The sequence below is a fragment of the Frigoribacterium sp. CFBP 8754 genome, from assembly GCF_014841815.1.
GTDB classification, from domain to species: domain Bacteria; phylum Actinomycetota; class Actinomycetes; order Actinomycetales; family Microbacteriaceae; genus Frigoribacterium; species Frigoribacterium endophyticum.
Genome location: NZ_JACYUO010000005.1, coordinates 54,080 through 111,750, shown reverse-complemented (window position 1 = coordinate 111,750; position 57,671 = coordinate 54,080). Strand labels below are relative to the sequence as shown.

The following is a 57,671-nucleotide window of genomic DNA, read 5'->3' as shown; positions in this document are numbered from 1 at the left end:
TCGTAGATGCTGCCGGCGGCGGCGTCGGCCGCCGTGGCGAGGGTCTCCTGCGTGGCCCGGGCGGCGGCGCGGAGGAAGCGCTCGTTCTCGTCCCGCAGCTGCGCGATGCGCGCGGTGAGGTCGGTCATGGAGCGGAGGTGGGCCGTGAAGATCTCGCCCCAGGGGCCTGCGGGAGCCGCGGCGATGATGTCGCGCAGGGGCGCCTCCTCGTCGGTGCCCCACTCCTGGGCGACGCTCGAGACCTCGACGCTGCGGGCGAGCCCCGCCTCGCGGAGCCGGTCGAGCACCTGCTCGACCTCGCGCGTGGCGTGGTCGACCCAGCGGGTGCGGCCCGCGGTGAGCAGCAGCTGCTCCTCCTCGAGCTTGAAGGTGAGCAGCTCGAGGAGCTCGCGCTCTCGCCAGAGCAGAGCGGACAGCTCGTTCGCTCCCATGTCGGTCTCCTGTGGTCGGGTGTGGTCGAGGAGCGGTGACGTCCTCTTCAGCGGGGACTATCGGCGCACCCCGGCGGGGCGTTAGGCGCCCGGCCGGACGATGTCGTGCGGTCGGCCCTACAGGGTCGGCGGGGGTCGGCGGAAGGGGCGTTCCACCCCAGCCCGGGGGGCACCTCCGGCGAGGCCCCCCCGGAGACGTGACAGGCGCGCCCCCGCTCTGGGGACAGCGCGGCCCCCACCCGCCCCCCGCGCGTCGATAGCGTTGCTGGTGCACGGCGGGCCACATCGACACGCCGGGCCACGGACTCGATCCGGGGCCTGCAGCACCGCCCGCCCCACCTCGTACCACCACCGCCGCGCCCCTCACGGGGCAGGCAGCGTGACGGATCGAGACAGCCCTGATCAGAGGGCTGTTCGTCGCGCCCTGGAACACCTCGGACGTGCCTGCCCCCGCAGGCCCCTCTTGCTGGGAGCAAGTGAATGAACCGCACCGACCGCGCCACCCGCGACGCCCTCGTCGTCGAGAACCTGCCCCTCGTCGGCTACCTCGTCTCCGAGGTCTGCTCACGGGCCACGCACCTCTCGCGCGACGACCTCGCCAGCGTCGGCGCCGTCGCCCTGGTCCAGGCCGCCGAGGCCTTCGACCCCACGCTCGGCATCCCGTTCGGCGCCTACGCCCGCACCCGCGTCGTCGGCGCGTTCGCCGACGACATGCGCTCGGGCGACTGGGCGAGCCGGGGCACCCGCAAGCGCATCAAGGAGACCCTGGCCGTGCAGGAGGCGCTGAGCGCGTCGCTGGGGCGCGCCCCCTCGGTCGACGAGATCGCCGGTGCCCTCGGGGTCGACCGCCAGACCGCGACCGCGGCCCTCACCGACGCGGCGCGGACCGTCTCGAGCCTCGACGACACCGTCGCCGACCACCTCGCCGCCGATGTGCCCCTGCCCGGCGAGCAGCTGCTCGCCGCCGAGCGCAGCCGGTACGTGCGCGCCGCCGTCGAGGCGCTGCCCGAGCGCATGCGACTCATCGTCGAGGGCGTCTACTTCGGCGACCGCACGGTCACCGAGATCGCCGACGAGCTCGGCATCACCCACAGCGCCGTCTCGCAGCAGCGCACCGAGGCCGTCCGCCTGCTGCGCGACGCCCTGGCGGCGCACTACGCCGACGACGAGGCGGCCGAGTTCGTGCCGGTCTCGAAGACCGCGCCGGCGCGCCGCAGCGCCTACCTGTCGCGCGTCGCCACCAACGCCGCCGTCGGCATCGCCCGCGCCATGCGCGAGCCCGCCGCGGACGGCTTCAGCGCCGCCGTCTAGGCGGGCCCCAGAAAACTTCCGGAGGTCGCTAACGACCACCGGCAGCCGGCCGACAGTAGCCGGTGTCAGCCCACGGACGGGCTGACGAACACCACCCAGTCACGGAAGAGGAAACACCATGGGCATGCAGATCAACACCAACCTCGCTGCGAACAACACGTACCGCAACCTGAACGCCACGCAGAACGACCTGTCGAAGAGCCTCGAGAAGCTCTCGTCGGGCCTCCGCATCAACCGTGCCGCTGACGACGCGGCCGGCCTCTCGATCTCCGAGGGCCTGCGCTCGCAGGTCGGCGGACTGACGGTGGCCGCGCGCAACGCCCAGGACGGCATCTCCGTCGTCCAGACCGCTGAGGGTGGCCTCACCGAGACCCACTCGATCCTGCAGCGCATGCGCGACCTCGCCGTCCAGGCCGGCAACGACTCGAACAACGCCGACTCGCGCAAGGCGATCACGACCGAGGTCGGGGCCCTCCAGAAGGAGCTGACGCGCATCTCGGCGTCGACGAACTTCAACGGCACCAACCTGCTCGACGGCAGCAACACCGCCCTCAAGTTCCAGGTCGGCGCCAACAGCGGTGCGGACAGCCAGATCACGGTCGACCTGTCGAAGGCGAACGTCTCGGCGATCGCCAACAACATCGCGGGCGGCAACCTGACCACGACGGGCACGAAGTTCGCCATCGCCGACGTCGCCGACCTGACGACCGCCTCGGCCTCGTTCACGTCGACCAAGGGCGGCGTCAGCACCACCGTCGCCACCGGTGTCCTCAAGGACACGGCTGACGGCTCGGCGGCCAAGTTCCAGAGCGTCGACGAGTACGCGACGGCACTGCGTTCGGACGCTGCCTTCAGCGCCAACTTCACCGTGTCGGTCAACAAGGACGCCAACGGCGCCGGCGTCGGCATCACGGTGTCGGCGATCGACGGCGGAACCCTCACCACGGCCGCCAACGCGACCGCGGGTGCGGGCCTCGGTGCCGGCGCTGCCGGTACCGCCGTCTCCGGTGGGGTCCAGTTCGACACGGCCGACAACGCCCAGGCCTCCATCAAGCTGATCGACGCCCAGATCCAGACGGTCTCCACGGCCCGTTCGGAGCTCGGTGCCGTGCAGAACCGCTTCGAGCACGCCATCAACGTGACGAACGTGGCGAAGGAGAACCTGACCGCGGCCGAGTCGCGCATCCGCGACACCGACATGGCGCAGGAGATGGTCAAGTACACCCGCTCGAACATCCTGAGCCAGGCCGGCACCGCGATGCTCGCGCAGGCGAACCAGAGCACCCAGGGCGTCCTGTCGCTCCTCCGCTAGTCGGCGGGCGACACGGTCGCCGACTCGTCGGCGACCGGCCCGACGCCTGATCCCAGCGGGCGCCGAGCACCACCCTGGTCGGGTGCGTGACCGGTGCGCGACGGGGGAGCAGCTGATCCTCTCCCCCCGAGCGCGCCGATCACGCACCCGACGCTCTCCACCCCGCCCCACCCGCCCGATCCCCACCGCGAGAGGCACCACCATGGCGAACCTCGGCATCGACGGCCTCGCGAGCGGCCTCGACACCACGTCGCTGATCAACTCGCTGATGTCGATCGAGGCGACGCCCCAGACGCTCCTGAAGAACAAGGTCACCGCGGCCAACTCGTTCGTCACGTCGATGCAGACGCTGAACGCCCAGGTCGCCGCCCTCGCGACCACGGCCACGACCGCCGCGAAGCCCGGCTCGATCGACCTCTTCACCGCCACGAGCAGCTCGACCGCCGTCACCGCGAAGGCCGCGGCCGGCGCCGCCTCGGGCAGCATCGAGTTCACCGTCGGCGCCACGGCGCAGGCGAAGACCGCGGTCACGGCCGCGATGACCGCCTGGCCCACGAGCCCGGCGACCCTGACCTTCACCTCGAGCGCCGGGACGCAGACCGAGGTGACCGCCGCCTCCTCGTCCCTCGACGACGTCGTGAAGGCCGTCAACGACTCCGCCGCCGGCGTCAAGGCCGTGAAGGTGCCCGTCGGCAAGGACGCGTCCGGCGCCGCCGTCTACCGGCTGCAGCTCACCTCGGCCACCTCGGGCGCGACCGGCGACTTCGCCGTGCACCGCGGCACCGCGGCCGAGACGACGGCCGGCACCGCCCCCGACCTCCTCGCCGAGCCCGGCGCCGCCGTCGTCAAGACGGCGCGCGACGCCTCGCTGACCCTCTACGCGGGCACCGCCGCCGAGCAGGTGGTGACCAGCGCCTCCAACACGTTCAGCGACCTGCTGCCCGGCGTCTCCGTCGACGTGACCGCCGCCGCCGTCGGGGCCACCGCCCCGGTCACGATCACGATCGGACGCGACGCGACCGCCGCCGGCAAGGTCGCCTCGGGGCTCGTCTCGAGCCTCACGGCCGTGCTCGGCGCGATCACCGCCGGCCAGGCCACCACGTCGACGACGGGCGCGACCGGCAACACCACCGTCAAGGGCGGGGCCTACACCGGCGAGTCGTCGGTCCGGGCCGTGCAGCAGGCGCTCCAGTCGGCGGCCTCGCAGCCGATCGGCGGCAAGTCGCCCTCGACGATCGGCGTCGTGATCCAGAAGGACGGTTCGTTCTCGTACGACGCCGACAAGTTCTCCGCGGCGCTCGCCGCCGACCCCGTCGGCACCCAGTCGATGCTGAGCGCGCTGGCCGACCGCATCGCGAAGGCCGCGAGCAGCGCCTCCGACAAGGCCTCGGGCACGCTCACGACCGTGATCACCGGCCAGCAGTCGGTCGTCAAGGACCTCGGCGGCCGCATCGCCGACTGGGACCTCCGGCTCGCCACCCGCCGCGCGACCCTGCAGACGGTGTACTCGAACCTCGAGGTCACGCTCAGCAACCTCAACTCGCAGTCGACCTGGCTCAGCAGCCAGGTCGCCTCCCTCACCGCCCAGACGAAGTGACCATGGACGCCTCCTCCTTCGCGGCCTTCGCCGCCGCCCCCCGGCCCACCGCCGTCGCGCAGCGCCAGCGTGCCCAGTACAACGCCGAGGCGGTGCTCTCGGCGACGCCCGTGCAGCTCGTCACGATGCTCTACGACCGCCTCATGCTCGACCTCGGCCGCGCCGAGGCGGCGCAGCTCGTCGCCGACTGGGGCACCGCCGCCGAGCAGCTGCTGCACGCGCAGGCGATCGTCGCCGAGCTGTCGTCGTCGCTCAAGGTCGACGTCTGGGACGGCGGCGAGGGGCTGCTCGCGCTCTACGGCTACACCTCGACCGCGCTCGTCAACGCGAACGTGCACCACGACGTCGAGCTGACCCGCGAGGTCGTCGGCCTGCTCGACCCGCTCCGCCAGGCCTGGCACGACGCCGCGGCGTCGCTGCAGGCCGGAGGCGCGGCGGGCGTCCCGCTGCCGGCTCCCGCCTCGCCGGGCGCCGCGGTGCCCGGGGCCGGCCTGCCGCAGCCGGCGGGGGTCGCCGCGTTCGGCAGCGCCACCTCCGGCTACGGCGCCACCATCGCCTCCTCGTCGTCGCTCGGCGGAGCGCTCGGTGTCGCCTGACGCCACCGCTCTCCCCGCTGAGGCGCCGGCAGCCGTCGCCGACACCGACGTGCTCGCGTACGCCGGGTGGGCCGCCGTCCTCGACGAGCTCGAGGCCCTCGCGCTGACCGTCGACGCGACCGGCGGGGCGGGCCTCGACGACTCGGCCCCGCGCCTCCTCTCGTGGACGCCGCCGACGGGCCTCGGGCCGCTGCCGGCGGAGCTCGCCGACCGCGCGGCCGCCGTCGCCGCAGCCCAGCGCGACGCCCTGGCCCAGGTCGACGACGCGCGCCTCGTCGTGCTGCGGCACCTCGACGTCGTGCGCACCGTCGAGGCCTCGCACCAGCCCGAGCGCCCGGTCTACCTCGACGCGACGGGCTGACGCGCCCTCGCTGCCACCCCCGCCCCCACGGCCGAGTGGTCACGAACTGCCCCTCCCGTCGCCGGGAGCAGCAGTCCGTGACCACTCGTGTCGGGTGCCGGCGCGTCAGCCCCAGGGGATGACGCCGACGACGACCGCGACGACGAGCATCACGACCGACACCACGGCCGCCCGCCAGAGCACCTTCTTGTGGTGGTCTCCGAGGTTGACGTTCGCGAGGCTGACGAGCAGCAGGATGGCCGGCACGAGCGGGCTCTGCAGGTGCACCGGCTGGCCGATCACCGACGCGCGGGCCATCTCGACGGGCTCGATGCCGAACGCGGAGGCGCTCTCGGCGAGCACGGGGAGGATGCCGAAGTAGAAGGCGTCGTTGCTCATGAAGAAGGTGAGCGGCAGGCTCAGCAGTCCCGTGATGACGGCGAGGTACGGCCCCATCGCGTCGGGGATGACGTCGACGAGCCAGTCGGCCATGGCGCTGACCATGCCGGTGCCGTTCAGCACGCCGATCAGCACGGCCGCGGCGAAGACCATCGAGACGACGCCGACGATGCTCGGTGCGTGGGCGACGATCTCGGCCGTCTGCTGCTTCACCTTCGGGAAGTTGACGAGCAGCGCGATCGCCGAGCCGACCATGAAGACGTAGGCGAGCGGGAAGAGGTCGAGCACGAGCAGCACCATCACGGCGACGGTCAGCACGAGGTTGAACCAGATCAGCCCCGGGCGCAGCGTCTCGCGGGTCGGGTCGAGCATGGTGTCGGCCATCGTGCCGACGCCGGGGGTGCCGTTCTCCGACAGACCCGTGCCGGGGTTGTCGACGGCGCGCTCGCCGGGGGCGTCGGCCCGTGACCCGTCGGCGCGGCCGCCGCGCAGCCCGAGGGCCACGGTCGGGCTGGTGAACATCGACACGCCGCGGCCCTCGGCGACGCCGGCCCCGGCGTTCGCCATCGCCTTCGAGAGGGGCACGGCGACGGCCGCGGTGTCGAGCGAGACGCTGCCGCCGAGGCGCTTGCGCTCACGCAGCCCGAGCAGCCAGGCGAAGGCGAACGCGATGACCAGGCCGGCGACGAGCGACGGCACGAGGGGCACGAAGATCTCCGACGGCGAGACGTTGAGCGCCGCCGCGGCGCGGACGGTCGGCCCGCCCCAGGGCACGATGTTCAGCGTGCCGTTGATCAGGCCGGCGACGCAGGTCAGCACCACCGGGCTCATGCCGAGCCGCAGGTAGATCGGCAGCATGGCCGCCGTCGTCACGATGAAGGTGGTCGAGCCGTCGCCGTCGAGCGAGACGGCGCCCGCCAGCAGGGCGGTGCCGAGCACGACCTTCGCGGGGTCGTTGCCGGTCGCGCGGAGGATGAGCCGCACCAGCGGGTCGAACAGGCCGACGTCGATCATCAGCCCGAAGTACATGATCGCGAACATCAGCAGGGCCGCTGTCGGGGCGAGGTCGCCGACCGCCTCGATCACCATGTCGCCGATGCCGAGCCCCGCGCCGGCGAAGAGGCCGAAGATCGTCGGGACCATGATCAGCGCCAGCATCGGCGAGAGCCGCTTCGTCATGATCAGCACCATGAAGGTGAGGATCATCAGATAGCCGAGCAGTACGAGCATCGGGACTCCTTCGTCCGTGAGCGTGTCGGTGGGCCGGCCCGACGTCACCGCCCCCGAGGGGGCAGGCCGGTCGGGTGCGCGGCGCGTCCGGGCACGCTAGCGGCCAGGTCAGAGGCGCGTCGCGCTTCTGCGCGTTGGAGCCGTTCCGCACGTTGTCGGCGTTCTGCTCGTTCTGCTCACGCGCCTCCCCGGCCCCGGTTACGCTGACGCTCGTGACCGACGACAGCTCACCCCGGAGCGCCCGCGCCCGACCGCCGCGGCCGCGGCGCCGGTTCGCGACCGAGGTGCTGCTGCTGCAGCTGGCCGTCGTCACCGCCGTCGTGCTGCTCACGACGGCCGTCTTCGTCGGCGTCGCCGTGCAGCGCCTGGCCCACGAGGCCGAGTCGACCGCCCTCGCCGTCGCGCAGAGCGTCGCGGCCGACGGCGACGTGCGCCGCGAGGTCGCCGCCCTCAGCGTGGACGGCACCGCCCTGGACGAGGAGGCGCTCGCCGAGGGCCCGCTGCAGCTCACGGCCTCGTCGGTGCAGCAGCGCACCGGCGCGCTCTTCGTCGTCGTCACCGACGACCGCGGCGTCCGCCTCGCCCACCCCGAGCCCGGCCGCATCGGCGAGCGCGTCAGCACGAGCCCCGACGCGGCGCTCCGCGGCGAGGAGACGGTGTCGTGGGAGCGCGGCACGCTCGGCGACTCCGCCCGCGCGAAGGTGCCGGTCTTCGCCCCCGACGCGGCCTCCGGCGAGCGCCCCGTCGTCGTCGGCGAGGTCAGCGTCGGCTACGCGCCCGCCCGCGTCTACGACACCGTCGCGCGCGACTCCCTGCCGGTGGTCGGCGTCGCGGCCCTCGCGCTCCTGCTCGGCGTGGTCGCGTCGGTGCTCATCCGCCGCCGCCTCGACCGCCTCACGCTGGGCCTCCAGCCCGACGACCTCGCGACCCTGGTGCAGAACCAGCAGGCCGTGCTCGGCGGCGTGGGGGAGGGGGTGCTCGCCGTCGACCGGGAGGGCCGCGTCAGCGTCTGCAACGAGCAGGCGGCGCAGCTGCTGGCGCTCGGCGCGGCGGGCGACGACGTCGTGGGGCGCGCGCTCGCGGAGCTGGAGCTGCCGGGCGAGCTGGCTGACCTGCTCGACCCGGCCCGCGCCTCCTCGGGGTCGCCCTCGGCGGGGCCGGCCGGGCCCGCGGGCACGACGCTGGTCGTCGGCCCTCGGGTGCTCATCGTCGACGTGCGTCCGGTGGCCCGCGAGGGCGTCGACCTGGGCCGCGTCGCCGTGCTGCGCGACCGCACGGCCGTCGAGGCGCTGACCCGGCGGCTCGACGCGGTGGGCGCGATGACGACGGCGCTGCGCGCGCAGCGCCACGAGTTCGCGAACCGGCTGCACGCCGTCGCCGGCCTGCTCGAGATCGGGCGGGTGGAGCAGGCGAAGGGCTACCTCGCCGACGTGCTCGAGCACGGGCCGCTGCGCTACCCGGTGAAGCACGCCGACCGGCTCGCCGAGCCGTACCTCCAGGCGTTCGTCGGCGCCAAGGGCGTCGAGGCGGCGGAGCGGGGCGTGCTGCTGCAGCTCGGCCCCGAGACGCTCGTCGCGGGGCAGGTGGTCGAGGCGGGAGACGTGACGACGGTGCTCGGCAACCTGATCGACAACGCGGTGCGCGCCGCCGTCGCGGGCCGCACGACGCCGGCCTGGGTGGAGGTCGAGCTGCTCGACGACGGCCCCGACCTTCACCTCTCGGTGATGGACTCGGGCGACGGGGTCGCTCGGCCCGAGCGGCTCTTCGAGCGCCGCCGCGAGGTGCCCGGCCGCTCTGAGGCCGACGACGGTGGACCCGAGGGAGGCGCGGGGCACGACCCCGTGCACGGCCTCGGCTTCGGGCTGCCCCTGTCGCGCGACACCGCCCGTCGCCGCGGCGGCGACGTGTGGCTCGGCTCGCCCGGCGGCGACGGCCACGGCGCCGTGTTCTGCGCCCGGCTCGTCGGCGCGGTGCAGCCCGCCGGCGCGGTGCCGCCCGCCCCCGGCCCCGGCCTCCCCGGCCGGCCCGACCCCTCCAGGAGCACCTCGTGACCGCCACGCCCGCCTCCCCGCTGACCGTGCTCGTCGTCGACGACGACTTCTGGGTCGCCGACGTGCACCGCGCGCGGGTCGACGCGCAGGACGGCTTCCGGGCCCTGCCCCCGGTCGGCACGGTCGCGGCCGCCCGTCGGGCGCTGGCCGAGCAGCCGGTCGACCTCGTGCTGCTCGACCTCTACCTGCCCGACGGCAGCGGCCTCGACCTGCTGCGCGAGCTCGACGTCGACGCCTTCGTGCTCAGCGCCGCCTCCGACCCGTCGACGGTGCGCACCGCCCTCCGCCGCGGGGCGCTCGCCTACCTGATCAAGCCCTTCGCGGCCGAGCTGCTCGACCAACGGCTGCGGGCCTACCGGCGCTTCGAGCACGTGCTCGACGACCACGGGCCCGAGCAGGGCGGCGGCGCAGCCGGGCGGGGCGCCGGCGAGCGCGGCGGCGTCGACCAGGAGGCGGTCGAGCGCGCACAGCGCATCCTGCACTCCGGCGACGCGCGGGCGTCGTCGCGGTCGCGCTCGGCGACGGAGCAGGCCGTGCTGGAGGCGGTGGTCGCGTCCGCCGCCGAGCTCAGCGCCGCCGAGGTCGCCGACCAGGTCGGGGTCAGCCGGGCGACCGCCCAGCGGTACCTGGCCTCCCTCGCCGCCGACGGCCACCTCGCCATGCAGCTCCGCTACGGGTCGGCCGGCCGGCCCGAGCACCGCTACCTCCGCGCCTGACCCGGCCCGCGCCTCCCGCGCTCCTCGCCTCCCGACCGTCGAGGAGAACCACGTCCTCGCAGACGAACCACGCCGCGGCGTGGTTCGCGTGCGAGGACGTGGTGTGTCGACGCGGAGCCCCCACTCCGGGGGCGTGAGCTTACGCACCCCCGTGCACCGCCGATAGAGCGCCCTGAGCACGGATCGCTCGACACCCCGGCCACGGATCGGCCCCTCGTCTCCCCCACACGGAGACACGAGACCCCTGGAACGTGCATGCCCCTCGAATCCGTGACCCAGGCCGCCCTGCAGAGCGCCCTCGACGGCCTCTCGCTGCGCCAGAAGACCATCGCGGCCAACATCGCGAACGTGAACACCCCCGGCTACCAGGCCAAGCGGGTGGCGTTCGAGGAGGCCCTCGGCCGCTCCGTCTCGCAGGGCAGCGGCGCCGTCGGCGCGACCACGAGCCGGTCGCTCGAGCCGACGCGGCTCGACGGCAACAACGTCAACCTCGACACCGAGACGCTCTCGAACGTCGACACGGTGCTCCGGTACCAGTTCGCCACGCAGGCGATGAACTCCGAGCTGACGGCCGTCCGCGCCGCGTTCCGGACCAACTGATGCCCGCCTTCGACGCGATCGGCATCGCGAGCACCGGCCTCACCGTCCACCGCAAGTGGCTCGACGCCGTCTCCGACAACATCGCCAACGTCAACACCGTCAAGTCGATGGACGACACCGCCTTCCAGGCCCGCTACGTCGAGGTGCAGGAGGGCGCCGGCACCTCCGGCGTCTTCGTCCGTGCCGACCGCTACGGCAGCGAGGCCGGCCGCGTCACGTACCTCCCCGACCACCCCCTGGCCGACGCCGAGGGCTACGTCCGGATGCCCGACATCGACCTCGGCGCCCAGATGGGCGACCTGATCATGGCGCAGCGCGGCTACCAGGCCAACGCCGCTGTCGTCGACCGTGCCAAGACGGCCTACGAGGCCGCACTACAGATCGGACGTGGCTGATGCCTGTCGCAGGGATCCCGGCTCTCGGAGCCGTTCAGCCGACCGGCTACGCCGACGTGTCGTCGCTGATGCAGGCGGGAGGCGCGGGCGGGGCCGGCGGCGTCGCCGACGTGACCGGCGTGGCCGGGGCGCCCACCGCCTCCGGCGCGACCTTCGGCGCGAGCATGGTCGGCGCCGTCGAGGGCCTCCAGCAGCTGCAGGGCGAGGCCAAGACCCTCGCCGTGAAGGCCGTCACGGGCGACCTCACCGACATCCACGACGCCACCATCGCCGCCACGCGCGCCCAGGTCACCCTCGAGCTGGTCAGCGCCGTCCGCAACAAGGCCGTCGACGCCTTCACCGAGATCATGAGGATGCAGGCCTGATGCCCACCGCACTGAAGGGCACGCTCGACAAGCTGCGCGCCACCCTGGCCGGCTTCTCGGTCGCCCAGAAGACCATCGTCGTCATCCTCGTCGCGGCCCTCGCGCTCGGCGCGTTCGCGCTGACGAGCTGGCTGACGAAGCCGACCTACACCCCGCTGTTCAGCGGCATCGACCCCGTCGACGCGAGCGCCATCGTCGAGCAGCTCAAGGCCGACGGCGTGCCGTACCAGCTGACGGCCGGCGGCCAGACGATCCTCGTGCCCGAGGAGAGCGTCTACCAGGAGCGCCTCACCGCGGCCGCGGCGGGGCTGCCGTCGACGAACGGCGAGGGCGGCTACTCGCTGCTCGACACCATGGGCGTCACCTCGTCGGAGTTCCAGCAGGACGTCACCTACAAGCGCGCCATCGAGGGCGAGCTCGCCAAGACGATCATGGCGATGAAGGGCGTGAAGACCGCGAGCGTGCAGCTCGCCGTGCCGGAGGAGAGCGTCTTCGTCTCCGAGCAGAAGGACCCGACGGCCTCCGTCTTCGTCGAGACGCAGGGCGGCGCGACGCTCACCGACCAGCAGGTGCAGGCGATCGTGAACCTGACCAGCGCCTCCGTCGAGGGCATGAAGACCACCGACGTCGCCGTCACCGACGCCTCCGGGGCCGTGCTGTCTCAGATCGGCACCGGGGCCGTGGGAGGCGCGGGCGACCAGGCGGGCGACTACGAGACCAAGGTCCAGTCGTCGGTGCAGGCGATGCTCGACAAGGTGGTGGGCGTCGGCAACTCGTCGGTCGTGGTCGCCGCCGACCTCGACCAGGACGCCGGCACCCGCGTCACCGAGTCGTTCTCGCAGCCCACCACGGGCCCGATCGCGCTCAGCGAGTCGAGCACCACGGAGCAGTACGGAGCGGGAGCCGCCGGGGCCGGCGGCACCGGCGCGACGGGCGTGCTCGGCCNCGCCGCCGGCGACGACGGCTACGTCAACGAGTCGGCCACGAAGAACAACGCGGTCGACAAGACCACCGAGACGATGAGCGTGCCCTCGGGAGGCGTCAGCCGGCAGACCGTGTCGGTCGCCCTCGACGCGAACGCGGCGAAGAACGTCAACCTGCAGAGCATCAACGACCTCGTCACGGCCGCGGCCGGCATCGACGCGGCCCGCGGCGACGACGTGAAGGTCGCGCTGGTCGACTTCGACACCTCGGGCGCCGACGCCGCGAAGGAGGCGCTGGCCGCCGCCGACGCCGCCGCCGCGGACGCCGCCATGTGGAGCACCGTCCGCACCGTCGGCATCGTCAGCGCGATCGCCCTGGCGATCATCGTCGCGATGATCGTCTTCGCGAAGCGCAGCCGCCGCCAGGCCCGGGAGGAGATCGACCTCGGCGAGCTGAGCGCCGGCGCCCCCGCCCAGACCTGGGACGCCACGGTGCCGCTCGACCTCGGCGACGCCGGCGCCTCCGGCCGCCGCATGCTCGGCGACGACGCGCCCACCCAGCTGCTCAGCGTCGACGCCCCCGAGCCCTCGCCCGAGCACGTGTCGGCCGAGCGCAAGCGCGCCGAGATCGACGCCCTCGCCGAGCGCGACCCGGAGAAGACCGCCGAGCTGCTGCGCGGCCTGATGGACCAGCGGGTCGGCTCGTGAGCCTGGTGCCCCTGGCCGGGCTCGGCACCGCCGCCCCCGGTGCGGGCGGCGCCCCCCTGACCGGTGCGCAGAAGGTCGCGGTGATCCTCATGCAGATGGAGCAGACCCGCGCCGCCACCGTGATGAAGCAGTTCAGCGAGGAGGAGGCGGAGGAGATCACCGCCGAGATCGTCCGGCTGCGCCGCGTCGACCCCGCGGTGGCAGAGTCGGCCGTCGCGGAGTTCCACGACCTCAGCGTCAGCGGCCGCTACCAGCGCCGCGGCGGCCACGACGTCGCCGTCGGCCTGCTCGAGGCCTCGTTCGGCTCCGAGCGCGCCGCCGGCGTGATGGAGCGCCTGGCCTCGAACGCGATGGGCAAGAGCTTCGAGTTCCTCGACGAGGCCGACCCGGGCCAGGTCATCACCCTGCTCGACGGCGAGCTGCCGCAGACCATCGCCCTCGTGCTCGCGCACCTCCGGCCGCAGCAGGCCTCCGCCGTGCTGGCCGGGCTCGACGTCGAGGTGCGCGCCGACGTCGCCCAGGCCATCGCCACGATGGGCACCGCGACCCCGGAGGCCGTCGGCATCGTCGCGACCACCCTCAAGGTGCGGGCCGGCGCCGTCGTCGCGCCGCGCGAGCAGGTCGAGGTCGTCGGCGGCATCCAGCCCCTGGTCGAGATCATCAACCGCAGCGACAGCGCCACCGAGCGCGCCCTGCTCGACGGCCTCGACGAGCGCGACCCGGCGCTCGCCGAGGAGGTCCGCTCGCGCATGCTCACGTTCGAGGACATCGTCAAGCTCGAGTCGCGCGACATCCAGCAGGTGCTCCGCGGCATCGACGCCGCCGTGCTGGCGACCGCCATGAAGGGCGCGCTCGCCGCCGTCACCGAGGTCATCCGGGGCAACGTCTCCGAGCGCAACCGCGAGCTGCTCGACGACGAGCTGCAGTCGATGGGCCCGGTGCGCAAGTCGCAGGTCGAGGAGGCGCGGGCCGAGGTCGTGCGCGCCATCCGCGAGCTCGAGGCCCAGGGCGCCATCACGGTGCACCGCGCCGACGAGGACGCCCTCGTCGACTAGCCCCGCCCCCGCCGCGGCGGATCACTCTCACATTTGAGAGTGGCGCGTAGCCCGGCCGCCCCCCCCCCGCGGCGGCGCCCGCCCGCCCTCGGCAGCCCTCTCTCTCAAATTTGAGAGTGATCGGCCGGCGTCGGCCCGAGGATCGCGGCGTCCCCGGTGCTCCGCGCCGGATCCCTCTCGTTCTCCGCCGGCGGCCGGCGGCCCGGCCCCCCTTCGGGGCGAGCGCTAACGCCCCCCGCGCGACCGCCGAGAGTCGCAGCTGAGCACGGATCGCTCACCTCCCTGGCCACGGATCGGCCGCACTCCCCACCGTCGAACGGCTGCTCTGTGCTCGATCCCGTGATGTCCCGACCGGACGCCCCGTCCGCCCAGGACGCCTTCTCGCGCCTCGTGTACCCGTCGCTCACCGGTGCCCGTGCGACCGACCAGGCCGACCCCGACGTCGAGCGCCGCACGCGTGCCGAGGCCTCGGGCCACGCCGCGGGCTACGCCGCCGGGCTCCGGGCCGCCGACCGCGAGCTGACGGCCCGTCGAGCCGTGCTCGAGGCCGAGCACGCGGACGCCCTGGCGCGCCTGCAGGAGGCGACCGCCGCCTCCCTCACGGCCCTGGCGGCCGCCGGCCGCGCCCTCGAGGAGCGCGTCGTGCCCGTGCTGCACGAGGCCGAGGAGGCGCTGGTCGCGACCGCGCTGGACCTCGCCTCCGCGGTGGTCGGCTACGAGGTCGCCGCCTCCGAGCGCTCGCGCGACGGCGACCCGCGCGGGGGCCGCACGGCCCGCGCCGCCCTCGCCCGGGCCCTCGACGGCCTCGACCCCTCCGTCGTCGTGCGGGTGCGCCTGCACCCGGCAGACGCCTCCCTCGTCGCCGACGCCGCCCGCTCGGCCGGCGTCGAGGTCGTCGCCGACCCGTCGCTCCGCCCCGGCGACGCCGAGGCCGACCTGCCCACCGGCCTGGTCGACGCCCGGCTGTCGACGGCGCTCGGCCGGGCACGCACGGCGCTGCTCGGCGACGGCGACGAGGTGGCCTCGTGACCCTCACCGCGACTCCCCTCGACCTCTCCGCCGAGCGCACCGGCGACCCGTTCGCCGCCCACCTCGGCGCGCGCGTCGCGGCCGCCCGCGTCGCCGCCCGCCCGCAGCGCATGGGGCGCGTCGTCAGCGCCGTGGGCCTCGGCCTCACCGTCCGGGGGCTCGACGCCGCCGTGGGCGACGTCGTCACCGTCGGCGACTCCGCCGGCCCCGGCGCTCCGGGCGCCACCCTCGCGGAGGTCGTCGCGACCACCCCCGAGGGCCTCCGCTGCATGCCGCTCGGTCGACTGACCGGCGTCACCGCGGGCACGCCCGCCCGCTCCACGGGCCGCCCGCTGCTCGTGCCGACCGGCGCCGGCCTCTTCGGCCGCGTGCTCGACGGCCTCGGCCGCCCGATCGACGGCAAGGGCCCGCTGCGCCGCCCCGACGGCCGTCCGGTCGACCTCGTCGGCCTGCACCACGAGACCCCCTCCGCCATGCACCGGGCCCGCATCGACACGCCCCTGCAGCTCGGCGTGCGCGTGCTCGACACCCTCACCACCGTCGGCCGCGGCCAGCGCGTCGGGCTCTTCGCGGGCTCGGGCGTCGGCAAGTCGTCGCTGCTCTCGATGATCGCCCGCGGCACGGACGCCCAGGTCAGCGTCGTCGCCCTCGTCGGCGAGCGCGGCAGGGAGGTGCGGGAGTTCCTCGAGGACGACCTCGGGCCCGAGGGCCTCGCGCGCTCGATCGTCGTCGTCTCGACCAGCGACGAGCCGGCCCTGATGCGCCTGCGCGCCGCGTTCGTCGCGACCCGCATCGCGGAGTCGTTCCGCGACGAGGGCGCCGACGTCGTGCTGATGATGGACTCGCTGACCCGCGTGGCCATGGCGCAGCGCGAGATCGGCCTCTCGGTGGGCGAGCCCCCGGCCACCCGCGGCTACCCGCCGTCGACCTTCTCGGTGCTCGCCGAGCTGCTCGAGCGCGCCGGCACCGACCGCGTCGGCTCGGTGACGGGCCTCTACACGGTGCTCGTCGACGGCGACGACCACAACGAGCCGATCGCCGACGCCGCGCGCAGCATCCTCGACGGCCACGTCGTGCTCGACCGGAAGCTCGCCGTGACCGGCCACTTCCCGTCCGTCGACGCCCTCGGCTCGGTCTCGCGCGTCGCCTCGAAGGTCACCACCCCGGCCCAGCGCGCCGCGGCGACGAGCCTCCGCAAGGTGATGGCCGCCCGACGCGCCGCGCAGGACCTGCTCGACGTGGGCGCGTACCAGCGCGGCACGAACCCGCTCGTCGACGCGGCCGTCGACCACCAGGGCTCCATCGACGCCTTCCTCCAGCAGGCCATGGACGACCAGGCCCCCTCGGCCGAGTCGTGGGGCCGCCTGGCCCAGCTCACCGCTCGACTCGGAGGTGCCTGATGGCCCGCTCCTTCTCCCTCGCGGGCCTGCTCCGGCTCCGCCACGCGCAGCAGGACATCGCGGCCGGCCGCCTCGCCGACGCGAACGGCCGCCTGCGGACGGCCGCCGACGCGCGGCTCGCGGCGCGGCGGACGCTCGACGACGGCCCCGTGGCCATCACCGACGCGGCCATGCTCAGCGCGGTCGCCGCGTCGCGCGCCTCGACCCGGGGCATGCTCGCCGAGCTCGACGCCGTCACGCAGCGCCGCCAGGCCGAGGCCGCCGAGGCCCAGGCCGCGTTCGGCGAGGCCCGCCGCGCCGCCATCGGGCTCGAGAAGCTGGAGGAGAAGCACGCGGTGCTCTCCGCCGCCGAGGACCTGCACGACGAGCAGGTCGCCCTCGACGAGATCGCGACGCAGTCGTGGGCCCCGCCCGCCCCGACCGCGGCGCCGGCACCGGCCGCCGGCACCGCGACTCCCTCGCCCTTCCCGCCTTCCCCCTCGACCCCTCCCGGAGGACGCTCGTGAGCCCCGTGACCGAGGTCCTGTCACGCATCCAGGACATCCAGAGCCAGATCGCCCAGCTCCGCACCGGCGGGGCGGCCGCGCTGCTCGGCGGCGCCGCCGCGGCCGGCACCGGCACCGGCACGTCCGCCGCGTCCGCCGGCGCCTTCGCCGACGCGCTCGCCGGCACCGGGGCGACACCGGCCGCCTCCTCGGCCGCCGGCGCGGGCTCGCTCTCGACCACCGCCTCCGTCGACGCCGTGAAGGGCGCCGTGGCCTCGGGCAGCGGGGCGACCGGCCCCGACGTCGTCGAGACCGCGAAGAAGTACCTGGGGGTGCCCTACGTCTTCGGCGGCGAGGACGCGAGCGGCATGGACTGCTCCGGGCTCGTGCAGCGCGTGTTCGCCGACCTCGGGGTCGCCATGCCGCGCGTCGTGCCCGACCAGGCCGACATGGGCGCCGAGGTGCCGTCGCTCGCCGAGGCGAAGCCGGGCGACCTGCTCGTGCCGAAGGGCGAGGGGCACATCGTGATCTACCTCGGCGACGGCAAGGTGCTGCACGCCCCGCGCCCCGGCAAGGACGTGCAGATCGTGAACAACTGGTACAAGGACTCGGACCTCGCGACGATCCGCCGCGTCGTGCCCGCGACGGCCGGCACCGCGCCGGTGTCGTCGGTCGGCGCCGCGGCGGCCGCCGCCGGCTCCGTGCAGAACATCGACCTGATGACCGCGCAGCTGCAGCAGCTGATGCGGTCGGGAGCGACCTCGTGAGCGGGCTGCGCACGCTGTCGTCCACGCCGCCGGCGCCGTCGGCGCTGCCCGCGTCGGGTCGCGCCGCCGGGCTCGGCTCGGGCGCCGTCCCCTCCTCGGGCGCGGCGGCGCTCGGGGCCTTCGGCGCGGCGATGAGCTCGGCGCGCGACGCTGGCTCGGCGCGCGACGCTGGCTCGGCGCGCGACGCTGGCTCGGCGCGCGACGCCGGGTCGTCGCGTGACGCCGGCGCCGCCCGTGACGTCGTCGCCACCCGGGCGGCCGCCGCCCGGCTGACCCGCGAGGCCGTGGGGGAGTCGCGGGTCCAGCCGCACCCCGCTCGCCCCGCCGGCGCGGACGACCGTGCCTCTGCCCCGACGCGCGTCGGCGACGCCCCCGGCACGGGCGCGACGCCCGCCGGGGTCGCTGATCCACTCCGGAGTGGAGCAGCGCGGAGCGAGACCGCTCCCGCGGCGGACGACGCGGCCGCGGCCGTCGTCGATCCCGCGTCCGGCACCGCCGTCTCCGCCACATCCGATGCGACGTCCGCCGCCGTCGTCCCGGCTGCGTCGGGTCCGCTCCCGACGGCCGTCCTCGCCGCGACCGCGCCGTGGCTCGGCACCGCTCCGACGATGGTCGAGGCGCCGACGACCGAGGCCCTTCCGACCACGACCACGACCACGGATCGCGTGACCGCCGCCGTCGACCCCGCCGCAGTCGTCGGTTCGCCGGTGGCCGGGGTGCTGCCCGGCACGTCGTCCGGCGCCGCGGCGGTCCTCGCCTCGGCGACGGCGAGCCTGCCCCCGACGTCGACGGGCACCGGCCCAGTCGTCCCCGGCACCTCCCGTGCGCACGGTAGCGCCGCGGGTGCCCTCGGCGACGTGAGCGGCGTCGCCTCCCCGGCCGCCGCCTCCGTCGCCTCTCCCGCCACCTCCGCACCGACCACGTCGACCCCGGCCCTGCCGGGTCCCGTCGCGCCATCGCCCGCCGCCCCGTCCACGGGCAGTGCCGCCTCGCCCGTGGCCCCGGCGCCGGCCCCCGCCGTGCCCGCCGGCGACCCCACGGCCGCGGGCGGTCCCGTCGGAGCGACGACCGCCTCCGCGCCCGTCGTCGTGACGTCGACGACGCCCGACCTCGGGACCCTCGCGGCGGCCCCGGCCGGCCCTGCCGCGTCGAGCTCCGCCACGGGCAGCACGGCCGCCACGGGCTCCGCGCCCGGCGCGGCGGCGGCCGCCCCGACCCCCGCCGACCCCGGCCCCGCCGCCCTCCTCGCCGTGCCGGTCGTGGCCCCCGCCTCCGGCCCGAGCGCGACCGCGGCGGCCACGCCCGCCCCGGCCGCGGCCCCGTCGGCCCCGGCGCCCTCCCTCACCCCGCAGCTGCACCGGCCGCTCTTCTCGCTGGCCGCCGCCGGCCCCGGCACCCACGTCGTGACCGTCAGCGTCAGCCCGGAGGCCCTCGGGCCCGTGACCGTCCGTGCCCACGTGGGCGCGCACGGCATGCACGTCGAGATGTTCGCGGCGTCCGACGCCGGGCGCGAGGCGGTCCGGGCGATCCTGCCCGACCTGCGCCGTGACCTCGGCGGGTCGGGGGTGCAGGCGAGCATCGACCTCTCCGGCCAGAACGCCCCCTCCGACGACCGGGGCGCGGCCGCGGGCGCCGGCGATCGCGACGGCCGGGGCGACGGCGCCGCCGGGCGGGCGCCCGACGACGAGCGGCTGCGGCGCTCCGGCACCGGCCTCGGAGCCGCCGCCCGTGCGGACGGCGTGCACCGCGCCTCCTCGGGGCCCGTCACCTCGCTCGACGTGCTCGCCTGACCGACCGCGCCCGCCGCCTCCCCTCGACCTCACGACCCCGACCAGGAAGTCCCGTCACATGCCCTCGATCGACCAGATCTCCGGAACCGTCGACCCGGCCACGCAGGCCGCCGCGATGGCCGCCGCCAGCGCCGGCCGCGCCCCGAAGCAGACCATGGACAGCGAGATCTTCATGAAGCTGCTCGTCACGCAGCTGAAGAACCAGGACCCGTCGTCGCCGATGGACACGAACGCGATGATCTCGCAGACCACCCAGCTCGCGATGATGGAGCAGGTCACGAACCAGACCACCACCGCGAACGAGGGCTTCTCGCTGCAGATGCGCATCGCGGCCTCGAACCTCGTCGGCCAGCAGGTCAGCTACACCGGAGCCGACGGCAAGAGCGTCACCGGCACCGCGACCAGCGTCTCCTTCGCCGACTCGGTGCCCAAGGTCACCGTCGCCGGCAAGGAGGTCGCCCTCGACCTCATCTCGGGCATCACCGCGCCGACCTCCCCGACCGCTCCCACCGCCCCGTAGCTCCCCGCACCACACCGGCTGCAGGACGCGACCGGTCTCCCCGCGCAGGACGCGCCTCCCTCATGCTCCCTGAAAGGCAGCTGCCATGCTCCGCTCCCTCTACTCCGGCATCTCGGGCCTCCGTTCGCACCAGACGATGCTCGACGTGACCGGCAACAACATCGCCAACGTCAACACCGCGGGCTTCAAGGCCTCGACCACGCAGTTCCAGGACACCCTGTCGCAGATGACCCAGGGCGCCGGCGGGCCGCAGACCGGCATCGGCGGCACCAACCCCGCCCAGGTCGGCCTCGGCGTGCAGGTCGCGGGCATCTCGACCAACTTCGCGCAGGGCTCGGCCCAGGCCACCGGCAAGGCGACCGACCTGATGATCTCGGGCGACGGCTTCTTCGTCACCCGCCTCGGCAACGACACCCTCTACACGCGCGCCGGCGCCTTCGACTTCGACGCCGACGGCCGCCTCGTGTCGGCCGACGGCAAGATCGTGCAGGGCTACTCGGCCGCGGACGGCGTCGTCAACGACGGCGGCGCCATCGGCGACATCACGCTGCCCCTCAACGGCGCGGCCCCCGCCACGGCGACCACCGCCGCGAACGTGGCCGGCAACCTCCCCTCCGAGACCGCCGTCGGCTCGACGCTGACGCGGGACACGAAGGTGTACGACGCCTTCGGCACGGAGAAGACCCTGACGCTGTCGTTCACGCGCACGGCGGGCGGCTGGAACGTCGTCGGCACCGACGGCTCGGGCGCGGGCGGCAACACGACCCTCGCCTTCCAGGACGGCGCGCAGGTCGGCGCCGGCTCGATGGTCGTCGACGGCATCACCGTCGACCTGTCGAAGATCACCGGCTTCGCGCAGCTCAACACCGTCGCGGTCACCGACCAGAACGGCCGCGAGGCGGGCACGCTGCAGGGCTTCACCCTCTCGAAGGACGGCACGCTGGTCGGCCAGTTCAGCAACGGCGAGTCACTCGCCCTCGGCCGCATCGCGCTCGCCACCTTCACCAACCCCGGCGGCCTCGAGAAGGCGGGGGCGTCGGGCTACCGCGCCACGGCCAACTCGGGCGGCGCCGCGCTCGGCATCCCCGGCTCGCCCGGCGTCGGCTCGCTCTCGAGCGGCACGCTCGAGATGAGCAACGTCGACCTCTCGCAGGAGTTCACCAACCTGATCGTCGCGCAGCGCGGTTTCCAGGCGAACGCCCGCATCATCACCACCTCCGACGAGGTGCTGCAGGAGCTCACGAACCTCAAGCGCTAGCTCGACGCGCGCCGCGCCGCGCCTGCTCGGCCCGGACGAACCCCGTTCCGTTCACTGCACCCCGTTCTCCGGGGGTTCGGTGAACGGAACGGGGTTCTTCGCCGTGCGGAGGCCTGCACGCGTCGAGTGGTCACGATCTGCCGTCCGGGAGGCCGACGAGCAGCAGATCGCGACCACTCGACGCCCCGACGAGCGGGGTACGCGGGAGCGGGCCTCCCAGGGCCCGGTGCGTAGACAAGGGAGATGAGCACCGGGACGGAGGCGCACCGCACGCCGCCCGCCCCCCGTCACGGCCCAGGCCCAGGCCCAGGCCTCAGCCTCGACGCCGCCCCGGAGACCCGCTCCTCGCCGACCGCCAGCGCCCTCGCGACGGCCCTCCGCCTCCTCGCCGTCTACGCCCTCGCGCGCCTGCTCAGCACCGTGCTGCTCGCCGTGACGTACGGCCTGACTGCGACCTCGAGCTGGGCGCAGCACGACGGCGGCCCCGGCTTCGCCGGCTACCTCTCGTCGTGGGACGCCCGGTTCTACGCCGAGATCTCCGAGCGCGGCTACCCGACGGAGCTGCCGCGGAACGACGACGGCCAGGTCGTCAAGAACGCCTGGGCGTTCATGCCGCTGTTCCCCGCGGTGGTGAAGCTCGTCGCGCCGGTGGTCGGCGGCAGCTGGCTGGTCGGAGCTCTCGTCGTCGCGACGCTCGCCGGGGCGGGCGCGACGCTGGTGCTCCACCGGCTGATGCTGCGGCGCTTCGGGGCCCGCGCCTCCTTCTGGGGCGCCGTCTTCTTCACGGTCTCGCCGATGTCGTTCGTGCTGCAGGTGCCCTACGCCGAGAGCCTGTTCCTGCTGCTGATGTTCGCGGCGCTGCTCGCGATGACGGCCCGGCGGTGGCTCTGGTTCGCAGTCTTCGGGGTGCTGGCGTCGTTCGCGCACCCGGGGGCCCTCGCGCTGTCGGCGGCGCTCGGCCTGACCTGGCTCGTGCGGCTCGTGCGCCGCGAGCGGGAGCCGGTCGCCGAGCACGTGCGCATCTGGGCGGCGGGCCTCGTCGTCACGGCGGCCGGCTTCGCCTGGCCGGCCGTCGTCGCGCTCGTCACGGGCGAGCGCGACGGCTACTTCGCCACGGAGTCGTCGTGGTGGCGCGACTACATCGGGTCGGACGGCTTCGTGCCGTTCACGCCGTGGTTCCGGTTCGGGGCGGCGATGGGCGGGTGGCTCGGGGTGGTCGCGGCGGCGGCGCTGATCGCCGTCCTGGCCGTCGGGCTCGTGCGGCGCTCGGGTCGCCTGGGGCTCGAGCTGCAGACGTACACGATCGGCTACGTCGCCTACCTGGTGGCGGTGTTCCTGCCGCAGCAGAGCAGCTTCCGCATGCTGCTGCCGCTGTCGCCGCTCTTCGCCGACGCGCAGCTGTCGGCCACGAGGAGGCGCGTGGTCGTCACGATCGTCGCCAGCGTCGTGCTCCAGGCCGTCGCGGTCGTGCTCCTCTGGACGCTCTGGGCGCCCTAGGGCGCGAGGGTGCCCCGCGGCTCACGTCCGCCCGAGGTACCGCCCCTGCTTGTGGTTCAGCGCGAGCACGAGGTTGAGCACGACGGCGCCCGCGGCCGAGACGAGCACGACCCAGGGGGAGACGACGGTCAGCGAGAACAGCACGATGGCGACGTCGATCACCATCTGCACGTAGCCCGCGCGCCAGCCGACCTTCTCCTGGAGGATCAGCGCGAGGATGTTGATGCCGCCGAGGCTCGCCCCGTGCCGGAAGAGGATGAGCAGACCGACGCCCACGAGCAGGTTGCCGCCGAGGGTGCCGTAGACGGGGTTCAGCTCGTAGATGTCGATGTCGAGGGCGACCGGGTGCAGGTACGAGAAGGCCGAGACCATCGCGACGGTCATCACGGTGCGCAGCGTGAAGCCCACGCCCTTCTTCCAGAGCGCGAGGGCGAAGAACGGCACGTTGACGAGCAGGAAGAGCAGGCCGAACGACAGGCCGGTCGCGTAGCTGACCAGCAGGGCGAGGCCTGCGGTGCCGCCCGAGACCGAGCCGCTCTCCTTCAGCAGGAACAGCCCGAAGGAGGCGATGAAGACGCCCGTCACCACCCCCATCACGTTCTCGGCGAGCGTGTGCTTGTTGGCGTCGACCGTCACGGAGTTCTCGGTCAGGGCCGGGTCGTCGACGAGCGGGGTCGCCGTGTCGGGCGACAGCGCGGCGTCCGGCCCGGTCGACTCGGGCGTCGACCAGGTCGGCGTCGCACCGGTGGGCGTGGTCGCGCCGTCGGCAGCGTTCTCGGCGGCGGCGGTCTCGGCGGTGGGGGAGGAGGGACGGGCGACAGGGGTGGCGTCGCGCGTGCCGTCGTTCGCGGGGGTGTCGGTCACCGGGACATCCTGCCAGCCCGCCCGCGCCTCCTCGCCCCCGCCCGGGTGGTCGCTCGGCTGAGGGCGTGCGTCGTTCTGCGTGAGCGCCCTCAGTCGCGCGTGAGCAGGGAGTTGACGTAACGGTTGAGGCTGACGCCCTGACGAGCTGCGGCGATGGTCAAGCCGCGGTGCACGTCCGGCGTCGTCCTCAGACGGAACTCGCCGCTGAAGCGTCGCTCTCCGAACGGTGTCGGGACGTCTTCGCCGGAGGCGACGAGATCGTCGACGACGTCGGCCACGAGGCCGCGGAGCCCGGTCAGGGCTGCGTCCTGGTCGGCGTCGAGCCACGAGAGCGACGGGAACTCCGCCACCGTGGCGGCGTACTCCTGGTCCTCCGCAGACCAGGCCACCGCGTAGCTGTAGTGCCGCACCTCGGGGGTGTCGAGAACGATGCTCATCGTGACTCCATCTCGTCGATCGCTGCGAGTACCTGCTTGACCTGGTAGGCCTTCGCTCTGCCGGCATCGTCCTGGATGTTGACCCGAGGGTCTCCTCGCCAGGGTGTCCGGTAGATCGCGTGGCTGCCGCCCCTGCGTCGAGGGGGACCGAAGACGCCGTCGCAGACCTTCTCGAGGTCAGTGAACCTGACGTCGACGGGGTTGCGCCGCATGCTCTCGACGATCCTCCGCAACGAAGCCTTCATCTCGATGGTCCCATCTGTGGCACCACTAGGCAAGGATCGCGATGACGGCGATCACCCCGAGGACCACAGGAGTCGCGATCAGCGCCACGAGGGCGGGGCGGTGCAGCAGGGCGGGCACCGACCCCGGGGCCATCCCGTGCGCCTCCTTCCCGGTGAGGCGCTGCTCGGCCGGCACGACCGTGACGCCGGAGCGGGCGGCGACGTCGCCGAGCACCGCGCCGTCGAAGTAGGCGCCGCTGAGGCCGACGCGTTCGCCGCCCGGGCCGACGACCCCCAGCCACGGGATGCCCTGGACGCCCTGGGTCATCACGCAGAGCAGGCCGCGCTGCCGCCCGTCGAGCGCCACCGTGCTCGTGCGGCCGAGACGGCGGTAGCTCACCGACGTCGGCGTGACCGTGACCGTGGCGGTCCGCAGGAACACCGCGAAGCCGACCCCGGCCACAGCGAGGGCGACCACCACGGCGACGAGGCCCGACGGGCCCGAGCGCACCGCCACGAACAGCATCGCGGCCCCGAAGATGAGGGCACGCGTCTTCGCCGAGACCCAGAACGCCGCCCAGGTCGGCCGGTGCACGACGACGTCGGGCGTCGCTCCGGGAGTGAGGGGCGTGGGGGAGGGGTGCGAGTGGCTCACGGCTGCCTTCTTCCGAGGGATCACGAGTGATATGTGCCACACATCATACCGATCGGTCGGTCTCCGCCGCGACCGCGGGCATCGAGGTGCCCCGTCCTGGGCCCGCGACGCCTCGGAGGGCCCAGGACGGGGCACCTCGGCGCGGCGACGCGCCGTCGGCGCCGCTCGCGGCGCGTCCGCCGAAGTGCGGACACCGCGGCGGCCGCCGCCTAACGGCGGCCCGCCCCCGGCCGATAGTCCCCCCTGAGCAGCTCAGGACGAGCGCTCGCTCGCCCCACGGACGGTGGCGGGAGAACACAGACCTAGGACGGGCCGATGATCGTCGTCACGCGACTCAACGACAGCAGATTCGCTGTCAACCCAGACCTGATCGAGCGGATCCACGAGACGCCCGACACGACGCTGATCATGGTCGACGGGGCGAAGTACATCGTCACCGAGCCCATGGCCGAGGTGATCGAGATGATCGCCCGCTACCGCGCCCGCATCGTCGCCATCGCCTACGACGAGCCGCACGCCGCCGCCCCCGCGACGCAGCCCCTCGGCTCGCGCACGTCGACCGGCCCGCAGCTCGGCATCGTCCGTGGCTCGAGCGGCTCCGGCCTCGTCTCGCCCTTCCCGACGGCCGCGACCGCGACGGCCCCCACCGCCGCCCCCGCGACCACCACCCTGGAGCGTTGACGTGGACCCCGCGACGATAATCGGCATCCTGCTCGCCTTCGGTGCCCTCTTCGGCATGATCAAGCTCGAGGGCGTCCACGTCGAGGGCCTGCTGCTGCCGGCCCCGATGCTCCTCGTCTTCGGCGCCACCATCGCGGTCGGCATCGCCGGCACGACGATCAAGGACGCGCTGCTGAGCTTCAAGAAGATCCCGCACGCGTTCACCGGCAAGGTGATCCCGCCGCAGTCGGTCATCGACGAGATCGTGGCGCTCGCCGAGAAGGCGCGCAGCGAGGGCCTGCTCTCGCTCGAGGCCGAGGCCGAGAAGTCGACCGACCAGTTCATGAAGGGCGCGCTGCAGAACATCGCCGACGGCACCGACGGCGAGGAGCTCCGCATCCTGCTCGAGGACGAGATGGAGTCCCGCCTCGCTGCCGACCGCACCGCGAGCAAGTTCTTCAACAGCCTCGGCGGCTACGCCCCGACCGTCGGCATCATCGGCACCGTCGTCAGCCTCACCCACGTGCTCGAGAACCTGGCGTCGCCCGACGAGCTCGGCCCGCTGATCGCGGCCGCCTTCGTCGCGACCCTCTGGGGCCTCCTCAGCGCGAACTTCCTCTGGCTGCCGTTCGCCGGCCGCCTGAAGAAGCTCGCCGACCTCGACGAGGCGCGCATGACGCTGCTGATCGAGGGCGTCCTGGCCGTCCAGGCGGGCAGCCAGCCGCGCCTCCTCGGCGAGCGCCTCAAGGCCATGGTGCCGACCCACGCCCTGACCGACGCCAAGGGCAAGGGCGGCGCCAAGGGGGCGAAGGCGAAGGCCGGCGCCGACGACCAGGGGCTCGCGGCGTGAGCGGCAGCCGCGGCGGGCGGAAGAAGAAGGCCCACGCCGAGGAGGAGCACCCCGACGAGCGCTGGCTCGCCTCGTACATGGACATGGTCACCGTGCTGATGTGCATGTTCATCGTGCTGTTCGCGATGTCGAGCGTCGACCAGGACAAGTACATCGCGCTCCGCAACTCGCTCGCGACGGGCTTCGGCCAGACCGACGTCGGCAAGGTCGACAGCGCCTCGGGCACCGTGGTGCCGGCGAGCGACGTGACGGAGGAGGGCGAGGGCTACTCCGAGGGCGACGAGACCGACATGAGCAAGGCGGCAGCGTCGGGCGAGGCCCAGACCGCCGAGCAGGCGGCCGCGGCGCAGGCCCTGGCGCAGTCCGAGCTCGACGACCTGACCGCCATCAAGGAGGCCATCGCCGGCAACCTCGAGGGCTCCGGCCTCAGCGCCGACGTGCAGTTCGCGACCGACGCCCGCGGCCTGACCGTGCGGCTCGTCGGCTCCGAGACGTTCTTCGGCACGAACAGCGCCGACCTCAGCGGCGAGGCGACCCGGGTGATGGACGCGATCGCGCCCGTGCTCCGCGACAGCTCGCACGACGTCTCGGTCGAGGGGCACGCCGACCAGCGCAGCTCGACGGCGCCGTTCGCCACGAACTGGGAGCTCTCGTCGGCCCGGGCGACGCAGGTGCTCCGCGACCTCGTCGAGCGCGGCGGCCTGCCGGTCGAGCACGCCCAGGCCGTCGGCTTCGGCTCGTCGCGCCCGCTCGTGCAGGGCAGCACCGACGCCGACCTCGCGGCGAACCGCCGGGTCGACATCGTCGTGCTCTCCAACCAGAGCGACGACGTCAGCGCCCTGCTGCCGAAGCTCGAGCAGGCGGCCGAGGCAGCGGGAGGCGCGGTGACCGCGGGCAGGAACCCCGAGCCGGTCGCGCCCGCGGCCCCCGCGGAGGCCGCCGCGGCCCCGACGGAGAAGAAGGACGAGAAGAAGTCCGAGAAGAGCGAGAAGAAGGAGGAGTCGCACGACGAGGGGGCCCAGTCCGGGGGTCACTGACGACGCACCTCTAACGCGGTGACGGCACGGGCCGATAGGTCCGTCCGTGACCCTCCTCGACCCCGCCGTGACGAGCGCGCCCGCGTCGGCGCCCGCCGCCCCCGTGCCCGCCGCCGGGCCGGTCGCCCGGTCGGCGCGCCAGGTCGAGGTCTACGACTTCCGTCGCCCGACGACGCTCGCCCGCGAGCACTCGCGGGTGCTCGAGCTCGCCTTCGACACCTTCGCGCGCCAGTGGGGCACGCAGCTGACCGCCAAGGTCCGCGTGCTCTCGCAGGTCACCTGCGAGCACGTGCAGATGCTGACGTACGACGAGTACGCCTCGTCGCTGCCGGCGACGACCGCGATGGTGCTCTGCCCGCTCGAGGGCGTCGGCCCCAAGGCGGTCGTGCAGTTCCCGACCTCGGCCGCGCTCGGCTGGGTCAGCCACATGCTCGGCGCCTCCAAGCCGCACGCGATGCCCGACCGCACCTTCTCGCCCGTCGAGCAGGCCCTCGTGCGCCGCCTGATGGAGGACGCGCTCGACGACCTCCGCTACTCGTTCGGCTCGCTGCTCGTCGACGCGGTCTCGGTCGGCGGCTTCCAGTACAACTCGCAGTTCGCCCAGGCCGCGCAGAAGTCCGACCTGATGATCGTCGCGACGTTCGAGATCCGCGTCGGCGAGCGCACCGCCCTCGGCACCGTGGCCATCCCGGCCGAGGTGCTGCTGCCACAGCTCGGCGAGTCGAACCCGACCGTCGGCGCCGCCGACGCCCGTCGCCTGCTCGGCGCCCAGCTGGCCGCCGTGCCGGTGGGCGTCGCGCTCCAGCTGGCCCCCGCCTCCGTCCGCCCCGGCGTCGTGCTGGGCCTCGCCGTCGGCGACCTGCTGCCCCTGCCGCACCCGCGCTCGCGTCCGCTCGAGATCACCGTCGACGGCCAGTCCGTCGGCCGTGCCGCCGTCGGGGCCAACGGCTCCCGCCTCGCGGGCATCGTCGTCTCCACCTCCCTGACCGGCACCGAAGAAGGAACCTCATGACCGGCACGACCATCACCCTGCACACCGCCGCGGCGGAGGCGCTCGTCTCCGTGCTGCCGACGCCGTCGCCGCTCCGTGCCGTGCCGCTCGAGGCCGTCGTCGCCCAGGGCCGCCGCACGGCCGCGTCGAGCGTCGTCATGACCTCGTTCGTCGGCGCCGTCTCGGCCGACACCGCGCTCGTGCTCGTCGACATGGAGCAGCTGACCGCCGCCGCGGGCACCGACTCGCCCCTCGTCTCCGTCGGCGACGTGCTCCGCCCCGCCCTCGAGGCCGCGACCGGCGTGCTCGGCGTGGGCGTGCTCGGCGAGAGCCGGCGCGAGCCCGCCGACGCGCTGCTCGCCGACCCCGACACGGTGGTCTTCGACCTGACCGCCGCGGGGCAGCCCGCCGGCTGGTTCGCCATCCGCATCCGGGAAGGCGGCACCGTCGGGTCGAGCCCGGCCCGCGCCTCCTCGTCGCCCCTGTTCGACTCCGTCGCCGGCAACCTCGGCCGCATCAACAACGTCGAGATGGCCCTCACGGTCGAGATCGGCCGCACCCGCATGTCGGTGCGCGACGTGCTCGGCCTCGAGCCCGGCGCCGTCATCGAGCTCGACCGCTCGGCCGGCGCCCCCGCCGACGTGCTGCTCAACGGCCGCCTGATCGCGCACGGCGAGGTCGTCGTCGTCGACCAGGACTACGCCGTCCGCATCACCAAGATCCTCGACGTCGCCGACGGCCTGGTCTGACCGGTGGACACGCTCTTCGTCGCGCTGCGCGTCGCCCTCTCGCTGGGCGTCGTGCTCGCCCTGCTGTGGGTGCTGCAGAAGCGCCTCGTCAAGGGCGTCCGGGGGTCCGGCAAGTCGGCCGCCCCGGTCACCGTCGTCGCCCGCCAGGGCCTCGGCGCCAAGGCCAGCGTCGTCGTCGTCGACGTCGAGGGCGAGCGCCTCGTGCTCGGCGTCACCGAGTCGTCGGTCACGGTCCTCTCGGCCGCCGAGGTGCCCGGCCCCGCGCCGCTGGCGCTGGTGCCGGCCCCGGTCGCGCCCGTGACGGCCCCGCAGGAGGCGCGGGTCACCCCGATCGCCCCCCTCACCGCCCCGGCCCCCGCCGTGGTGCCCGCGCCCGCGCCGATGTCGTTCGAGGCCGTCCTCGCCACCCAGCCCCCGCTGCCCGTGGCCGCCGTCCCGGCCGCGTCGGCCGCCGCCGCCGCCGCGCAGACCCCCGTCGCCGTCGCCCCGGCTACCGAGCTCCTCCGCCCCCGCGGCGCCGCCCGCCGCGCCGCGACCGTCGCCTCCGCGTCGGCCACCGCCGCCCGCGCCCCGCGCGACCCGCGAGAGCGCCGCCGCGGCCGTGCCTCGACCCCGCTCGAGGGCTCGATCCTCGCCCCCGGCACGTGGCGCCAGGCGGCCGCGGCCCTGCGGGCCGGACGCGCCGGATGACCCGCGCCTCCCTCGTCCGCCCGACCCGCGCCTCCTTCGGCTCCGCGCTCGTCGCGCGGCTCGCCCCGACGCTGCACGACGGCCTGCGCGGCCGTGCCCTCGCCGGCGGGCCCACCCGCCGCAGCAGCTTCGTCTCGATCGACGCCGCCCCCGTGCGCTTCGCCGACACCCGCCTCGCCCGCATGGTCGTCGTCGGCCTGCTGGCGATGGTCGTGGCCTCGGCCCTCCTGATGCTGATCGGCCAGAGCGCCAGCGCCGCCCCGGCGCCCGCCCCCGTCTCGCCGGTGGCGCCGGTCGACCCGACCGCGCCCGCCGTCGGCAGCACCGACGGCACCGCCGGCACGACCCCCACCGACTACACCGACACCGACCAGACCGTCACCGACGGCACCGGCACGGGCGGCCTCGACATCGACATCACCGGCCCCGACGGCACGCCCAGCCAGGCGGTCGTCACGCTGATCGGCATCACGCTGCTGAGCGTGGCCCCGGCGCTGCTGCTGATGATGACGTCGTTCACGAAGATCTTCGTGGTGCTGGCGATGACCCGCAACGCGCTCGCGCTGCCGTCGATCCCGCCGAACCAGGTGCTCGCGGGCCTCGCGCTCTTCCTGAGCCTGTTCATCATGGCGCCGATCCTGGGGCACATCAACGACGACGCCGTGCAGCCCTACCTCTCGGGCCAGCTCGACCTGCAGGGCGCGATCGACGCCGGCTCGGCGCCGCTCCGCGAGTTCATGCTGGCGCACACCCGCGAGGAGGACCTCGCGCTGATGACCCGCTCGGCCGACCAGCCGAACCCCGCCGACCAGACCGACGTGCCGATGCTCACGCTCATCCCGTCGTTCATGATCAGCGAGCTGCGCGCCGCCTTCATCATCGGCTTCGTCATCTTCATCCCCTTCCTCGTCATCGACCTCGTCGTCAGCGCCGCGCTGATGTCGATGGGCATGATGATGCTCCCGCCGGTGATGATCTCGCTCCCCTTCAAGATCCTGCTGTTCGTGCTCGTCGACGGCTGGGGCCTCATCATCACGAGCCTGATCGAGAGCTACCAGGTGGGCAGCTGATGGACTCCAACGCCGTCCTCGACCTGTCGATGCAGGCGCTGATCATCACGGGCAAGCTCGCCGCCCCCGTGCTGATCACCTCCCTCGTCGTCGGCTTCGCGATCTCGCTCCTGCAGTCGATCACCCAGATCCAGGAGGTCACCCTCTCGTTCGTGCCGAAGGCCGTGGCGGTGGGAGTCGCCCTCATCGTCTGCGGGCACTGGATGATCTCCGAGATGGTCTCGTTCACGACGGCCGTCTTCGACCGCATCCCGCAGCTCCTCAGCGGCGGCTAGGCCCGACCGTGACCCTCGACCTCAGCTGGCTGGAGGCCACGATGCTGGCCGCCGTGCGCATGACCGCGTTCATCGTCATCGCGCCGCCGTTCTCCTACAAGGCCTTCCCCGGCCGCGTGAAGGCGATGCTCGGCGTGGGCCTCGGCCTCGCCGTCGCGCCGCGCGTGACGCCCGGGTACGAGTCGCTCGCCACCGGGCAGTTCGTCGTGGCGCTCGTGCTCGAGGTCGTCGTCGGCGGCGTGCTGGGGTTCCTGGTGTTCCTCGCGTTCTCGGCCGTCCAGGCCGCGGGCAGCCTGATCGACCTCTTCGGCGGCTTCACGCTCGCGCAGGCCTTCGACCCGCAGTCGATGGTGAACGGTGCGCAGTTCACCCGCCTCTTCCAGATGACGGCGCTGGCGCTGATGTTCGCGAGCGGCGGCTACCAGCTGCTGATCGGCGGGCTGACCCGCTCGTTCGACGCGTTCCCGCTCGGGCTCGGCATGGACCTCTCCCGCCCGGTCGAGATGATGGCGCACGGCGTCTCGCAGATGTTCCTCGCGACCCTGCAGATCGCCGGGCCCCTCGCCGTCGTGCTCTTCCTCGCCGACGTCGGGCTCGGGCTGCTCAGCCGCGTCGCCCCCGCGCTCAACGCCTACGCGATGGGCTTCCCGCTCAAGATCCTCATGACCGTGATGCTCGCGGGCGGCGTCTTCCTCGCCCTGCCCGGTGTCGTGCGCTCGCTGACCGGCGACGCCTCGAAGATGCTCCTGGGGGTGGGGTAGCCGTGGCCGACGACTCCGGCGAGAAGACCGAGGCCGCGACCGACAAGCGGATGAAGGAGGTGCACTCCAAGGGCCAGCTGTCGCGCTCGCAGGACCTCAGCGCGTGGATCGGAGTCGGCGCCGCCGCGGTCATGATCCCCAGCACCATCCAGCGCGGGGCCGAGGCCGGCACCGACCAGCTCTTCTCGATCGGCGAGATCATCCGCCACCCCGACGACACCACCGTCGTCGCCCTCCTCGGCGACGGCGTGGGGTCGATGGCGGCGACCATCGCGCCCATGCTGGCCGTCGTCGGCGTCGCCGTGCTCGTCACCGCGATCGTGCAGGGCGGCGTCCACATCAAGCGGATGACCGGCAACTACGAGCAGTTCAACCTCCTCAACGGCATCAAGAACACCTTCGGCACCCAGGCCCTCTGGAACGGCGCGAAGGCCCTGATCAAGACCGCCGTCGTCGGCGTCGTGCTCTGGATGGCCATCCAGGGCCTGATGCCCGTGCTGATGAGCGGCGGCGGCCTCAGCGTCTCCGCGCTGCTCGCCGAGGCCGAGGCCGGCACGGGCATCCTGCTCCGCGCCGCCATCGTGGCCGGGCTGCTGCTCGCCGCCGCCGACGTCTTCGTCGTCATGCGCCGCAACCGCAAGAAGACCCGCATGACCAAGAAGGAGGTGCGCGACGAGAGCAAGAGCAGCGACGGCGACCCCCTGGTCAAGTCGCAGCGCCGCTCGCGTCAGCTCGCCATGAGCCGCAACCGCATGATGGGCGCGATCGTCGACGCCGACGTCGTCATGGTCAACCCGACCGACTACGCCGTCGCGCTCCGCTACGAGCCCGGCAAGTCTGCGCCCCGCGTCGTCGCCAAGGGCGCCGGCGCCGTCGCCGCCGCGATCCGTGCCCGCGCCGAGGAGTCGGGCGTGCCGCTCGTCCGCGACGTCCCCCTGACCCGTGCCCTGCACGCGTCCTGCGGCCTCGGCGACGAGATCCCGGTCGACCTCTACACGCCGGTCGCGCGCGTGCTGACCTTCGTGATGGCCCTCCAGGCCCGCGGGGCGTCCGCCGTCGCCGGCACCCACGCCAACCCCCGCCCCACCACCCCCGACGAGGTCGCCGGCGTGCTCACGCCCGGCTCGCTCGAGGCCGACGCGATGCCCCGCCGCCTGCGGGTCGCGCGCGACGCCGCCTCCCGCACCGCGCCTCCGGCCGGTGCCCCCACTGCTCCCCGTCCGTCCGTCACCGGAGGAACCGCCTGATGAAGAAGACACTCCCCAAGCTCGCCGTGCCCGTCGGCGTGGTCGCGATCGTGCTGCTGCTCGTCGTGCCCGTGCCGGCCCCGATGCTCGACGTGCTGATCATCTGCAACATCCTGCTCGCGCTGGTGATCCTGCTGACGACGCTCTTCGTGAAGAAGCCGCTCGACTTCTCGGTCTTCCCGTCGCTGCTGCTCGTCGCGACGCTGTTCCGCCTCGGCCTCAACGTCGCGTCGACGCGCCTCGTGCTCGGCGAGGGCTTCGCCGGCCACGTCATCGAGGCGTTCGGCCACGTGGCGGTGAGCGGCTCGATCATCATCGGCGCCGTCATCTTCTGCATCCTGGTCATCATCCAGTTCGTCGTCGTCACCAAGGGCGCCGAGCGCGTCGCCGAGGTCGGCGCGCGCTTCACCCTCGACGCGATGCCCGGCAAGCAGATGGCCATCGACGCCGACCTCAACGCGGGCCTGATCACCGACGAGGTCGCCAAGCAGCGCCGCGCCGACGTCAGCGCCGAGGCCGACTTCTACGGCGCGATGGACGGCGCGTCGAAGTTCGTCAAGGGCGACGCGATCGCGGGCATCTTGATCATCGTCATCAACCTGATCGGCGGCATCGCCATCGGCGTGCTGCAGAACGGCATGGAGCCCGCCGACGCCCTCGGCCACTACGGCCTGCTCACCATCGGCGACGGCCTCGTCACGCAGATCCCCGCGCTGCTGATGGCGGTCAGCACCGGCATGATCGTCACCCGCTCGGGCGCCGACAGCGACATGGGCTCGCAGGCGGCGGCGCAGCTCGGGCAGTCGCGCATCGCGATCGCCATCGCGGGCGTCGCGGCGATCGGCATGGGGTTCATCCCCGGCATGCCGATCATCCCCTTCCTCGTCATCGGCGCGACGCTGCTGATCATCGCCCAGCGCCTCAGCACGAAGGCGAAGGCCGAGGAGGCGCGGGCGGCCCTCGAGGCCGAGGTCGCGCCCCCGGCCCCCACCGACACCACGGAGGACCTCCTCGAGCAGATGCGCGTCCACGCCCTCGAGATCCTGCTCGCGCCCGACCTGGTCGACATGGTCAGCGGGGCCTCGGACGACCTGCTCGGCCGCGTCAAGGCGCTGCGCCGCAAGATCGCCGTCGACATGGGCATCGTCGTGCCGCCCGTCCGCACCCGCGACAGCGTCGACCTGCCGCCGTCGACCTACTCGATCCGCATCGCCGGCGTCGAGGCGGGCCGCGGCCAGGCGCCCGCCCGCTCGGTGCTCGCCCTCGGCGACCAGCTCGACTCGCTGCCCGGCACGGTCACGATCGAGCCCGTCTTCGGCCTCGCCGGCAAGTGGGTGCCGGCCGAGATGCGCCACAGCGCCGAGATGACCGGCGCGACCGTCATCGACCGCGTCTCGGTGCTCGTCACGCACCTCTCGTCGATCATCGGCGACAACGCCGCCCGCCTCCTCAGCCGCGAGGACGTCCGCGTGCTCACCGAGGGCGTCAAGCAGGTCAACGCCGCCGCCGTCGACGACCTCGTGCCGAGCATGCTGTCGCTCGCCGAGCTGCAGCGCGTGCTGCAGGGGCTGCTCGCCGAGCGCATCCCGATCAACGACCTCGCGCGCATCTGTGAGGGGCTGACGCTCCGCGCCAAGCAGTCGACCGACCCGGAGGGGCTGATCGAGGCGGCCCGCGCCTCCCTCGGGCCCGCGCTCACCGCGCGCTACCTCGACGGGGCCGTGCTGCGCGTCATCATGATCGACCCGGGCCTCGAGCAGTCGATGCTCGAGGGGCTGCGGCCGAGCGACCAGGGCACGCAGATCCTGCTCGACGGCCACCGCGTCGAGCAGGTGCTCGGCTCGCTGCGCGACTCGGTCGCGAGCGTCGAGGCCCAGGGCCTCAGCGCGGTGCTCGTCTGCGCGCCCGCGCTCCGCCCCGCCATCCACCGGCTCGTGTCGGCGCAGCAGAACGGCCTGCCGGTGCTGTCGTACCAGGAGGCCACGGCCGCCGGCTCGACCATCGAGACCGTCGGCGTCGTCCGCGCGGCCGACCCGATCACGGCGGCCTGACGTGGCGCGCAGGGTGCAGATGAGCGGGGAGTCGCTCGAGCAGCTCGCCGCCGAGGCCCGCGCGGTGCACGGGCCCGGAGCCCGCGTCGTCGCCGCCCAGAAGGTGACCGTCGGGGGAGTGGGCGGCCTGTTCGCCCGCAAGCACTACGAGGTGACCGTCGAGGTGCCCGACCCGGCCACCGACCGCCCGGTCGCCCGGGTGACCATCACCCAGCCCGCCTCGCGGGCGGGCATCGCGGCGCTCCTCGCCGATGCCGACGCGGCGGACGGCTTCGACGACGGGGCCCGCCCCGGCCCCGCGGCCGCCGCCCCCTCACCCGCGCGGGACCCCTTCGACGAGGTGCTCGCCGGCGGGGGAGCCGGCCGGCGCCCCGCACCCGAGGTCGTCGTGCTGCCGCGCGCCGCCGACGCGGGCGCCGTCGACAGCCCCCGTCGCGCCGCCCGTGCCGCCGCGGCCGCCGCCTCCGCCGCGGGCGCGACCACCGCCTCCTCGTCGACCGCCGGAGGCGCGGTGCCGGCCCCGTCGCCGGCCGACGTCTCGACCCGCACCGACGCGTTCGCCGACATCATGGACGACTTCACCTTCAACGGCATCGCGGTCGACCCCGTCGTCGCCCCCGCCGCCGCCGACGACGCCCGGCCGGGCCCGCTGACCACCGCCGCGGAGTTCCTCGCCGCGGCCGCCGCCACCACGTCGCCCGCGCTCGCCGCGGCCGGGCAGGCCGACCTGCCGGCCGCTCCGGGGCTGCTGCGCGGCGCCGGCGACCTCGTCGTCGTCGTGGGCCGCCCGGGCGACGCGTTCCGGGTGGCGGCGCAGATGGCGTCGGCGTTCGGGCTGCGCTCGGTCGACGTCTCCGACCGCCGCAGCGCCATCCTCGCCCGGGCCACCGGGGTGCACGAGGGCTCGTCGGTCGTCACCGCCCTCGCGTGGGACGACGACGCCCCTGAGGCGCTCCGCTCGATCGGCGCCGACCAGCTCTGGGTCGCCGTCGACGTGGGCCGCAAGCACGACGACACGGCGCGCTGGGTCGAGGCCGTCCGCGCGGTGCAGCCCGTCGCGGCCGTCGCGGTCGTCGGCGCGCAGGACACGGCGACCCCCGGCACGGTGCACCTGCTCGGCGTGCCGGTGGGGTGGCGCGAGTAGCCAGCGACCCTCACGTCGCTAAGCTGGCCCGATGCTGGTGTTGACGCGCAAGGTCGGGGAGCGGATCCTCATCGGTGACGACATCGTCATCACCGTCCTCGACTCCCGGGGCGAGGGCGTGCGCATCGGCATCGACGCCCCCCGCGGCGTGAAGATCCAGCGCGAGGAGGTCGTCCAGGCGGTCTCCGAGGCAAACGTCGCGGCGGCCGCGGCCCCCGACGACGCCGAGGCCCGCCTCCGCGCCGCGCTCGGTGCCCCCGCGCCCCGCGCCGACCAGTAGCCGCCGCGCGCTCGGCGCGCCCGCGCCCGCGCCGACCAGTAGGCCCGCTGCCCCCGCCCGCGCCCGCTCGGCCCGCGAGACACCACGTTCTCGCACCGGAACCCCGCCGCGGCGTGGTTCCCGTGCGAAGACGTGGTGCCTCGCCGTGACGGACGGTCAGCGCGCCCCGAACACGCTCCGCGACGGCTCGGGCGACGGCACCGCCGTCGCGTCGGTGACCACGGGGGCGCCGGCGACGAAGTCGCGCAGCTCGCGGCCGTGCACGACCTTGGCCGGCAGCGGGTCCGACGAGTAGAGCCGCGGCATGCGGTCGGTCGGCAGCGGCGACGGCGAGCCGATCAGCACGACGTTCCCGAACCGCCGGCCCTTGAGGGTCGCCGGGTCGGCGACGGCGGCGACGTGGTCGAAGACGGTCGAGAGCGTCGACGCCTGGCCGCGGGCGAAGGCGAGCCCGGCCCCGTCGGCGGAGTTGACGATCAGCATGCCGGTGGGGGAGAGGAACTCCGCCGCGGCCGAGTAGAACTCGAGCGAGGTCACGTGGGCGGGGATGCGCGAGCCGCCGAAGACGTCGACGACGAGCAGGTCGACCGTGCCGCGCAGGCCGGCCGGCAGCTTCAGCATCACCTCGCGGGCGTCGCCGTAGCGGACCCTGATGGAGGCGCCCCTCGGCAGCGGCAGCTTCTCGCGCACCAGCGCCACGAGGTCCGCCTCGAGCTCGACCACCTGCTGTCGCGACCCCGGGCGGGTGGCCTCCACGTAGCGGGGCAGCGTCAGCGCGCCGGCTCCGAGGTGCAGCGCCGTGACCGGCCCCTCGGGCAGCAGGTCGATGGCGTGGCCGATGCGCCGCACGTACTCGAAGGCGAGGTGGGTGGGGTCGTCGAGGTCGACGTGCGACTGCGGGGTGCCGTCGACGACGAGCGTGAACGCGCCGGGTCGGTGGCGGTCCTCGTCGACGCGGGCGAGGCCGGCGCCGATGGTGATCTCGCCGGAGGGGTCGTCGTGCGCAGCAGCCATGTGGCCCAGCTTCCCACCCCTCGGGGGCGGGAACACACGGGCCGCTCCCGCGTTATACCGAAGGTTCCGCTGAGAGTCAACGACAGGGCTTGCCAGGCGTGTCCCGGCTGCATAGTATTGACCTTTGCGCTCCCCGTGCGTCCCGTCGTCATATTGCGGTCGACGACGCACCTCGAGACGGCCTCCGAATATCGCGGCGGGGGCGCGTCCGGTCGTCGGAACGGGCTGGTCCTCGGACTGTACGCCCCGACGGCTCCGGGAGGGCCGTTCAACCACTCACTCATACTGTCCGACAGTGATGACCCGACGGGGTCCACGGAGGTTACTTCCTTGGCTGCTGCGAACACCGCAAACACCAACTCACCCAAGAACGGCCGTGGCGCATCGCGCCTCTCGTTCGCCAAGATCACCGACACGCTGACGGTCCCCGACCTCCTGGCGCTCCAGACCGAGAGCTTCGACTGGCTCGTCGGCAACGACATCTGGAAGCAGCGCCTTGCCGAGGCCACCGAGCAGGGTCGCACCGACCTCGCCCTCCACTCCGGCCTGGAGGAGATCTTCGAGGAGATCTCCCCGATCGAGGACCTCGGCGAGACGATGCAGCTGTCGTTCACCGCGCCCGAGCTCGAAGACCCCAAGTACTCGATCGACGAGTGCAAGGAGCGCGGCAAGACCTACGCCGCCCCCCTCTACGTCAACGCCGAGTTCATGAACCACCTCACGGGTGAGATCAAGACGCAGACCGTGTTCATGGGCGACTTCCCGCTCATGACCGAGCGCGGCACGTTCATCATCAACGGCACCGAGCGCGTCGTCGTGTCGCAGCTGGTCCGCAGCCCCGGCGTCTACTTCGAGCGCGCCTCCGACAAGACCTCCGACAAGGACATCTACTCGGCCCGCGTCATCCCGAGCCGCGGTGCCTGGCTCGAGTTCGAGATCGACAAGCGCGACCAGGTCGGCGTCCGCATCGACCGCAAGCGCAAGCAGAGCGTCACCGTCTTCCTCAAGGCCCTCGGCCTGACGAGCGAAGAGATCACGGAGAAGTTCAAGGGCTTCGCGTCCATCGAGGCCACCCTCGAGAAGGACGCCATCCTCACGAAGGAAGAGGCCCTCAAGGACATCTACCGCAAGCTCCGTCCCGGCGAGCAGGTCGCGGCCGAGGCCGCGCGTGCGCTCCTCGACAACTTCTACTTCAACCCGAAGCGCTACGACCTGGCGAAGGTGGGTCGCTACAAGATCAACCGCAAGCTCGGCATCGACGCGCCCCTCGGCGACTCGGTCCTGACCGTCGACGACATCGTCGCGACGATCAAGTACCTCGTCTCGCTGCACGCCGAGGAGAAGACGATCGACGGCACGCGCGACGGCAACGCCGTCGAGCTCCGCCTCGACGTCGACGACATCGACCACTTCGGCAACCGTCGCATCCGCGCGGTCGGCGAGCTGATCCAGAACCAGGTCCGCACCGGTCTCTCCCGCATGGAGCGCGTCGTCCGCGAGCGCATGACCACTCAAGACATCGAAGCGATCACCCCGCAGACCCTGATCAACGTGCGCCCCGTCGTCGCCGCGATCAAGGAGTTCTTCGGCACCTCGCAGCTGTCGCAGTTCATGGACCAGAACAACCCGCTCTCGGGCCTGACGCACAAGCGTCGCCTCTCGGCCCTCGGGCCGGGCGGTCTCTCCCGTGAGCGCGCCGGCGTCGAGGTGCGAGACGTGCACCCCTCGCACTACGGCCGCATGTGCCCGATCGAGACCCCGGAAGGCCCGAACATCGGCCTGATCGGCTCGCTCGCCTCGTTCGCGCGCATCAACTCGTTCGGCTTCATCGAGACCCCCTACCGCCGGGTCGAGGCCGGTCACGTCACCGCGACGATCGACTACCTCACCGCGTCGGAGGAGGACGACTACGTCGTCGCCCAGGCGAACGCCCCCCTCACCGACGGCTTCGACTTCGTCGACGACAAGGTGCTCGTCCGCAAGAAGGGCGGCGAGGTGGAGCTCGTCGCCAAGGACGAGGTCGACTACATGGACGTCTCGCCGCGCCAGATGGTGTCGGTCGCGACCTCGCTCATCCCGTTCCTCGAGCACGACGACGCGAACCGCGCCCTCATGGGCGCCAACATGCAGCGCCAGGCCGTCCCGCTGGTCCGCAGCGAGAGCCCCCTGGTCGGCACCGGCATGGAGGGCTACACCGCGATCGACGCCGGTGACGTCGTCACCGCCGACGCCGCGGGCGTCGTCACCGAGGTCTCGGCCGACGTGGTCGTGGTCCAGCTCGACGAGGGCGGCACGCAGGAGTACTACCTGCGCAAGTTCGACCGCTCGAACCAGGGCGCCAGCTACAACCACCGCGTGATCGTCGACGCCGGTCAGCGCATCGAGGTCGGCGAGGTCATCGCCGACGGCCCGGCGACGGAGAACGGCGAGCTCGCGCTCGGCAAGAACCTCCTCGTCGCGTTCATGCCGTGGGAGGGCTACAACTACGAGGACGCGATGATCCTGTCGCAGAACCTCATCAAGGACGACACGCTCTCCTCGATCCACATCGAGGAGTACGAGGTCGACGCCCGCGACACGAAGCTCGGCAAGGAGGAGATCACCCGTGACCTCCCCAACGTCAGCCCGGACCTGCTGGCCGACCTCGACGAGCGCGGCATCATCCGCATCGGCGCCGAGGTCCGCCCCGGCGACATCCTCGTGGGCAAGGTCACGCCGAAGGGCGAGACCGAGCTCAGCGCCGAGGAGCGCCTGCTGCGCGCGATCTTCAACGAGAAGAGCCGTGAGGTCCGCGACACGTCCCTGAAGGTGCCCCACGGCGAGCAGGGAACGGTCATCGGCGTCAAGGTCTTCGACTCGCAGGACGGCGACGACGAGCTCGGCTCGGGCGTCAACCAGCGCGTGGTCGTGTTCATCGCCCAGAAGCGCAAGATCACCGCGGGCGACAAGCTCGCCGGCCGCCACGGCAACAAGGGCGTCATCTCGACGATCCTCCCCGTGGAGGACATGCCCTTCCTCGAGGACGGCACGCCGGTCGACATCATCCTCAACCCGCTCGGCGTCCCCGGTCGAATGAACTTCGGCCAGGTGCTCGAGATCCACCTCGGGTGGATCGCCGCGCAGGGCTGGAACGTCGAGGGCGTCCAGGAGTGGGCCAAGAACCTGCCCCCGGAGGCGCTCAGCGCCGCTCCCGGCACCAAGGTCGCCACCCCGGTGTTCGACGGCGCCGCGGAGCGCGAGATCGAGGGCCTCCTCGACTCGACCCTGCCGACCCGTGACGGCGACCGCCTGATCGGCTCGTCCGGCAAGGCGCGCCTGTTCGACGGTCGTTCGGGTGAGCCGTTCCCGAACCCCATCTCGGTCGGGTACATGTACATCCTGAAGCTGCACCACCTCGTCGACGACAAGATCCACGCTCGGTCGACGGGCCCCTACTCGATGATCACGCAGCAGCCGCTGGGTGGTAAGGCGCAGTTCGGCGGACAGCGCTTCGGAGAGATGGAGGTGTGGGCCCTCGAGGCCTACGGCGCCGCGTACGCGCTGCAGGAGCTCCTGACGATCAAGTCCGACGACATCCTCGGCCGCGTGAAGGTCTACGAGGCGATCGTCAAGGGCGAGAACATCCAGGAGCCCGGCATCCCGGAGAGCTTCAAGGTCCTCATCAAGGAGATGCAGTCGCTCTGCCTGAACGTCGAGGTCCTCTCGGCCGACGGCCAGACGGTCAGCCTGCGCGACACGGACGACGAGGTCTTCCGTGCCGCCGAAGAGCTCGGCATCAACATCTCCTCGCGCTTCGAGTCGTCGAACGTCGACGAAATCTGAGCCCCCTCCCACAACGACACGTCGAATCTTTCTGACAAGGGACTGAATTTTGATCGAAGCAACAACTTTCGATGAGCTGCGGATCGGCCTCGCGACGGCCGACAACATCCGTGCTTGGTCGCACGGTGAGGTCAAGAAGCCGGAGACCATCAACTACCGCACGCTGAAGCCCGAGAAGGACGGCCTCTTCGGAGAGCAGATCTTCGGGCCGTCACGTGACTGGGAGTGCGCCTGCGGCAAGTACAAGCGAGTCCGCTTCAAGGGCATCGTCTGTGAGCGCTGCGGCGTCGAGGTCACGAAGTCGTCGGTGCGCCGTGAGCGCATGGGCCACATCGAGCTCGCGGCCCCCGTCACGCACATCTGGTACTTCAAGGGCGTGCCCTCGCGCCTCGGCTACCTGCTCGACATGGCCCCGAAGGACCTCGAGAAGGTCATCTACTTCGCGGCCTACATGGTGATCTCGATCGACGAGGAGGGCCGTCACGCCGACATGCCCGGCCTCGAGAACGAGCTCCGCCTCGAGATCAAGCAGCTCGAGTCGCAGCGCGACACGCGCATCGCCGACCGCCTCAAGAAGCTCGAGGACGACCTCGCGGTGCTCGAGGAGGAGGGCGCCAAGAGCGACCAGAAGCGTCGCGCGAAGGACGTCGCCGAGAAGGAGATGGGCCAGACCCGCAAGGCCTTCGACGAGGACATCAACCGCCTCGAGCGCGTGTGGGAGGACTTCCGCACCCTCAAGGTCGGCGACCTCAAGCCCGAGGACGCCGTCTTCCACGAGCTCCAGGACCGCTTCGGCATGTACTTCGAGGCCCACATGGGCGCCGAGGCCATCAAGAAGCGCCTCGAGGCCTTCGACCTCGCGACCGAGGCCGAGAACCTGCACCTGCAGATCTCGGAGGGCAAGGGCCAGAAGAAGATCCGCGCGATCAAGCGACTGCGCGTCGTCTCCTCCTTCCTCGCCACCGGCAACTCGCCGGCCGCGATGGTGCTCGACGTCGTCCCGGTCATCCCGCCGGAGCTGCGCCCGATGGTGCAGCTCGACGGTGGCCGCTTCGCGACCAGCGACCTGAACGACCTGTACCGCCGCGTCATCAACCGCAACAACCGCCTCCGTCGACTCCTCGACCTCGGTGCCCCCGAGATCATCGTCAACAACGAGAAGCGGATGCTGCAGGAGGCCGTCGACGCACTGTTCGACAACGGCCGTCGCGGTCGTCCCGTCACCGGCACCGGCAACCGCGCCCTGAAGTCCCTGAGCGACATGCTCAAGGGAAAGCAGGGTCGCTTCCGCCAGAACCTGCTCGGCAAGCGCGTCGACTACTCGGGCCGTTCGGTCATCATCGTCGGCCCGACGCTGAAGCTGCACCAGTGCGGTCTGCCCAAGCAGATGGCGCTCGAGCTGTTCAAGCCGTTCGTCATCAAGCGCCTGATCGACCTGAGCCACGCTCAGAACATCAAGTCGGCCAAGCGCATGGTCGAGCGTTCGCGCCCGCAGGTGTGGGACGTGCTCGAGGAGATCATCCGCGAGCGCCCCGTGCTGCTGAACCGCGCGCCCACCCTGCACCGTCTCGGCATCCAGGCCTTCGAGCCCCAGCTGGTCGAGGGCAAGGCCATCCAGCTGCACCCGCTCGTCTGCGCGGCGTTCAACGCCGACTTCGACGGCGACCAGATGGCCGTGCACCTGCCGCTGTCCGTCGAGGCCCAGGCTGAGGCGCGCATCCTGATGCTCGCGTCGAACAACATCCTGAAGCCGTCCGACGGCCGTCCGGTGACCCTGCCCGCCCAGGACATGATCATCGGCCTGCACTACCTGACGACGGTCACCGAGGGCGCCACCGGCGAAGGCCGTGCCTTCTCGTCGGTGTCCGAGGCGATCCTCGCCAAGGACCAGGGCTCGCTCGACCTCAACGCGATGGTCAAGATCCGCATGAACGGCGTGCACTTCGCCGAGGGCGAGGGCCCCGAGGGCTACGAGGTCGGCCAGGACATCCTGCTCGACACGACCCTCGGCCGTGCGCTCTTCAACGAGAACCTGCCGGCGGACTACCCGTTCGTCCAGCAGGTGACCGACAAGGGCATGCTCTCGACGATCGTCAACGACCTCGCCGAGCGCTACCCGAAGGTCGCCGTCGCGGCGGCCCTCGACAACATCAAGGACGCGGGCTTCTACTGGGCCTCGCGCTCCGGTGTCACGGTCGCGCTCTCCGACGTCCTCACGCCTCCGCGCAAGCCGGAGATCGTGGCGGGCTACGAGAAGCAGGCCGCGGCGGTGCAGGCCGAGTTCGACAAGGGCCTCATCTCCGACGCCGAGCGTCGTGCCGACCTGATCAAGATCTGGACGGAGGCCACGAACGAGGTCGCCGCCGAGATGCGGTCGAACTTCCCGGTCGACAACACGATCAACCGCATGGTCACCTCGGGTGCTCGTGGTAACTGGCTGCAGGTGCGCAACATCGCCGGCATGCGAGGCCTCGTGAACAACCCGAAGGGCGACATCATCCCCCGCCCGATCATCTCGTCGTACCGCGAGGGCCTGTCGGTGGCCGAGTACTTCATCGCGACGCACGGTGCCCGCAAGGGACTGGCCGACACGGCCCTCCGTACGGCCGACTCGGGGTACCTGACCCGTCGACTCGTCGACGTGTCGCAGGACGTCATCATCCGTGAGGACGACTGCGGCACCTCGCGCGGCCTCGAGCTGCCGATCGCCGCTCCCGACGCCGACGGCGTCATGGTGCGCGACGCCACGGTCGAGAACACGGTCTACGCCCGGTCGCTCGCGGCCGCCGCGGTCGACCCGCAGGGCACCGTCGTGGCCGAGGCCGGTGCGGACGTCGGCGACGTCCTCATCGACCAGCTGGTCGCCGCGGGCGTCGAGTCGATCAAGGTCCGCTCCGTGCTGACCTGTGAGGCCGCCGTCGGCGTCTGCGCCCAGTGCTACGGCCGTTCGCTGGCCACCGGCAACCTGGTCGACATCGGCGAGGCCGTCGGCATCATCGCGGCCCAGTCGATCGGTGAGCCCGGCACGCAGCTGACGATGCGCACCTTCCACACCGGTGGTTCGGCCTCGGCCGACGACATCACGCAGGGCCTCCCCCGCGTGACGGAGCTGTTCGAGGCGCGCACCCCCAAGGGCGCGTCCCCGATCGCCGACGGCGCGGGTCGCATCACGATCGAGGACACCGACAAGGCCCGCCGCGTCATCCTCAACCTCGACAACGGCGACGAGCCGGTGATCTACCCGGTGCTCAAGCGCTCGACCCTCCTCGTGGAGGACGGTCAGCACGTCGAGCTCGGTGCCCAGATCATCGCCGGTGCGGTCGACCCGAAGGAGGTCCTGCGAGTCAAGGGCGTCCGTGCCGTGCAGCAGCACCTCGTCGGTGGCGTCCAGGACGTCTACCGCTCGCAGGGCGTGCCGATCCACGACAAGCACATCGAGGTCATCGTCCGTCAGATGCTCCGCAAGGTCACCGTCGTCGACCACGGCGACACCGACCTGCTCCCCGGCGAGCTGGTCGACCGGTCGAAGTACAACGAGATCAACCGCGGTGCGCTCACCGAGGGCAAGCGCACGGCGTCGGCTCGCCAGGAGGTCATGGGCATCACCAAGGCCTCCCTCGCGACCGAGTCGTGGCTGTCCGCCGCGTCCTTCCAGGAGACGACCCGCGTGCTCACGCAGGCCGCCATGGAGGGCAAGAGCGACCCGCTGGTCGGCCTCAAGGAGAACGTGATCATCGGAAAGCTGATCCCCGCGGGCACCGGCCTGTCGCGCTACCGCGACGTGTCGGTCGAGGCGACGGAGGAGGCGAAGGCCGAGCGGTACCCCAACCGCGTCTTCACCGACGACGCGTCGTTCAACGAGGCTGACCTCAGCTTCGTCGATTTCGACTCGTTCTCGTCGGACGACTTCACGCCCGGCACCTACAACTGAGCACCCCCGGGGAGGCGCGGTGAGGGTCTGACCTGACCCGCACCTCCCCAGGAGGCCCAGCACCACGAAGGGCCCCGGCTCTCGCACCTGCGAGAGCCGGGGCCCTTCGTCGTGCCCGCGCCTACGCTCGGTGGGGTGCAGTTCGAGCAGGCCCTCACCGACGACGTCACCCTGAGGGAGGCGCGGGTCGGCGACGCCGCGTCGCTGGCGGCCGCGCAGGCGCGCAACCGCGACCACCTCGCCCCCTGGGACCCCGCTCGCCCGGCCTCGTTCTTCGAGCCGGCCGGCCAGCTCGCCCTGCTGACGGCACGGATCGCGGCGGCGGACTCGGGGGAGGCCCTGCCCCTCCACCTCGTCGAGCGCGGACCCGACGGCGACCGCGTCGTCGGCGGCATCTCGCTGAACCACATCGTCCGTGGCCCGGTCCAGGCCGCCTCGGTCGGCTACTGGGTCGACCGGGAGCGGACGGGCCGGGGCCTCGCCCGGGCGGCCGTGGCGGTCGTGGCCGACCTCGCCGCGACGCGCCTGCGGCTGCACCGCCTCGAGGCGAGCGCCCTGCCGCACAACGTGCCCTCCCGGCGCGTGCTCGAGGCGTCGGGGTTCACGCTGATCGGCACGGCGCCGAGCTACCTCCGGATCGCCGGGCGGTGGCAGGACCACGTGCTGTACCAGCGCGTCCTCGGGTAGCCGGCCCGCGCCTCCCGCAGGCCGCCCGCGGCCCGCCCGCCCGGGCGACGGGTGACGCCCTGTGCCCCCTTGCGGGGGCACCCGCTCTGGGACGTGCCCCCGAGGGCCGCTCGCCTTAGCGTGGACACCGCTCGGACTCCCGACCCGGGCGACCGTGCCGACGCGATCCCGACCACCCGCGGCGGCTGTACCGAGGAGGTACGTCCCGTGGCTTCCATGACCGAGATCCTGATCCTGCACGGCCTGCTGCCCATGGAGTACCTCGACCGCGTCGGTCGCCGCTCCACCGACGAGGAGGCCTCCATCCGCGAGCTCCTGTCGCAGGGCGTCGTGACCACCTCGCAGGTGGCTCGTGCCCGTGCGCAGGCCGCCGGCATGGACTTCGTCGAGCTGATCGACTACCCCGTCGACCGCGCCGCCGTCACGATGGTGCCCGCGGCCGTCTGTCGCCGCCACAGCGTGCTGCCCATCGGCGTGCGCGACGGCGGCCTTCTGCTCGCGATGGCCGACCCGGGCGACGTCTTCGCCATCGACGACGTGCGCGCCGGCCTCCGCATCGGCGTCGACCCCGTGGTCGCCGAGAAGGGCGACCTGCTCGCCGCGATCGACCGCTACCTCCGCGCCGACGACGAGCTCAACGACCTCACGAGCACGCTCGAGGAGGAGAAGGCGCAGGAGGCGGCGGCCGACATCACCGACGGCCCCGACGACGACGTGCCCATCGTGCGCTTCGTCAACCTGCTCGTGAGCCAGGCGATCACCGACCACGCCTCCGACATCCACATCGAGCCGAGCGAGACCGACGTCCGGATCCGCTACCGCATCGACGGCGTGCTGCACGAGATGCAGCCGGCCCCGAAGGCCATCCAGAACGGCGTCATCTCGCGCCTCAAGATCATGAGCGAGATCGACATCGCCGAGCGCCGCAAGCCGCAGGACGGCCGCATGTCGGTCCGTCACGGCGGCCGTCAGATCGACCTCCGCGTCGCGACGCTGCCCACGGTGTGGGGCGAGAAGGTCGTCATGCGGATCCTCGACAACTCGAACACGTCGATGAGCCTCCGCGACCTCAACCTGCTGGAGCGCAACTTCGACGTCTACGCCGCGTCGTACTCGAAGCCGTACGGCATGATCCTCGTCACGGGCCCCACGGGCTCAGGCAAGTCGACCACGCTCTACACGACGCTCAACGCCGTCGCCCGCCCCGAGATCAACGTGATCACGGTCGAGGACCCGGTCGAGTACCGCATGCGCGGCATCAACCAGGTGCAGGTCAACCCGAAGGCCGGCCTCACGTTCGCGAGCGCGCTGCGGAGCATCCTCCGCTCCGACCCCGACGTCGTCCTGCTCGGCGAGATCCGCGACCACGAGACCGCGCAGATCGCCATCGAGGCGTCGCTGACCGGCCACCTCGTGCTCAGCACGCTGCACACGAACGACGCCCCGAGCGCCATCACGCGGCTCACCGAGATGGGCATCGAGCCGTTCCTCGTCGGCAGCGCCATCGACTGCGTCGTGGCCCAGCGCCTCGCCCGGCGCCTCTGCGACCGCTGCAAGCAGCCCACGAACTACTCGCCGCGGCAGCTCGCCGCGCTGAAGTTCGAGCTGCGCGACGGCGAGGACCCGACGGTCTTCCAGCCCGTCGGCTGCCAGCAGTGCTCCAACACGGGCTACCGCGGGCGCATCGCCCTGCACGAGGTGATGAGCGTCTCGGAGGAGATCGAGCGCCTCGCCGTGACCCGCGCCTCGAGCGCCGAGATCGGCCGCACCGCCCGCGAGCAGGGGATGCTCACGCTCCGCCAGGACGGCTGGGAGAAGGCGAAGCTCGGCCTCACCAGCGTCGAGGAGATCCTGCGGGTGGTCGCGTGACCCGGCCCCGCGCCTCCTCCGCCCCGGCCCCGGCCCCCGCCGGGGCTGCGGCACCTGCACCTGCTCCCGCGACGCGCGTCGTCGCCCCCGAGACCCGATCCGCCACCACCGCCCCGGAGGCCGCCGCATGAGCGTCTACGAGATCCCCGACGAGCCCCACGCCGCCGACGGGTGGGCCCCCGGCCGACCCGGCCGCGAGGTCAGCACCGACACGCCCGCGACGTCGTGGGAGCCGCCCGCGCCGGTGACGCTCGTGCCCGCCTCGCCCCCCGTCGACCCGACGAAGCACGTCTACGCGCTCGAGGGCGACCAGGAGGCGGTGCTGGGCTGGACCCCGACGCCCGCGCCCTCGAGTCGGCGGGCCGCGCGCCTCGCCGAGGCCCTCGGCGCGGCGGTCGCGTCCGCCGCGGCCGAGGTCGGCAGCGGTCGCGCCCCGTCGTCGCCGGCGGTCGCGGGGCTCACGCGCGCCCCGGCCACGCCGAGCTGGAGCGACCCGCGCTTCGACGCGATCGCGGACATGGCCGACGAGCCGGCCGTGTCGGTCGCGCCGGTGTCGGTCGCGCCCGTGGCCGTCGCCCCGGTGGCCGTCGCGGAGCCGACTGCCGCTCCGGCCGCTGCTCCGGCCCCGGCGCCCGTCATGCACGTGTCCGCCTCCGCCCCCGTGCCCGTGACGCCTCCCGCCGCCCGCCCCGTGCTCCCCGCGGCGGCCGCCGTGGCGCAGCCCCAGCCGCAGCACGCCGCCCCCGTCGCCTCGCCCGCGGCTCCGGTCACGGCCGCCCTGCCCGTCGTCTCGGCGACCGACCTCGGCATCGAGCTGCACGAGCACGCCCGCACCACGGCGCACCCCGGTCTCGTCGCCGCCCTGATCGAGGTCGTCCAGCGCGGCGCCTCCGACCTCCACGTCACGGTCGACGCCGCTCCCACGCTGCGCGTGGACGGCTCCCTGCAGCCGACGCACACCTCGCCCGAGCCGTGGGACGCCGTGACGGTCGCCGCGGCGCTCGCGAGCCTGCTCACGCCCGAGCAGCAGGAGCGCTTCGACGACGAGCTCGAGCTCGACTTCGCCTGGTCGCTCTCCGACGACTCGCGCTTCCGCGTGAACTTCTACCAGCAGCGCGGCTCGCTCGGGGCGGCGTTCCGCCTCATCCCGACCGAGATCAAGCCCCTGCACGAGCTGGGCGTGCCCGAGTCGGTGTCGACCTTCGCGAAGCTGCCCCGCGGCCTCGTGCTCGTCACGGGCCCCACGGGCTCCGGCAAGTCGACCACCCTCGCCGCGCTGATCGACCTGGTGAACCGCACCCGGGCCGACCACATCGTCACGGTCGAGGACCCGATCGAGTTCATGCACCAGCACAAGCGCTCGCTGGTGAACCAGCGCGAGGTCGGGCACGACACCCACAGCTTCGCCGCCGCCCTCAAGCACGTGCTGCGCCAGGACCCGGACGTGATCCTGATCGGCGAGCTCCGCGACCTCGAGACCATCTCGGTGGCGCTCACGGCCGCCGAGACCGGGCACCTCGTCTTCGCGACGCTGCACACGCAGAGCGCCGCGCAGACGATCGACCGCGTGATCGACGTCTTCCCGCCGCACCAGCAGGACCAGGTGCGCACCCAGCTGGCCTCGACGCTCCGCGGCGTCGTCTGCCAGACCCTGCTGCCCAAGGCGAGCGGCCGCGGCCGGGTCGTCGCGACGGAGATCATGATGATGACGCCGGCCATCGGCAACCTCGTGCGCGAGGGCAAGACCTACCAGATCGCATCCTCGATGCAGGCGGGCCGTGACCTCGGCATGCACACCATGGACCAGAAGCTCGCCGACCTCGTCAACACGGGCGTGGTGACGCACAAGGCCGCGATGGAGAAGGTGCACGACCGCGAGGGCTTCGACCGCCTCGTCACGCGCGTCATCAACAAGAGCGAGTCGCAGGGCCTCGACAGCGGCATCGACTTCGGCGACGCCTTCTCGCGGGGCGACGCCTGATGGCCGGCGCGGTCGCCTACGCCTACAAGGGGCGCGACACGGCGGGCAAGGTCGTCAAGGGCAAGGTCGACGCCTCGAGCGAGGGCGCGGTCATCACGCGCCTGCGCACGATGGGCGTCCAGCCGATCTCGATCACGGAGGCGGCGGCCGGCACCGGCCTGCAGCGCGAGGTGTCGATCCCCGGCCTCGGCGACAAGGCCGTGAAGATGAAGGACATCGCGGTCATGTCGCGCCAGATGGCGACCATGATCGGGTCGGGCCTGTCGCTGCTGCGCACCCTGACGATCCTCGCCGACCAGGTCGAGAGCAAGCGCCTGGCGAAGATCATGGGGGAGGTGCGTGACGACGTCGAGACGGGGGTCTCGTTCTCCGACGCGGTCGGCAAGCACGACAAGGACTTCCCGCCCCTGATGATCAACATGATCAAGGCGGGCGAGACCGGCGGGTTCCTCGACAAGGCGCTCGAGTCGACGGCCGAGAACTTCGAGAAGGAGGTCGCCCTCCGCGGCACGATCAAGTCGGCGATGACCTACCCGGTCGTCGTGCTCGTGATGTCGCTCGTCGCCGTCGTCGTGATGCTGCTCTTCATCGTGCCGATCTTCCAGGACATGTTCACGAACCTGGGTGGTCAGCTGCCGCTGCCGACCATGATGCTCGTCTACGCGTCCCGGGCCATGCCGTACGTGGTGCCCGCGGGCCTCGTGATCGGCATCGCGTTCTCGATCTGGTGGCGCACGAACAAGAACAGCGTCAAGGTGCGCTCGCGCCTCGACCCGCTGAAGCTCAAGCTGCCGGTCTTCGGCGTGCTGCTGCGCAAGATCGCGATCGCGCGCTTCGCCCGCAACTTCTCGAACATGATCGGCGCCGGCGTGCCCATCCTCACCGCGCTGCGGATCGTGGGCGAGGTCTCGGGCAACTACGTGCTCGAGGAGGCGCTGGTCGAGGTCGCGGAGTCGGTCCGGCAGGGCGAGTCCATCGCCGGCCCGCTCACCGCCTCCGGCGTCTTCCCGTCGATGGTGACCCAGATGATCGCGGTGGGGGAGGACAGCGGCTCGCTGCAGACCATGCTCGAGAAGGTCGCGGACTTCTACGACCAGGAGGTCAAGTCGACCACCGAGTCGCTCACCGCGCTGATCGAGCCGCTGCTGATCGCCTTCCTCGGCGTCGTGGTCGGCGGCATGATCGTCGCGCTCTACCTGCCGATCTTCCAGATCACCTCGCTGATCAAGTAGCGCTCGGCCCGCACGGCCCGGGACCCCCTCCGGGCGACACCTGTCGCCCGGAAGGGGTCCTCCGTGCGTGTGCCCCGTACGGGTGTGATCGAGGCGTGACCAGGGGTTCTGTCCCGTTCGGGGGAGCCCCGGACTGGGGCCGTGTCGCAGGGCATAACCCCCCGTCCAAGGGATTCCGGGGGCTGCGGCCCGCTGGCAGCATCGTTCCCGGCGGTGATCAGTGACCGCTGCCGATCACTCCCCCTGCACCCCGTACCCGGAATGGACTCCCTCATGTACTTCGCGCTCATGGGCAAGCTCAACGCTCGCCGCCAGAACCTCGCCGCCGACAAGGACAAGGGCTTCACGCTCATCGAGCTCCTCGTCGTCGTGATCATCATCGGCATCCTCGCCGCCATCGCCATCCCGGTGTACCTCGGCGTGCAGAACAACGCCCGTGACGCCTCCGTGAAGAGCGACCTCTCGAACGCGAAGACCGCGGTCATCGGGTTCCAGACCGACACGGGCAACCTGCCCAAGACCCTGACGGCCGCCGACCTCGGCAAGTACGGCTACACCGTCAGCGCGGACAACACCCTCTCCTTCAAGACGGCACCCGTCGCGGGCTCCACCACCTTCTGCATCAACGGAACGGGCAAGACCGGCAAGGCCTTCAGCATCACCGAGGCCGCTGCCGTCGTCGAGGGCGCCTGCGCCAACTGACCGACCGGGAGGCGAGGCGCCCCCGCGCCTCGCCTCCCGCCCTGCTCCGCCCCCACCCCGCAACTCCACCCCTGACCCGACCGGGAGGTGACCCACCATGCTCCAGCTCCTCAGCGACCGGCTCCGGCCCGCCGACCCGGCCGACCGCGACGCCGGCCTCTCGCTCGTCGAGGTGGTCGTCGCCCTCCTGGTCTTCGCGGTCATCACCGTCGGCTCCGTCGTCGCCGTGGGCCTGACGCTCTCCATCTCGAGCGACAACCGCAGCCGTGAGGTGGCGACGAACCTCGCCTCCGAGGCCGTCGACGTCGCCCGCGGCGTCGCGGACGTCATCCAGGTGACTTCGGCCACGACCACGAAGGACGTCGGCGGCGTCACCTACAAGGTCGCCCAGACCGCCGCCTGGCAGACCACCACCGGCGTCGACGCGACGTGCACCCCGGCCGCCGCGACCGGCAACGGCTCGCTGTTCTACAAGCGCCTGCAGGTGGCCGTGACCTGGACCGGCATGCGGAGCCCCGACTCCCCGGTGACCAGCGACACGATCCTCGCCCCGAACAGCCGCCTCAACGACCAGGACACGGGCACGATCCTCATCGGCGTCAAGGACTCCCAGGGCGCAGCCGTGCCCGGGGTCGTCGTCACCGTCGAGCCCGACACCGGGTCGTCGACGCCCGGCAAGGCCCTCACCGCCGCCTCGAAGCCCGCCGCCACGAACGCCGACGGCTGCGCCGTCGCGATCAAGATCCTGCCCGGCGCGTACAAGGTGACCATCTCGCGCTCCGACGCGGCCCCGTGGCGCGACGCGTCGCAGGCCTCCGCTCCGGTCAAGACCGTCGTCGTCGCGAAGGGCGACTCGGCCCCCGTGCCGTTCACCTACGAGCTCGGCGACGACTACGCGATCAAGTACGCCTCCAACTACACCGGCGGCACCGTGCTGCTGCCGGACAACCTCAAGACCACCGTGCTCGGCGGCCCGTCGCCGACCACCACGTCGGGCACCCCCGCCGACGTCTGGCTCTACCCCCTGAGCACCGGCTACCGGATGGTCGCCGGCGACTTCCGTCCGACCGGCACCGCCGGCGGCAGCTGCCTGTCGCCCGACCCCTCGCTCTGGCCGGCCAACGCCGCGGGCAAGACGGCCCCTGTGCAGCCCTTCGTGGCGGCCTCCGACAAGAAGGCGAGCTACTCGCTGCCCATGGGCGTCACCACGATCAAGCTCGCCGACGGCAACGACAAGGTCGTCCGGGCCGTCTCGACCGCAGCCCTCAACGGCGACCCGGGCTGCGCGGTCCCGCAGACCTACGAGTTCTCCGTCAAGGGCAAGACGTCGGCCAACGAGGTCACCCTGGCCCTTCCCTACGGCACGTGGGCGATCACCTCGGGCAACAGCACCACGTCGACCTTCCGCGGCGTGACCCTCAGCGGCCTGATCGGCACGATCCTCGGCACGATCTTCGGGGGCGGCGGCGCCGGCACCAACGTCGTCAGCCTCGACCCGAGGCCCGCCTCGTGACCGCGCTGCGCGCGCTGCTCTCCCGACGTCGTGACGACGCGGGCGTCAGCCTCGCCGAGCTGCTCGTCGCGATGATGGTCTTCGGCATCGTCATCACCGTGGTGTCGACGACCTTCATCTCGCTCGCCAAGGCGACCAGCCAGGCCCGCTCGATCGACCTCAACACGCGGGTCGCGTCGACCGGCCTCGCCGACCTCACCCGCACGATCCGCGCCGCCCGCACCATCCCCGTGCCCGGCGGCACCGAGACGCCCTCCTTCAGCGTCGCCACGACCGAGGCCCTCACCCTGACCACCGCCCTGAACACCGCGGACTCCGTCGCGACGGTGCCCCGCAAGGTGTCGTTCACCGTCCAGCCCGACCGCACCCTGGTCGAGTCGACCGTCGTCGGTGCCTCCGCGGCCGACTACTGGACCTTCACCGCGACCGCGACGAAGCGCGTCATCGGCGGCTCGGTGCTCAGCACGGCCGCCTCGGGCACGCCCCTCTTCAGCTACGTCGACTTCAGCGGCAAGCAGCTCGTGCCCGATGCCTCCGGCGCTCTCACCGCGACGCAGATGTCGTCCATCGCGGCCGTCCGCATCAGCCTCGCGGTCGACCGCGCCGGCGCCCGCACCGCCCAGACCGTGACGCTGCAGAACACCGTCTCGCTCTCGAACCTCCTCGGGGGGTCCGTCTCGTGATCCGACTCCGCCGCACGCTCCGCCTCGACCGGCTCGACCGCCTCCGCGACGACCGGGGCATGGCCATGGCCATCACCCTCATCTTCGGCATGGTGCTGATCATCATGGCGGCGACCGCCCTCACCGTGGCGACGAGCGGCCTGAAGAAGGCCGACACCGACCAGGACTGGAACGCCGCGCTCTCCGCCGCCTACGCGGGCGTCGAGGAGTACCAGGCGCGCCTCGCCAACGACAACAGCTACCAGCAGTTCGGCAACCCCGCCGCGCCCTTCAGCAAGACGACGGCGAGCTCGGTGTCGCTGCCCACCGGCTCGCAGGTCAACCCGGCCTTCGGCACCGGCACCACGGGCACCTGGGCCGCCGTGCCCTCGAGCGGCGGACGGGCCAGCTTCCGCTACGAGGTCGACAACTCGAAGTTCGTCGCTACCGGCGCCCTCCGCATCCGCTCGACGGGCAAGGTCGGCAGCGCGACGCGCACGGTCATCGCCGACCTGCGGCAGAAGGGCTTCATCGACTACCTCTACTTCACCGACATCGAGTCGCAGGACCCGACGCTGACCGGCAAGTCGAACGCCGACTGCAAGAAGCACGCGTGGGAGGGCCGCACGCAGGACGACGGCTGCGGCGAGATCGCGTTCAGCGGCGGCGACGTCATCGCCGGCCCGGCGCACTCCAACGACACGATGCGCGTCTGCTCCGCCACCTTCGAGCAGACCGTCACGACCGCGAACCCGACGAACGGCCGGTCGTACAGCAAGGTCGACTCGAACGGCTACGCCTGCTCGGGCCAGAAGTTCCTCAAGGAGCGTGTCGTGGGCGCCGGGCCGGACCAGGTCTCGAGCGTCCTCATGCCCGACACCCTCGGCGACAAGATCCGCGAGATGCGCACCGACATCCCGAGCGAGGTCCCGCGGCCCGGCTGCCTCTACACCGGCCCCACCGACATCGTCTTCACCGCCGACGGCAAGATGACCGTCAAGTCGCCCTACACGAAGATGACCCGGATCTCGAACGCCGACGCGACCGCCGGCACGGCCACGGCCGACTGCGGCCTGCCCGGCACGGCCGACGGCCAGCTCGGCTCGGCCAAGGGCGCGACGATCCCCGTGCCCGCGAACAACATCGTCTACGTGCAGGCCATCCCCGTCCCGGTCGCCGGCGCCGCGAAGCAGAACGTCAACGCCGCCGCGTCCGTCGGCGACCTCACCGAGACGTCGTGCGGCAACAACCACGTCGGCTACCCGCGGTCGGGCGAGTCCGTCCCGACCTCGTCGACCACGGGCGGCCCCGGCACCGGGGCCTGCGCCTACGGTGCCCGCAGCGGCGACGTCTTCGTCAAGGGCACCTTCCAGGGCCAGCTGACGGTGGCCGCCCAGAACTACCTCTACGTCACCGGCGACGTCGTCTACGCCGAGGCGAACGCGAGCACGAACATCCTGGGCCTCGCCTCCGACGGGATCGCCTGGGTCTGGAACCCCGTCTCGGCGAGCTCGGGGGCGTCCATGCTCGGCGACTCCGGTCGTGAGATCGACGCGGCGATCATCTCCGTCAACCACTCCTTCCTCGTGCAGAACTACGGGCGCGGCGGCGACCGGGGCACGCTCACGGTCACCGGCTCGATCGCCCAGGCCTTCCGCGGCGTCGTGCGCAACGGGTCCAACGGCTACATCAAGGCCTACGGCTACGACGCCCGCCTGCGCTACCTCGCGCCGCCGAAGTTCCTCAGCCCGGTGACCACCTCGTACGGCATCACCACGCAGACCGAGGTCCTGCCCGCCTACCGCTCGACGGGAGCCGCCTCGTGACCGCCGCCGCCCCCTGGCTCGTCGCCGTCTTCGTCGCCGGCGGCCTCGGCCTCCTCATCGGTTCGTTCCTCAACGTCGTCGTGCACCGCGTCCCGGCCGGCGTCTCGATCGCGCGCCCGGCCAGCGCCTGCCCGTCGTGCAGCTCGCCCATCCGCCGTCGTGACAACGTGCCCGTCGTCAGCTGGCTCGCCCTCCGCGGCCGCTGCCGCGACTGCTCGGCCGCGATCTCGGCCCGCTACCCGATCGTCGAGCTCGCCACGGGCGTCTTCTTCCTCGTCGTCGCGGCGCGGCTCTGGCCGCTCACCGACGTGCCGACGGAGGTCCTGCCGCTGGTGTCGCGCCTCCTCGCGCTGCTCGCCTTCCTCTGGCTGGCCGGCGCGAGCGTCGCGCTCGCCGTCATCGACGTCGAGCACCACCGCCTGCCCGACGCGATCGTCCTGCCGAGCTACGCGGTGGGCGGCGTCCTCCTCGCCGCCTCGAGCGCGCTGGTCGGCGACTGGGCGGCGCTCCTCCGTGCCGGCGTCGGCCTCGCCGCGATGTTCCTCTTCTACCTGGCTCTCGGCCTCGGCTGGAAGGGCGGCATGGCCCTCGGCGACATCAAGCTCGCCGGCGTGCTCGGCCTCTACCTGGGCTGGCTCGGCTGGGCCGAGCTCGCCGTCGGGTCGTTCGCGGCCTTCCTGCTCGGCGGCCTCTTCTCGGTCGTCCTGCTGGCCACCCGCCGGGTGCAGCGCAGCGGCGGCATCCCCTTCGGACCCTGGATGCTCGCGGGCGCCTGGGTCGGCGTCTTCGCCGGCGGCATCGTCGCCACCGGCTACCTCACCCTCCTCGGCCTGGCATGACCAGGCGACCTGACAGAGAGCAGCACTGATGGGCAAGAACATCGTGGGCATCGACATCGGCAGCCGCACCGTGCGCGCCGTCGAGGTGGCCGACGCCGACAAGGCGAAGCCGACCGTGGTCCGCTTCGCCGAGGTCGAGCTGCCCGAGGGCGCGGCGAGCCGCGGCGAGGTGCTCGAGCCGCAGACGGTCGCCGCCTCGCTCAAGCAGCTCTGGTCGGCCGGCGGCTTCAAGAGCAAGCGGGTCGTGCTCGGCATGGGCAACCAGCGCGTGCTGGCCCGCGACCTGACCGTCGCGAAGATGTCGCCGCAGCGGATCAAGGAGGCGCTGCCCTTCCAGGTGCAGGACATGCTGCCGGTGCCGGTGGCCGACGCGCTCCTCGACTTCTACCCGTACAGCGAGGGAGTGGGCGACAACGGCCCGGTCGTCAACGGGCTGCTGATCGCCGCCGTCAAGGACGCCGTGCTCGGCAACGTCCGTGCCAGCAAGCTCGCCGGCCTGACCACGCTGGGCGTCGACCTCATCCCGTTCGCGACGGTGCGCCTCCTCGTGAACCGCCCCCGGGTGGTCGGCACGGTGGCCGTCGTCGAGATCGGGCACAACACGACCTCGGTCGTCATGGTGACCGACGGCGTGCCGCAGTTCGTCCGCATCATCCCCTCGGGCGGCGACGACATCACGCAGGCCGTGGCCGCCGCGCTCGAGACCGGCCCGGCCGCGGCCGAGCAGCTCAAGCACGCCCGTGGCCTCTCGACAGTCGTCACCACCCCGCAGGAGCAGGCGGCCTCGTCGGCCATCTTCGAGTCGACCAACGACCTGCTCGGCAGCCTCCGCA

General features: G+C 72.7%; 52 protein-coding genes and 1 pseudogene (2 of these 53 running past the window's edge). 46 read left to right on the top strand and 7 right to left on the bottom strand.

The annotated features are described in order from the left end of the window. Window positions 1-431: the 5' portion of a flagellar protein FlgN gene (locus tag IFT72_RS13460; RefSeq protein ID WP_056057542.1), read on the bottom strand. 100 nt of this gene lie to the left of the window's left edge; only the first 431 of its 531 coding nucleotides appear in the window; the start codon lies at window positions 429-431; its stop codon lies off the left edge, out of view. A 480-nt stretch (window positions 432-911) separates the two neighbouring features. Between IFT72_RS13460 and IFT72_RS13455 the strand changes: the two genes are divergently transcribed. The 5 genes from IFT72_RS13455 (at window position 912) to IFT72_RS13435 (ending at window position 5,608) form a co-directional block, all read left to right on the top strand. Continuing rightward, complete coding sequence (locus IFT72_RS13455; RefSeq protein WP_056057539.1) at window positions 912-1,742, top strand: sigma-70 family RNA polymerase sigma factor; 831 nt, start codon at window positions 912-914, stop codon at window positions 1,740-1,742. A gap of 118 nt (window positions 1,743-1,860) precedes the next feature. Further along, entirely contained in the window at window positions 1,861-3,054 is a 1,194-nt protein-coding gene (locus IFT72_RS13450; protein WP_192046732.1) for a flagellin, read from the top strand. 202 nt (window positions 3,055-3,256) lie between these two features. Continuing rightward, window positions 3,257-4,651 (top strand): flagellar filament capping protein FliD, encoded by a 1,395-nt coding sequence (gene fliD, locus IFT72_RS13445; protein ID WP_192046731.1) that lies wholly within the window; start codon window positions 3,257-3,259, stop codon window positions 4,649-4,651. A 2-nt stretch (window positions 4,652-4,653) separates the two neighbouring features. Beyond that, window positions 4,654-5,247: a flagellar export chaperone FliS gene (gene fliS, locus IFT72_RS13440; protein ID WP_082514615.1), complete on the top strand. Its 594-nt coding sequence runs from the start codon at window positions 4,654-4,656 to the stop codon at window positions 5,245-5,247. Beyond that, the gene (locus IFT72_RS13435) at window positions 5,237-5,608 is read left to right on the top strand and encodes a hypothetical protein (RefSeq protein WP_192046730.1); all 372 of its coding nucleotides are present in this window, start codon (window positions 5,237-5,239) and stop codon (window positions 5,606-5,608) included. The genes fliS and IFT72_RS13435 overlap by 11 nt, the downstream gene beginning before the upstream one ends. A 105-nt stretch (window positions 5,609-5,713) precedes the next feature. Here the strand turns inward: IFT72_RS13435 and IFT72_RS13430 are convergent, their stop codons facing one another. Then, window positions 5,714-7,216, bottom strand: a complete 1,503-nt coding sequence (locus tag IFT72_RS13430) for a CitMHS family transporter (protein ID WP_192046729.1) — start codon at window positions 7,214-7,216, stop codon at window positions 5,714-5,716. Window positions 7,217-7,428: 212 nt separating this feature from the next. Here IFT72_RS13430 and IFT72_RS13425 point away from each other — a divergent pair, with 212 nt between their 5' ends. From IFT72_RS13425 to IFT72_RS13355, 16 genes and pseudogenes are all read left to right on the top strand, one after another. Next, window positions 7,429-9,267: an ATP-binding protein gene (locus tag IFT72_RS13425; RefSeq protein WP_192046728.1), complete on the top strand. Its 1,839-nt coding sequence runs from the start codon at window positions 7,429-7,431 to the stop codon at window positions 9,265-9,267. After that, window positions 9,264-9,983, top strand: a complete 720-nt coding sequence (locus tag IFT72_RS13420; protein WP_371741300.1) for a response regulator — start codon at window positions 9,264-9,266, stop codon at window positions 9,981-9,983. The genes IFT72_RS13425 and IFT72_RS13420 overlap by 4 nt, the downstream gene beginning before the upstream one ends. A 255-nt stretch (window positions 9,984-10,238) precedes the next feature. Then, the gene (gene flgB, locus IFT72_RS13415; RefSeq protein ID WP_056057519.1) at window positions 10,239-10,583 is read left to right on the top strand and encodes a flagellar basal body rod protein FlgB; all 345 of its coding nucleotides are present in this window, start codon (window positions 10,239-10,241) and stop codon (window positions 10,581-10,583) included. After that, entirely contained in the window at window positions 10,583-10,978 is a 396-nt protein-coding gene (locus IFT72_RS13410) for a flagellar basal body rod protein FlgC (protein ID WP_056057516.1), read from the top strand. Before flgB ends, IFT72_RS13410 begins: the two co-directional genes overlap by 1 nt. Beyond that, window positions 10,978-11,343, top strand: a complete 366-nt coding sequence (gene fliE / locus IFT72_RS13405; protein ID WP_056057513.1) for a flagellar hook-basal body complex protein FliE — start codon at window positions 10,978-10,980, stop codon at window positions 11,341-11,343. Before IFT72_RS13410 ends, fliE begins: the two co-directional genes overlap by 1 nt. Then, window positions 11,343-12,288: pseudogene (gene fliF, locus IFT72_RS16185) on the top strand (flagellar basal-body MS-ring/collar protein FliF); the annotation flags it as partial. The gene fliE and the pseudogene fliF, both read left to right, overlap by 1 nt. Before the next feature lies 1 nt (window position 12,289). Continuing rightward, window positions 12,290-12,974 (top strand): flagellar M-ring protein FliF C-terminal domain-containing protein (locus tag IFT72_RS16180; protein WP_305798366.1); only part of this gene is annotated, 685 nt, incomplete at its 5' end. After that, a complete protein-coding gene (fliG, locus tag IFT72_RS13395; protein ID WP_341777342.1) occupies window positions 12,971-14,029 on the top strand; it encodes a flagellar motor switch protein FliG in 1,059 nt (352 codons plus the stop codon). The genes IFT72_RS16180 and fliG, both read left to right, overlap by 4 nt. 342 nt (window positions 14,030-14,371) lie before the next feature. Next, window positions 14,372-15,058 carry a FliH/SctL family protein gene (locus IFT72_RS13390; RefSeq protein WP_156370131.1) on the top strand — a complete coding sequence of 229 codons (687 nt, stop codon included), beginning with the start codon at window positions 14,372-14,374 and terminating at the stop codon, window positions 15,056-15,058. A gap of 110 nt (window positions 15,059-15,168) precedes the next feature. Then, window positions 15,169-16,458 carry a FliI/YscN family ATPase gene (locus tag IFT72_RS13385; protein WP_192046775.1) on the top strand — a complete coding sequence of 430 codons (1,290 nt, stop codon included), beginning with the start codon at window positions 15,169-15,171 and terminating at the stop codon, window positions 16,456-16,458. Next, window positions 16,458-16,964: a flagellar export protein FliJ gene (locus IFT72_RS13380; RefSeq protein ID WP_192046726.1), complete on the top strand. Its 507-nt coding sequence runs from the start codon at window positions 16,458-16,460 to the stop codon at window positions 16,962-16,964. Before IFT72_RS13385 ends, IFT72_RS13380 begins: the two co-directional genes overlap by 1 nt. Beyond that, entirely contained in the window at window positions 16,961-17,710 is a 750-nt protein-coding gene (locus IFT72_RS16730) for a C40 family peptidase (protein WP_371741299.1), read from the top strand. Before IFT72_RS13380 ends, IFT72_RS16730 begins: the two co-directional genes overlap by 4 nt. Further along, window positions 17,707-19,500, top strand: a complete 1,794-nt coding sequence (locus tag IFT72_RS13370) for a flagellar hook-length control protein FliK (protein ID WP_192046725.1) — start codon at window positions 17,707-17,709, stop codon at window positions 19,498-19,500. Before IFT72_RS16730 ends, IFT72_RS13370 begins: the two co-directional genes overlap by 4 nt. Before the next feature lie 58 nt (window positions 19,501-19,558). Beyond that, the gene (locus tag IFT72_RS13365) at window positions 19,559-20,020 is read left to right on the top strand and encodes a flagellar hook assembly protein FlgD (protein WP_167260438.1); all 462 of its coding nucleotides are present in this window, start codon (window positions 19,559-19,561) and stop codon (window positions 20,018-20,020) included. Between the two features lie 85 nt (window positions 20,021-20,105). After that, window positions 20,106-21,278 carry a flagellar hook protein FlgE gene (locus IFT72_RS13360; protein WP_056057496.1) on the top strand — a complete coding sequence of 391 codons (1,173 nt, stop codon included), beginning with the start codon at window positions 20,106-20,108 and terminating at the stop codon, window positions 21,276-21,278. Between the two features lie 243 nt (window positions 21,279-21,521). Next, a complete protein-coding gene (locus IFT72_RS13355; protein ID WP_192046724.1) occupies window positions 21,522-22,775 on the top strand; it encodes a mannosyltransferase family protein in 1,254 nt (417 codons plus the stop codon). A 21-nt stretch (window positions 22,776-22,796) separates the two neighbouring features. Here IFT72_RS13355 and IFT72_RS13350 read toward each other — a convergent pair whose 3' ends face one another. From IFT72_RS13350 to IFT72_RS13335, 4 genes are all read right to left on the bottom strand, one after another. Then, window positions 22,797-23,426 carry a YitT family protein gene (locus tag IFT72_RS13350; protein ID WP_244634546.1) on the bottom strand — a complete coding sequence of 210 codons (630 nt, stop codon included), beginning with the start codon at window positions 23,424-23,426 and terminating at the stop codon, window positions 22,797-22,799. 302 nt (window positions 23,427-23,728) lie between these two features. Beyond that, window positions 23,729-24,076 (bottom strand): type II toxin-antitoxin system HicB family antitoxin, encoded by a 348-nt coding sequence (locus IFT72_RS13345; RefSeq protein ID WP_056057490.1) that lies wholly within the window; start codon window positions 24,074-24,076, stop codon window positions 23,729-23,731. Next, window positions 24,073-24,321, bottom strand: coding sequence for a toxin HicA (locus IFT72_RS13340; RefSeq protein WP_167260434.1), 249 nt, complete (start codon window positions 24,319-24,321; stop codon window positions 24,073-24,075). The genes IFT72_RS13345 and IFT72_RS13340 overlap by 4 nt, the downstream gene beginning before the upstream one ends. Before the next feature lie 25 nt (window positions 24,322-24,346). Further along, window positions 24,347-24,955, bottom strand: coding sequence for a hypothetical protein (locus tag IFT72_RS13335; protein WP_185230416.1), 609 nt, complete (start codon window positions 24,953-24,955; stop codon window positions 24,347-24,349). A 315-nt stretch (window positions 24,956-25,270) separates the two neighbouring features. Here IFT72_RS13335 and IFT72_RS13330 point away from each other — a divergent pair, with 315 nt between their 5' ends. From IFT72_RS13330 to csrA, 13 genes are all read left to right on the top strand, one after another. Then, a complete protein-coding gene (locus tag IFT72_RS13330) occupies window positions 25,271-25,636 on the top strand; it encodes a flagellar FlbD family protein (RefSeq protein WP_192046723.1) in 366 nt (121 codons plus the stop codon). Window position 25,637: 1 nt separating this feature from the next. After that, a complete protein-coding gene (locus tag IFT72_RS13325) occupies window positions 25,638-26,465 on the top strand; it encodes a motility protein A (protein ID WP_056057484.1) in 828 nt (275 codons plus the stop codon). Beyond that, window positions 26,462-27,502: a flagellar motor protein MotB gene (locus tag IFT72_RS13320; RefSeq protein WP_082514613.1), complete on the top strand. Its 1,041-nt coding sequence runs from the start codon at window positions 26,462-26,464 to the stop codon at window positions 27,500-27,502. Before IFT72_RS13325 ends, IFT72_RS13320 begins: the two co-directional genes overlap by 4 nt. 46 nt (window positions 27,503-27,548) lie before the next feature. Continuing rightward, window positions 27,549-28,514, top strand: coding sequence for a flagellar motor switch protein FliM (locus IFT72_RS16725; protein WP_371741298.1), 966 nt, complete (start codon window positions 27,549-27,551; stop codon window positions 28,512-28,514). Next, entirely contained in the window at window positions 28,511-29,242 is a 732-nt protein-coding gene (gene fliN / locus IFT72_RS13310; protein ID WP_056057482.1) for a flagellar motor switch protein FliN, read from the top strand. The genes IFT72_RS16725 and fliN overlap by 4 nt, the downstream gene beginning before the upstream one ends. A 3-nt stretch (window positions 29,243-29,245) precedes the next feature. Beyond that, window positions 29,246-29,932, top strand: coding sequence for a flagellar biosynthetic protein FliO (locus tag IFT72_RS15710; RefSeq protein WP_197981518.1), 687 nt, complete (start codon window positions 29,246-29,248; stop codon window positions 29,930-29,932). Between the two features lie 182 nt (window positions 29,933-30,114). Next, window positions 30,115-31,002, top strand: coding sequence for a flagellar type III secretion system pore protein FliP (gene fliP, locus IFT72_RS13300; RefSeq protein ID WP_244634544.1), 888 nt, complete (start codon window positions 30,115-30,117; stop codon window positions 31,000-31,002). After that, complete coding sequence (gene fliQ, locus IFT72_RS13295) at window positions 31,002-31,277, top strand: flagellar biosynthesis protein FliQ (RefSeq protein WP_056057474.1); 276 nt, start codon at window positions 31,002-31,004, stop codon at window positions 31,275-31,277. Before fliP ends, fliQ begins: the two co-directional genes overlap by 1 nt. 41 nt (window positions 31,278-31,318) lie before the next feature. Further along, window positions 31,319-32,038, top strand: coding sequence for a flagellar biosynthetic protein FliR (locus IFT72_RS13290; protein WP_167261376.1), 720 nt, complete (start codon window positions 31,319-31,321; stop codon window positions 32,036-32,038). A gap of 50 nt (window positions 32,039-32,088) precedes the next feature. Then, window positions 32,089-33,285 carry a flagellar biosynthesis protein FlhB gene (locus IFT72_RS13285; protein WP_167261374.1) on the top strand — a complete coding sequence of 399 codons (1,197 nt, stop codon included), beginning with the start codon at window positions 32,089-32,091 and terminating at the stop codon, window positions 33,283-33,285. Continuing rightward, a complete protein-coding gene (locus IFT72_RS13280; RefSeq protein WP_185233908.1) occupies window positions 33,285-35,336 on the top strand; it encodes a flagellar biosynthesis protein FlhA in 2,052 nt (683 codons plus the stop codon). The genes IFT72_RS13285 and IFT72_RS13280 overlap by 1 nt, the downstream gene beginning before the upstream one ends. 19 nt (window positions 35,337-35,355) lie before the next feature. Continuing rightward, complete coding sequence (locus IFT72_RS13275; protein WP_192046722.1) at window positions 35,356-36,480, top strand: hypothetical protein; 1,125 nt, start codon at window positions 35,356-35,358, stop codon at window positions 36,478-36,480. Window positions 36,481-36,511: 31 nt separating this feature from the next. After that, complete coding sequence (gene csrA, locus IFT72_RS13270) at window positions 36,512-36,760, top strand: carbon storage regulator CsrA (RefSeq protein ID WP_056057467.1); 249 nt, start codon at window positions 36,512-36,514, stop codon at window positions 36,758-36,760. A gap of 156 nt (window positions 36,761-36,916) precedes the next feature. On the opposite strand, the gene IFT72_RS13265 is transcribed toward csrA, so the two are convergent. Further along, window positions 36,917-37,774, bottom strand: a complete 858-nt coding sequence (locus tag IFT72_RS13265) for a spermidine synthase (protein ID WP_056057464.1) — start codon at window positions 37,772-37,774, stop codon at window positions 36,917-36,919. Between the two features lie 330 nt (window positions 37,775-38,104). On the opposite strand from IFT72_RS13265, the gene rpoB reads away from it, so the two are divergent. The 12 genes from rpoB to pilM form a co-directional block, all read left to right on the top strand. Then, window positions 38,105-41,596: a DNA-directed RNA polymerase subunit beta gene (gene rpoB, locus IFT72_RS13260; RefSeq protein WP_056057461.1), complete on the top strand. Its 3,492-nt coding sequence runs from the start codon at window positions 38,105-38,107 to the stop codon at window positions 41,594-41,596. Window positions 41,597-41,645: 49 nt separating this feature from the next. After that, window positions 41,646-45,527 carry a DNA-directed RNA polymerase subunit beta' gene (locus IFT72_RS13255; RefSeq protein WP_056057458.1) on the top strand — a complete coding sequence of 1,294 codons (3,882 nt, stop codon included), beginning with the start codon at window positions 41,646-41,648 and terminating at the stop codon, window positions 45,525-45,527. 135 nt (window positions 45,528-45,662) lie between these two features. Continuing rightward, entirely contained in the window at window positions 45,663-46,214 is a 552-nt protein-coding gene (locus IFT72_RS13250) for a GNAT family N-acetyltransferase (protein ID WP_056057454.1), read from the top strand. Between the two features lie 207 nt (window positions 46,215-46,421). Next, complete coding sequence (locus IFT72_RS13245) at window positions 46,422-48,083, top strand: GspE/PulE family protein (protein ID WP_056057451.1); 1,662 nt, start codon at window positions 46,422-46,424, stop codon at window positions 48,081-48,083. A 127-nt stretch (window positions 48,084-48,210) separates the two neighbouring features. After that, complete coding sequence (locus IFT72_RS16515; RefSeq protein ID WP_305798365.1) at window positions 48,211-50,064, top strand: type IV pilus twitching motility protein PilT; 1,854 nt, start codon at window positions 48,211-48,213, stop codon at window positions 50,062-50,064. Next, the gene (locus tag IFT72_RS13235) at window positions 50,064-51,296 is read left to right on the top strand and encodes a type II secretion system F family protein (RefSeq protein WP_185233902.1); all 1,233 of its coding nucleotides are present in this window, start codon (window positions 50,064-50,066) and stop codon (window positions 51,294-51,296) included. Before IFT72_RS16515 ends, IFT72_RS13235 begins: the two co-directional genes overlap by 1 nt. A 261-nt stretch (window positions 51,297-51,557) precedes the next feature. Continuing rightward, on the top strand, window positions 51,558-51,998 hold the full coding sequence (locus IFT72_RS16720; RefSeq protein ID WP_371741297.1) for a type II secretion system protein: 441 nt from the start codon (window positions 51,558-51,560) through the stop codon (window positions 51,996-51,998). Window positions 51,999-52,095: 97 nt separating this feature from the next. Beyond that, complete coding sequence (locus tag IFT72_RS13225; protein ID WP_192046720.1) at window positions 52,096-53,511, top strand: carboxypeptidase-like regulatory domain-containing protein; 1,416 nt, start codon at window positions 52,096-52,098, stop codon at window positions 53,509-53,511. After that, complete coding sequence (locus IFT72_RS13220; RefSeq protein ID WP_192046719.1) at window positions 53,508-54,194, top strand: prepilin-type N-terminal cleavage/methylation domain-containing protein; 687 nt, start codon at window positions 53,508-53,510, stop codon at window positions 54,192-54,194. Before IFT72_RS13225 ends, IFT72_RS13220 begins: the two co-directional genes overlap by 4 nt. Beyond that, entirely contained in the window at window positions 54,191-55,999 is a 1,809-nt protein-coding gene (locus IFT72_RS13215) for a hypothetical protein (protein ID WP_371741296.1), read from the top strand. Before IFT72_RS13220 ends, IFT72_RS13215 begins: the two co-directional genes overlap by 4 nt. Then, on the top strand, window positions 55,996-56,838 hold the full coding sequence (locus IFT72_RS13210) for a prepilin peptidase (RefSeq protein ID WP_192046718.1): 843 nt from the start codon (window positions 55,996-55,998) through the stop codon (window positions 56,836-56,838). Before IFT72_RS13215 ends, IFT72_RS13210 begins: the two co-directional genes overlap by 4 nt. Window positions 56,839-56,866: 28 nt before the next feature. Then, window positions 56,867-57,671, top strand: partial view of a type IV pilus assembly protein PilM gene (pilM, locus tag IFT72_RS13205; RefSeq protein WP_192046717.1) — the 5' portion only. Its footprint extends 245 nt past the window's final position; the window shows 805 of its 1,050 coding nt (coding positions 1-805); its start codon is at window positions 56,867-56,869; its stop codon lies off the right edge, out of view.

What these genes read in the sequence shown, in the direction of transcription:
- fliS (WP_082514615.1), top strand. Translation starts at nt 4,654, where the DNA reads ATGGACGCCTCCTCCTTCGCGGCCTTCGCCGCCGCCCCCCGGCCCACC.
- fliN (WP_056057482.1), top strand. Translation starts at nt 28,511, where the DNA reads ATGACCGGCACGACCATCACCCTGCACACCGCCGCGGCGGAGGCGCTC.
- IFT72_RS13340 (WP_167260434.1), bottom strand. Translation starts at nt 24,321, where the DNA reads ATGAAGGCTTCGTTGCGGAGGATCGTCGAGAGCATGCGGCGCAACCCC.
- IFT72_RS13455 (WP_056057539.1), top strand. Translation starts at nt 912, where the DNA reads ATGAACCGCACCGACCGCGCCACCCGCGACGCCCTCGTCGTCGAGAAC.
- IFT72_RS13345 (WP_056057490.1), bottom strand. Translation starts at nt 24,076, where the DNA reads ATGAGCATCGTTCTCGACACCCCCGAGGTGCGGCACTACAGCTACGCG.
- IFT72_RS13225 (WP_192046720.1), top strand. Translation starts at nt 52,096, where the DNA reads ATGCTCCAGCTCCTCAGCGACCGGCTCCGGCCCGCCGACCCGGCCGAC.
- IFT72_RS13390 (WP_156370131.1), top strand. Translation starts at nt 14,372, where the DNA reads ATGTCCCGACCGGACGCCCCGTCCGCCCAGGACGCCTTCTCGCGCCTC.
- IFT72_RS13355 (WP_192046724.1), top strand. Translation starts at nt 21,522, where the DNA reads ATGAGCACCGGGACGGAGGCGCACCGCACGCCGCCCGCCCCCCGTCAC.
- IFT72_RS13385 (WP_192046775.1), top strand. Translation starts at nt 15,169, where the DNA reads ATGGGGCGCGTCGTCAGCGCCGTGGGCCTCGGCCTCACCGTCCGGGGG.
- IFT72_RS13235 (WP_185233902.1), top strand. Translation starts at nt 50,064, where the DNA reads ATGGCCGGCGCGGTCGCCTACGCCTACAAGGGGCGCGACACGGCGGGC.
- fliQ (WP_056057474.1), top strand. Translation starts at nt 31,002, where the DNA reads ATGGACTCCAACGCCGTCCTCGACCTGTCGATGCAGGCGCTGATCATC.
- IFT72_RS16720 (WP_371741297.1), top strand. Translation starts at nt 51,558, where the DNA reads ATGGACTCCCTCATGTACTTCGCGCTCATGGGCAAGCTCAACGCTCGC.
- IFT72_RS13410 (WP_056057516.1), top strand. Translation starts at nt 10,583, where the DNA reads ATGCCCGCCTTCGACGCGATCGGCATCGCGAGCACCGGCCTCACCGTC.
- IFT72_RS13285 (WP_167261374.1), top strand. Translation starts at nt 32,089, where the DNA reads ATGAAGGAGGTGCACTCCAAGGGCCAGCTGTCGCGCTCGCAGGACCTC.
- IFT72_RS13450 (WP_192046732.1), top strand. Translation starts at nt 1,861, where the DNA reads ATGGGCATGCAGATCAACACCAACCTCGCTGCGAACAACACGTACCGC.
- fliE (WP_056057513.1), top strand. Translation starts at nt 10,978, where the DNA reads ATGCCTGTCGCAGGGATCCCGGCTCTCGGAGCCGTTCAGCCGACCGGC.
- IFT72_RS13275 (WP_192046722.1), top strand. Translation starts at nt 35,356, where the DNA reads ATGAGCGGGGAGTCGCTCGAGCAGCTCGCCGCCGAGGCCCGCGCGGTG.
- IFT72_RS13280 (WP_185233908.1), top strand. Translation starts at nt 33,285, where the DNA reads ATGAAGAAGACACTCCCCAAGCTCGCCGTGCCCGTCGGCGTGGTCGCG.
- IFT72_RS13365 (WP_167260438.1), top strand. Translation starts at nt 19,559, where the DNA reads ATGCCCTCGATCGACCAGATCTCCGGAACCGTCGACCCGGCCACGCAG.
- IFT72_RS13360 (WP_056057496.1), top strand. Translation starts at nt 20,106, where the DNA reads ATGCTCCGCTCCCTCTACTCCGGCATCTCGGGCCTCCGTTCGCACCAG.
- fliD (WP_192046731.1), top strand. Translation starts at nt 3,257, where the DNA reads ATGGCGAACCTCGGCATCGACGGCCTCGCGAGCGGCCTCGACACCACG.
- csrA (WP_056057467.1), top strand. Translation starts at nt 36,512, where the DNA reads ATGCTGGTGTTGACGCGCAAGGTCGGGGAGCGGATCCTCATCGGTGAC.
- IFT72_RS16515 (WP_305798365.1), top strand. Translation starts at nt 48,211, where the DNA reads ATGAGCGTCTACGAGATCCCCGACGAGCCCCACGCCGCCGACGGGTGG.
- IFT72_RS13330 (WP_192046723.1), top strand. Translation starts at nt 25,271, where the DNA reads ATGATCGTCGTCACGCGACTCAACGACAGCAGATTCGCTGTCAACCCA.
- IFT72_RS13290 (WP_167261376.1), top strand. Translation starts at nt 31,319, where the DNA reads ATGCTGGCCGCCGTGCGCATGACCGCGTTCATCGTCATCGCGCCGCCG.
- fliP (WP_244634544.1), top strand. Translation starts at nt 30,115, where the DNA reads ATGGTCGTCGTCGGCCTGCTGGCGATGGTCGTGGCCTCGGCCCTCCTG.
- IFT72_RS13380 (WP_192046726.1), top strand. Translation starts at nt 16,458, where the DNA reads ATGGCCCGCTCCTTCTCCCTCGCGGGCCTGCTCCGGCTCCGCCACGCG.
- IFT72_RS13430 (WP_192046729.1), bottom strand. Translation starts at nt 7,216, where the DNA reads ATGCTCGTACTGCTCGGCTATCTGATGATCCTCACCTTCATGGTGCTG.
- flgB (WP_056057519.1), top strand. Translation starts at nt 10,239, where the DNA reads ATGCCCCTCGAATCCGTGACCCAGGCCGCCCTGCAGAGCGCCCTCGAC.
- IFT72_RS13265 (WP_056057464.1), bottom strand. Translation starts at nt 37,774, where the DNA reads ATGGCTGCTGCGCACGACGACCCCTCCGGCGAGATCACCATCGGCGCC.